This window comes from Pseudomonas sp. Ant30-3, assembly GCF_000690905.1.
GTDB lineage: Bacteria > Pseudomonadota > Gammaproteobacteria > Pseudomonadales > Pseudomonadaceae > Aquipseudomonas.
Map to the genome: position 1 here is coordinate 57,672 of NZ_JMCL01000013.1, position 57,671 is coordinate 115,342.

The 57,671-nt window shown below is 58.5% G+C and carries 48 protein-coding genes (2 of these 48 cut by a window edge); 35 read left to right on the top strand and 13 right to left on the bottom strand.

Translation table 11 applies throughout. The features are described 5' to 3' along the window. Nucleotides 1-355: the 3' portion of a DUF3299 domain-containing protein gene (locus DU29_RS0103285; protein WP_028620424.1), read on the top strand. It extends 182 nt beyond the left edge of the window; 355 of the gene's 537 nt are visible here — the last part of the coding sequence; the start codon falls outside the window, past its left edge; it ends in the stop codon at nucleotides 353-355. A 127-nt stretch (nucleotides 356-482) separates the two neighbouring features. Here the strand turns inward: DU29_RS0103285 and DU29_RS0103290 are convergent, their stop codons facing one another. Both DU29_RS0103290 and DU29_RS0103295 read right to left on the bottom strand, forming a co-directional pair. Further along, the gene (locus DU29_RS0103290; RefSeq protein ID WP_028620425.1) at nucleotides 483-1,382 is read right to left on the bottom strand and encodes a D-hexose-6-phosphate mutarotase; all 900 of its coding nucleotides are present in this window, start codon (nucleotides 1,380-1,382) and stop codon (nucleotides 483-485) included. Between the two features lie 73 nt (nucleotides 1,383-1,455). Continuing rightward, the gene (locus DU29_RS0103295; protein ID WP_003176975.1) at nucleotides 1,456-1,860 is read right to left on the bottom strand and encodes an acyl-CoA thioesterase; all 405 of its coding nucleotides are present in this window, start codon (nucleotides 1,858-1,860) and stop codon (nucleotides 1,456-1,458) included. Between the two features lie 362 nt (nucleotides 1,861-2,222). On the opposite strand from DU29_RS0103295, the gene DU29_RS0103300 reads away from it, so the two are divergent. From DU29_RS0103300 to DU29_RS0103335, 8 genes are all read left to right on the top strand, one after another. Continuing rightward, nucleotides 2,223-3,521, top strand: a complete 1,299-nt coding sequence (locus DU29_RS0103300) for an MFS transporter (RefSeq protein WP_028620426.1) — start codon at nucleotides 2,223-2,225, stop codon at nucleotides 3,519-3,521. Nucleotides 3,522-3,761: 240 nt separating this feature from the next. Then, nucleotides 3,762-4,760, top strand: coding sequence for a phosphate ABC transporter substrate-binding protein PstS family protein (locus DU29_RS0103305; RefSeq protein ID WP_028620427.1), 999 nt, complete (start codon nucleotides 3,762-3,764; stop codon nucleotides 4,758-4,760). Between the two features lie 217 nt (nucleotides 4,761-4,977). After that, nucleotides 4,978-7,260 carry an ABC transporter permease subunit gene (locus DU29_RS0103310; protein WP_028620428.1) on the top strand — a complete coding sequence of 761 codons (2,283 nt, stop codon included), beginning with the start codon at nucleotides 4,978-4,980 and terminating at the stop codon, nucleotides 7,258-7,260. A gap of 15 nt (nucleotides 7,261-7,275) precedes the next feature. Continuing rightward, nucleotides 7,276-8,946, top strand: coding sequence for a phosphate ABC transporter permease PstA (gene pstA / locus DU29_RS0103315; RefSeq protein ID WP_028620429.1), 1,671 nt, complete (start codon nucleotides 7,276-7,278; stop codon nucleotides 8,944-8,946). 190 nt (nucleotides 8,947-9,136) lie between these two features. After that, the gene (gene pstB / locus DU29_RS0103320; RefSeq protein ID WP_028620430.1) at nucleotides 9,137-9,970 is read left to right on the top strand and encodes a phosphate ABC transporter ATP-binding protein PstB; all 834 of its coding nucleotides are present in this window, start codon (nucleotides 9,137-9,139) and stop codon (nucleotides 9,968-9,970) included. Nucleotides 9,971-10,091: 121 nt separating this feature from the next. Next, complete coding sequence (phoU, locus tag DU29_RS0103325) at nucleotides 10,092-10,853, top strand: phosphate signaling complex protein PhoU (RefSeq protein WP_028620431.1); 762 nt, start codon at nucleotides 10,092-10,094, stop codon at nucleotides 10,851-10,853. Between the two features lie 168 nt (nucleotides 10,854-11,021). Next, the gene (locus DU29_RS0103330) at nucleotides 11,022-11,978 is read left to right on the top strand and encodes a response regulator (protein WP_028620432.1); all 957 of its coding nucleotides are present in this window, start codon (nucleotides 11,022-11,024) and stop codon (nucleotides 11,976-11,978) included. A 220-nt stretch (nucleotides 11,979-12,198) separates the two neighbouring features. Beyond that, nucleotides 12,199-13,095 carry a peptidoglycan DD-metalloendopeptidase family protein gene (locus tag DU29_RS0103335; protein ID WP_028620433.1) on the top strand — a complete coding sequence of 299 codons (897 nt, stop codon included), beginning with the start codon at nucleotides 12,199-12,201 and terminating at the stop codon, nucleotides 13,093-13,095. 248 nt (nucleotides 13,096-13,343) lie between these two features. Here the strand turns inward: DU29_RS0103335 and DU29_RS0103340 are convergent, their stop codons facing one another. From DU29_RS0103340 to phoB, 3 genes are all read right to left on the bottom strand, one after another. Further along, nucleotides 13,344-14,684, bottom strand: a complete 1,341-nt coding sequence (locus DU29_RS0103340; RefSeq protein ID WP_028620434.1) for a hemolysin family protein — start codon at nucleotides 14,682-14,684, stop codon at nucleotides 13,344-13,346. A 123-nt stretch (nucleotides 14,685-14,807) separates the two neighbouring features. Continuing rightward, nucleotides 14,808-16,094, bottom strand: a complete 1,287-nt coding sequence (gene phoR, locus DU29_RS0103345) for a phosphate regulon sensor histidine kinase PhoR (protein WP_236645568.1) — start codon at nucleotides 16,092-16,094, stop codon at nucleotides 14,808-14,810. An 81-nt stretch (nucleotides 16,095-16,175) separates the two neighbouring features. After that, nucleotides 16,176-16,865, bottom strand: a complete 690-nt coding sequence (gene phoB, locus DU29_RS0103350) for a phosphate regulon transcriptional regulator PhoB (protein WP_007896474.1) — start codon at nucleotides 16,863-16,865, stop codon at nucleotides 16,176-16,178. A gap of 152 nt (nucleotides 16,866-17,017) precedes the next feature. Between phoB and DU29_RS0103355 the strand changes: the two genes are divergently transcribed. Beyond that, the gene (locus tag DU29_RS0103355; RefSeq protein WP_028620436.1) at nucleotides 17,018-17,410 is read left to right on the top strand and encodes a COG4315 family predicted lipoprotein; all 393 of its coding nucleotides are present in this window, start codon (nucleotides 17,018-17,020) and stop codon (nucleotides 17,408-17,410) included. Between the two features lie 126 nt (nucleotides 17,411-17,536). On the opposite strand, the gene ubiA is transcribed toward DU29_RS0103355, so the two are convergent. Both ubiA and DU29_RS0103365 read right to left on the bottom strand, forming a co-directional pair. Further along, the gene (gene ubiA, locus DU29_RS0103360; protein WP_028620437.1) at nucleotides 17,537-18,427 is read right to left on the bottom strand and encodes a 4-hydroxybenzoate octaprenyltransferase; all 891 of its coding nucleotides are present in this window, start codon (nucleotides 18,425-18,427) and stop codon (nucleotides 17,537-17,539) included. After that, the gene (locus DU29_RS0103365) at nucleotides 18,427-18,978 is read right to left on the bottom strand and encodes a chorismate--pyruvate lyase family protein (protein WP_028620438.1); all 552 of its coding nucleotides are present in this window, start codon (nucleotides 18,976-18,978) and stop codon (nucleotides 18,427-18,429) included. Before DU29_RS0103365 ends, ubiA begins: the two co-directional genes overlap by 1 nt. A gap of 200 nt (nucleotides 18,979-19,178) precedes the next feature. On the opposite strand from DU29_RS0103365, the gene DU29_RS0103370 reads away from it, so the two are divergent. The 3 genes from DU29_RS0103370 to DU29_RS0103380 all read left to right on the top strand — a co-directional run bounded on the left by DU29_RS0103370 (nucleotide 19,179) and on the right by DU29_RS0103380 (nucleotide 20,984). Continuing rightward, nucleotides 19,179-19,346 (top strand): rubredoxin, encoded by a 168-nt coding sequence (locus tag DU29_RS0103370; RefSeq protein WP_007954349.1) that lies wholly within the window; start codon nucleotides 19,179-19,181, stop codon nucleotides 19,344-19,346. A gap of 21 nt (nucleotides 19,347-19,367) precedes the next feature. Then, a complete protein-coding gene (locus DU29_RS0103375; protein WP_028620439.1) occupies nucleotides 19,368-20,516 on the top strand; it encodes an NAD(P)/FAD-dependent oxidoreductase in 1,149 nt (382 codons plus the stop codon). A gap of 192 nt (nucleotides 20,517-20,708) precedes the next feature. After that, nucleotides 20,709-20,984 carry an HU family DNA-binding protein gene (locus DU29_RS0103380; RefSeq protein WP_003213368.1) on the top strand — a complete coding sequence of 92 codons (276 nt, stop codon included), beginning with the start codon at nucleotides 20,709-20,711 and terminating at the stop codon, nucleotides 20,982-20,984. Between the two features lie 206 nt (nucleotides 20,985-21,190). Here DU29_RS0103380 and DU29_RS0103385 read toward each other — a convergent pair whose 3' ends face one another. From DU29_RS0103385 to tssI (DU29_RS0103410), 6 genes are all read right to left on the bottom strand, one after another. Beyond that, a complete protein-coding gene (locus DU29_RS0103385; protein ID WP_028620440.1) occupies nucleotides 21,191-21,580 on the bottom strand; it encodes a DUF6124 family protein in 390 nt (129 codons plus the stop codon). Nucleotides 21,581-21,987: 407 nt separating this feature from the next. Next, nucleotides 21,988-24,231, bottom strand: a complete 2,244-nt coding sequence (locus DU29_RS0103390; RefSeq protein WP_028620441.1) for a lipase family protein — start codon at nucleotides 24,229-24,231, stop codon at nucleotides 21,988-21,990. Beyond that, nucleotides 24,228-25,040 (bottom strand): hypothetical protein, encoded by an 813-nt coding sequence (locus DU29_RS0103395; RefSeq protein WP_028620442.1) that lies wholly within the window; start codon nucleotides 25,038-25,040, stop codon nucleotides 24,228-24,230. Before DU29_RS0103395 ends, DU29_RS0103390 begins: the two co-directional genes overlap by 4 nt. 56 nt (nucleotides 25,041-25,096) lie before the next feature. Beyond that, nucleotides 25,097-25,897 carry a hypothetical protein gene (locus DU29_RS0103400; protein ID WP_028620443.1) on the bottom strand — a complete coding sequence of 267 codons (801 nt, stop codon included), beginning with the start codon at nucleotides 25,895-25,897 and terminating at the stop codon, nucleotides 25,097-25,099. Beyond that, nucleotides 25,894-26,742, bottom strand: a complete 849-nt coding sequence (locus DU29_RS0103405) for a DUF4123 domain-containing protein (RefSeq protein WP_028620444.1) — start codon at nucleotides 26,740-26,742, stop codon at nucleotides 25,894-25,896. Before DU29_RS0103405 ends, DU29_RS0103400 begins: the two co-directional genes overlap by 4 nt. Continuing rightward, the gene (tssI, locus tag DU29_RS0103410; RefSeq protein ID WP_028620445.1) at nucleotides 26,739-28,766 is read right to left on the bottom strand and encodes a type VI secretion system tip protein TssI/VgrG; all 2,028 of its coding nucleotides are present in this window, start codon (nucleotides 28,764-28,766) and stop codon (nucleotides 26,739-26,741) included. Before tssI (DU29_RS0103410) ends, DU29_RS0103405 begins: the two co-directional genes overlap by 4 nt. Before the next feature lie 716 nt (nucleotides 28,767-29,482). On the opposite strand from tssI (DU29_RS0103410), the gene tssA reads away from it, so the two are divergent. The 22 genes from tssA to DU29_RS0103525 form a co-directional block, all read left to right on the top strand. Further along, nucleotides 29,483-31,039, top strand: a complete 1,557-nt coding sequence (tssA, locus tag DU29_RS0103415) for a type VI secretion system protein TssA (protein ID WP_028620446.1) — start codon at nucleotides 29,483-29,485, stop codon at nucleotides 31,037-31,039. Between the two features lie 32 nt (nucleotides 31,040-31,071). Further along, complete coding sequence (gene tssB / locus DU29_RS0103420) at nucleotides 31,072-31,575, top strand: type VI secretion system contractile sheath small subunit (RefSeq protein ID WP_028620447.1); 504 nt, start codon at nucleotides 31,072-31,074, stop codon at nucleotides 31,573-31,575. A 28-nt stretch (nucleotides 31,576-31,603) separates the two neighbouring features. Further along, a complete protein-coding gene (gene tssC, locus DU29_RS0103425) occupies nucleotides 31,604-33,079 on the top strand; it encodes a type VI secretion system contractile sheath large subunit (protein WP_028620448.1) in 1,476 nt (491 codons plus the stop codon). Nucleotides 33,080-33,092: 13 nt separating this feature from the next. Continuing rightward, on the top strand, nucleotides 33,093-33,500 hold the full coding sequence (gene tssE / locus DU29_RS0103430; RefSeq protein ID WP_028620449.1) for a type VI secretion system baseplate subunit TssE: 408 nt from the start codon (nucleotides 33,093-33,095) through the stop codon (nucleotides 33,498-33,500). A gap of 10 nt (nucleotides 33,501-33,510) precedes the next feature. Then, nucleotides 33,511-34,035 carry a PAAR domain-containing protein gene (locus DU29_RS0103435; RefSeq protein ID WP_028620450.1) on the top strand — a complete coding sequence of 175 codons (525 nt, stop codon included), beginning with the start codon at nucleotides 33,511-33,513 and terminating at the stop codon, nucleotides 34,033-34,035. Between the two features lie 62 nt (nucleotides 34,036-34,097). Further along, the gene (locus DU29_RS0103440) at nucleotides 34,098-35,066 is read left to right on the top strand and encodes a DUF6402 family protein (protein ID WP_028620451.1); all 969 of its coding nucleotides are present in this window, start codon (nucleotides 34,098-34,100) and stop codon (nucleotides 35,064-35,066) included. Further along, complete coding sequence (locus DU29_RS0103445) at nucleotides 35,063-35,476, top strand: hypothetical protein (protein WP_028620452.1); 414 nt, start codon at nucleotides 35,063-35,065, stop codon at nucleotides 35,474-35,476. The genes DU29_RS0103440 and DU29_RS0103445 overlap by 4 nt, the downstream gene beginning before the upstream one ends. Before the next feature lie 228 nt (nucleotides 35,477-35,704). Continuing rightward, nucleotides 35,705-37,492, top strand: coding sequence for a type VI secretion system baseplate subunit TssF (tssF, locus tag DU29_RS0103455; protein WP_028620453.1), 1,788 nt, complete (start codon nucleotides 35,705-35,707; stop codon nucleotides 37,490-37,492). Then, on the top strand, nucleotides 37,456-38,463 hold the full coding sequence (tssG, locus tag DU29_RS0103460) for a type VI secretion system baseplate subunit TssG (protein WP_028620454.1): 1,008 nt from the start codon (nucleotides 37,456-37,458) through the stop codon (nucleotides 38,461-38,463). Before tssF ends, tssG begins: the two co-directional genes overlap by 37 nt. 14 nt (nucleotides 38,464-38,477) lie before the next feature. Further along, nucleotides 38,478-41,126 carry a type VI secretion system ATPase TssH gene (tssH, locus tag DU29_RS0103465; protein ID WP_028620455.1) on the top strand — a complete coding sequence of 883 codons (2,649 nt, stop codon included), beginning with the start codon at nucleotides 38,478-38,480 and terminating at the stop codon, nucleotides 41,124-41,126. A gap of 10 nt (nucleotides 41,127-41,136) precedes the next feature. Further along, entirely contained in the window at nucleotides 41,137-42,657 is a 1,521-nt protein-coding gene (locus DU29_RS0103470; RefSeq protein ID WP_028620456.1) for a sigma-54 interaction domain-containing protein, read from the top strand. Nucleotides 42,658-42,750: 93 nt separating this feature from the next. Beyond that, nucleotides 42,751-42,891: a hypothetical protein gene (locus DU29_RS0103475; RefSeq protein ID WP_008030659.1), complete on the top strand. Its 141-nt coding sequence runs from the start codon at nucleotides 42,751-42,753 to the stop codon at nucleotides 42,889-42,891. Between the two features lie 17 nt (nucleotides 42,892-42,908). Beyond that, a complete protein-coding gene (tagH, locus tag DU29_RS0103480; RefSeq protein ID WP_028620457.1) occupies nucleotides 42,909-44,105 on the top strand; it encodes a type VI secretion system-associated FHA domain protein TagH in 1,197 nt (398 codons plus the stop codon). A 5-nt stretch (nucleotides 44,106-44,110) separates the two neighbouring features. After that, nucleotides 44,111-44,611 (top strand): type VI secretion system lipoprotein TssJ, encoded by a 501-nt coding sequence (gene tssJ, locus DU29_RS0103485; protein WP_028620458.1) that lies wholly within the window; start codon nucleotides 44,111-44,113, stop codon nucleotides 44,609-44,611. Between the two features lie 2 nt (nucleotides 44,612-44,613). After that, nucleotides 44,614-45,945 carry a type VI secretion system baseplate subunit TssK gene (tssK, locus tag DU29_RS0103490; RefSeq protein WP_028620459.1) on the top strand — a complete coding sequence of 444 codons (1,332 nt, stop codon included), beginning with the start codon at nucleotides 44,614-44,616 and terminating at the stop codon, nucleotides 45,943-45,945. Nucleotides 45,946-45,950: 5 nt separating this feature from the next. Next, nucleotides 45,951-46,826, top strand: coding sequence for a type IVB secretion system protein IcmH/DotU (icmH, locus tag DU29_RS0103495; protein WP_028620460.1), 876 nt, complete (start codon nucleotides 45,951-45,953; stop codon nucleotides 46,824-46,826). Between the two features lie 13 nt (nucleotides 46,827-46,839). Further along, the gene (gene tssM / locus DU29_RS0103500) at nucleotides 46,840-50,364 is read left to right on the top strand and encodes a type VI secretion system membrane subunit TssM (protein WP_028620461.1); all 3,525 of its coding nucleotides are present in this window, start codon (nucleotides 46,840-46,842) and stop codon (nucleotides 50,362-50,364) included. Further along, nucleotides 50,364-51,092: a PP2C family protein-serine/threonine phosphatase gene (locus tag DU29_RS0103505; RefSeq protein ID WP_028620462.1), complete on the top strand. Its 729-nt coding sequence runs from the start codon at nucleotides 50,364-50,366 to the stop codon at nucleotides 51,090-51,092. The genes tssM and DU29_RS0103505 overlap by 1 nt, the downstream gene beginning before the upstream one ends. Next, complete coding sequence (locus DU29_RS0103510) at nucleotides 51,089-52,090, top strand: serine/threonine-protein kinase (RefSeq protein WP_028620463.1); 1,002 nt, start codon at nucleotides 51,089-51,091, stop codon at nucleotides 52,088-52,090. Before DU29_RS0103505 ends, DU29_RS0103510 begins: the two co-directional genes overlap by 4 nt. 28 nt (nucleotides 52,091-52,118) lie before the next feature. After that, entirely contained in the window at nucleotides 52,119-54,161 is a 2,043-nt protein-coding gene (tssI, locus tag DU29_RS0103515; RefSeq protein WP_028620464.1) for a type VI secretion system Vgr family protein, read from the top strand. Between the two features lie 53 nt (nucleotides 54,162-54,214). Continuing rightward, entirely contained in the window at nucleotides 54,215-56,947 is a 2,733-nt protein-coding gene (locus DU29_RS0103520; protein ID WP_028620465.1) for a hypothetical protein, read from the top strand. Next, nucleotides 56,944-57,671, top strand: the 5' portion of a protein-coding gene (locus DU29_RS0103525) for a tetratricopeptide repeat protein (protein ID WP_050483062.1). 370 nt of this gene lie beyond the right edge of the window; 728 of the gene's 1,098 nt are visible here — the first part of the coding sequence; the start codon lies at nucleotides 56,944-56,946; the stop codon falls past the right edge of the window. Before DU29_RS0103520 ends, DU29_RS0103525 begins: the two co-directional genes overlap by 4 nt.

Below are 57,671 nucleotides of genomic sequence, written 5' to 3' on the forward strand. Positions count from 1 at the left end.
GAAGCAGAGCAAGGGTTTGCCGGCCGTGATGTATTCGACCAAAACCGTGGCGTCGATGAACGACAGGAATATTCGTCTGGGTGGCTATCCGGTGCCACTGGAGTCCGATGCTGCAGGACGCAGCACCTTGTTTTTCCTCGTGCCCTACCCGGGCGCCTGCATCCACGTGCCACCGCCACCGCCTAACCAACTGGTGTTGGTGCGTTATCCGAAAGGGTTGAAGCTGGAGGATATCTACACGCCGTTGTGGGTGACCGGCACGCTGAAGGTCGAGAAGGTCAGCAATGACCTGGCTGACGCGGCGTATGCGCTGGATGCTGCGACAGTCAGAGTGGTGCAGGAATCGGATTTGTAGCAGCCTGCAACGATCAAAATGTAGGAGTGAGCCTGCTCGCGATGGGGCTGAGTCAGTCGACACTTGAGTCGGCTGACCCGGCGCTATCGCGAGCAGGCTCACTCCTACTTTGGTTTTGCGGTGTTGCTTACAGAGGCTTGCTACCGATGCTGACGCCGAGGGTATGGCTCGCACCCCGCGCCAGCGTGACCACGTCATCCATCACATTCGCCGTCTCGATGCACAGCATCCGCTGCCAGCCGTCATCCGCCATATCGCTGAACGCCGCCGCGCGATCAATCCATGGGTTCCAGATCACGGCCGAACGCGATCCGCTGCTGGTCAGCTCGACGCGCCGTTCCCACGCCGGATCAACAATGCTCAGCAGCGCAGGCGTATCAAGATAGATCCGATCAGTCTCGCCGGTAAACCGCAGGTCACCGACCTGAGGCTTGAGCTTCCAGTCTTCCAGCGTCTCGATGTAACTCAGACCATTCACGCCTTCAACATGCACATTGCGCACATCGCTGACGGCGAAATAGCTGTGCAGCGCCTGGCTGATGGTGACCTCGTCGGCCCCTTGGTTAAGACTGGTCAGGCTGATGTGCAGTTGCTCGTCCAGACGAATGCTCAACTTCAAGTCCACCTGGTGCGGCCAGCCCGGCAACCCGCCTTCGGGGTAGGGCAGGACGAACTCCACCTTCAGGCTTTCACCTTCGGTTTCGATGCTGCCCAGTTCCCAGTCCATCGCGCGTACCAGACCGTGAGCCGGCGGCTCCTCATGACTGACGCGCATCGCTTGAACGCTTTGCGGGTTGCGCGCGAGATTGCCGAACCACGGCCAGCACACCGGCACACCGGCGCGGATGCTTTTGCCGGTCTTGAACACGGCTTCGTCGTTGAGCCAGATCAGCGGCGGCTGGCCGGCCAGCTGATAACTGAGGATGTGCGCGCCCTGTTGGGCGACCAGCAATTCCGCCTGACCGTGGCGAATGCGCCAGCAGTTCAGGTCATCCAGTTTCATGGCTTCAACGTTGGGCGTGCTCATGGGGGCAACTCTCGATCAGGAACAATGACTGCAATGGACCGCGAAACGGTCGCTGCGTTTAACGCTGCCTGGTTTAACGAGCTCTGGACGGCACGGAGCGGGTGCGACCGCTGCCATCGATGGCGACAAACACGAACACCGCCTCGGTCACTTTGCGCCATTCGCTGGACAGTGGATCGTCGCTCCACACTTCAACCATCATCTGGATCGAGCTACGGCCGATTTCCAGCGCCTGGGTATAAAAGGAGAGCTGGGCGCCGACGGCCACCGGGACCAGAAACGCCATGCGATCGATGGCAACCGTCGCCACGCGCCCGCCAGCCACTTTGCTGGCCATTGCGGTGCCGGCCAGATCCATCTGCGCCACCAGCCAGCCACCGAAAATATCGCCAAAGCCATTGGTTTCGCGAGGGAGCGCGGTAATTTGCAGGGCCAGGTCGCCTTGCGGGATTGGATCTTCTTGTTCGAGCTCTATCATGCCGGGGGTGCCTCTGACCCGTGACTCTTCATTGGTATTGCGGATAAGTAGCCGTCTTGGAAAAACGATCCAGCCCCGAACATACGCTGTTCGTAGTGTTTTTCGTAAGGCGCCCGAAGGGAAACTCTGCGAAATCGCCTGTGAAGCGGGCAGGCGTTTTCGCACAGCAACCCTTTCAAACTGTTGCAGGACCGCGAGTATATCGGTCGGTTGACTCCGAGACGACCGTCCGGTTCTGATTTTGACCGTCTATTACGCACCTTCATGTGCTTTTTCGAACAATTTGTTATCGTGCCGGACCTGCCCAAGCCTCGGCCAGCGTTGTCGGGGTTGCAGATTCGACTATAAGAGAAGCCCTTGCCATGACCACAGCGCCCTCGAGCGTCGCGCAACCGACACAGCCCGCGCGTCCATTGACCCGCAATGACTACAAGACTTTATCGCTGTCCGCCCTGGGCGGCGCGCTGGAGTTCTACGACTTCATCATTTTCGTGTTCTTCGCCACGGTGGTCGGCAAGCTGTTCTTCCCGGCGGACATGCCAGAGTGGCTGCGGCTGATGCAGACCTTCGGCATCTTCGCCGCCGGCTACCTGGCGCGGCCGCTGGGCGGCATTGTCATGGCGCATTTCGGTGATTTGCTAGGGCGCAAGAAGATGTTCACCCTGAGCATCTTCATGATGGCGGTACCGACCCTGATCATGGGTTTGCTGCCGACGTATGCGCAGATCGGCATGTGGGCGCCGATCCTGTTGCTGCTGATGCGGGTGATTCAGGGCGCGGCGATCGGCGGTGAAGTGCCGGGCGCGTGGGTCTTCGTTTCCGAACATGTACCGCAGCGACACATAGGCTACGCCTGCGGCACCCTGACCAGTGGTTTGACGGCGGGCATCCTGCTGGGCTCACTGGTCGCGACGGCGATCAACAGCATTTATACACCGGCGGAAGTCTCGGATTACGCCTGGCGCATCCCGTTCCTGCTGGGCGGTGTGTTTGGCCTGTTCTCGGTGTACCTGCGTCGCTGGCTGCACGAGACACCGGTGTTCGCCGAGCTGCAATTGCGTAAAGCCCTGGCGGAAGAGGTGCCGCTGCGCGCCGTGTTGCGTGATCATCGCGGGGCGATCCTGATTTCGATGCTGCTGACCTGGTTGCTGTCCGCCGGTGTCGTGGTGCTGATCCTGATGACGCCGACTGTGCTGCAGACGGTCTACCACTTTTCGCCAACCACGGCGCTGCAGTCCAACAGCATCGCGATCTTGTTCCTGAGCATCGGCTGCATCATCGCCGGCGCCCTGGCGGACCGCATCGGCGCGGGCAAAGTACTTGCAATCGGTTGCGCCGGGCTGCTGGTCAGTTCCTGGACGTTTTATCACAGCCTGGCAGATCATCCGGACTGGCTGTTCCCGCTGTACGCATTGACCGGTTTTCTGGTGGGCACGATAGGGGCGGTGCCGTACGTGATGGTCAAAGCGTTCCCGCCCGTGGTGCGGTTCAGCGGTTTATCGTTCTCGTACAACGTTGCCTACGCGATCTTCGGCGGTTTGACGCCGATGATCGTCAGCCTGCTCCTGAAAGAAAGCCCGATGGGGCCTGCTTATTACGTGGCCGTGCTGTGCGGTGTGGGGATTGCGGTGGGTGGGTATCTTTGGAAGAAGGGGCGTTAGGCCAGCGCTTTGCATCGACGGCGCTGGCCCCCATCGCGAGCAGGCTCGCTCCCACCGGTTTTGTGTACGCCGCAAATCCCCTGTGGGAGCGAGCCTGCTCGCGATGAACGATCACGCGGTACAACGCTAGACACTCAATAGTGGCCTTTCATCCAATTGTCATATTTCAGCCATAGAGTGTTCACACGGCCTGCTGATACTTGGCCCCGACTTAAACACCCTATCTGCTAGGAGTAAGGCATGAAACTGAAGCGTTTGATGGCGGCAATGACTTTCGTCGCTGCTGGCGTTGCGACTGCCAACGCGGTTGCCGCTGTTGACCCTGCTATTCCGGGCTACACCAAGACCACTGGTGTGTCGGGCAACCTGTCCAGCGTCGGTTCCGATACCCTGGCCAACCTCATGACCCTCTGGGCCGAGAACTACAAAAAAGAATACCCGAACGTAAACATCCAGATTCAGGCCGCCGGTTCGTCCACCGCGCCACCTGCGTTGACTGAAGGCACCGCTAACCTGGGCCCGATGAGCCGCAAGATGAAGGACAACGAGCTGCAAGCCTTCGAAACCAAATACGGCTACAAGCCAACCGCTATCCCGGTGGCCGTGGACGCCCTGGCGGTATTCGTACACAAGGACAACCCGATCAAGGGTCTGAGCATGGAACAAGTCGATGCGATTTTCTCTTCGACGCGTCTGTGCGGCGGTAAAGCCGACGTAAAAACCTGGGGTGATCTGGGTGTGACTGGCGATCTGGCGAACAAGCCGGTGCAACTGTTCGGTCGTAACTCGGTATCCGGCACTTACGGCTATTTCAAAGAAGAAGCCCTGTGCAAAGGCGACTTCAAGGCCAACGTGAACGAACAACCAGGTTCTGCTTCGGTTGTGCAATCGATCAGCTCTTCGCTGAACGGCGTAGGCTACTCGGGCATCGGTTACAAGACCGCCAGCGTGAAGACAGTGGCTCTGGCCAAGAAAGGCAGCACTGAGTACATCGAAGACACCGAAGAAAACGCCCTGAACGGCAAGTACCCGCTGTCGCGTTTCCTCTACGTTTACGTCAACAAGGCTCCGAACAAGCCTCTGGCTCCGCTGGAAGCTGAGTTCATCAAGCTGGTTCTGTCCAAGCAAGGTCAGGAAGTTGTAGTGAAAGACGGCTACATCCCGCTGCCAGCCAAAGTCGCTGCCAAAGCACTGGCTGACCTGGGCCTGCAGGAAGGCGGCAGCGTAGTAAAGAAGTAAAAACCTAGGTCCGGGTTAACCCCCGGATTTTTGTAGGAGCCGGCTTGCTGGCGATGGCCTCACCCCGGTGAGACCGTCCGACCAAGTCGACAGAATCGCCAGCGAGCCGTCTCCTACAACCCGAATTCTCAATCCGCTGCCTGTCCATACACGCGGCGGATTTGTCGCGTCACTGCACTGTCATCTTTCTGTCATACAGGATCGCTAGGGTGTGCGCATGAATGATCTGGCCAATGCTCCCATGACTACAAATCCCCCCAAGCGAATTGATTTCAATACGCCTGAGTTGCAACGCAAGCGCCGTATTCGCGCGCTCAAGGATCGCTTCACGCGCTGGTACGTCCTGATTGGCGGCCTCGCGGTGCTGGCAGCGATCACCCTGATCTTCTTCTTCCTCGCTTACGTGGTTGCGCCGCTGTTCAAAGGTGCCGACCTGGAAGTGCAGGACGCGATTACGCCGGCCTGGATGCAGGATGCTGGCAAGCCGCTGATGATTTCCCTGGAAGAACAGAATCAGGTTGCCATGCGCGTGTCCGACAAGGGCCAGGCATTGTTCTTTGCTATCGACAGCGGCGCCGAACTCAAGCGCGTCGACCTGCCGGTGCCAGCCGGGGCCAGCGTTACCGCCATCGGCAAAGACCAGCCCGGCCAACCGCTGGTAGCGGTGGGTTTTTCCAACGGTCAGGCGCTGGTGTTCCGTCACACCTATAAAGTCTCCTACCCCGACGGCAAGAAAACCATTTCACCGGCGATCGAATACCCTTACGGCGAGGCGCCGATTGCGCTGAACGAGGCGGGTGGTGCGCTGGAGCACGTCAGCCTCAACGCTACCGATTCGACCCTGATGCTGGTCGGTTCCACCGGTTCGCAACTTAATGTTCTATCGCTCACCAGCGAAGAGAACATGATGACGGGCGAAGTGACCAACGAGCAGCAGCGCATTGATTTGCCGCAGATGACCGAGCCGGTGAAGAACATCTTCGTCGACCCGCGCCAACAGTGGCTGTACGTGATCAACGGTCGTGCTCAAGCCGACGTGTTCAGCCTGCGCGACAAGAGTCTCAACGGTCGCTACAAACTGCTCGAGAACGGCGATGACCAGATCACTGCCAGTGCTCAGCTGGTAGGCGGCATCTCGTTGATTCTCGGTGACTCCAAGGGCGGTCTGGCCCAATGGTTCATGGCGCGTGACGCGGATGGCGAATCGCGCTTGAAGCAGATCCGCACCTTCCAGATGGGCACCACACCGATCGTTGAAATCACTGCCGAAGAACGCCGCAAAGGTTTCGTCGCGCTGGACGCGTCCGGCAAGCTCGGCGTGTTCCACAGCACCGCTCACCGCACCCTGCTGGTGGATCAAGTGGTCGATGGCCAGGGCCTGTTTGGTCTGTCGCCACGGGCCAACCGGATCATCGTGGAGCAGGGCGGCAAGCTGCAACCGTTGCTGCTGGAGAACCCGCACCCGGAAGTTTCCTGGAGCGCGCTGTGGAGCAAGGTCTGGTACGAAAACTACGACGAGCCTAAATACGTCTGGCAATCGACCGCCGCCAACACCGATTTCGAACCCAAGATGAGCCTGGCACCACTGACCTTCGGTACGCTGAAGGCTGCGTTCTACGCCATGCTGCTCGCCGCGCCACTGGCCGTTGCCGCCGCCATCTACACCGCTTATTTCATGGCCCCGAGCCTGCGCCGCAAGGTCAAGCCGGTCATTGAATTGATGGAAGCGATGCCGACGGTGATCCTCGGTTTCTTCGCGGGCCTGTTCCTCGCGCCTTACGTCGAAGGGCATCTGCCGGGCATCTTCAGCCTGTTGATGTTGTTGCCGATCGGCATTCTGGTGGCTGGTTTCATCTTCAGTCGCCTGCCTGAATCGATCCGCCTGAGAGTGCCTGAAGGCTGGGAAAGCGCGATTCTGATCCCGGTTATCCTGTTCATAGGCTGGCTCTCGCTGTACATGAGCCCGTACATGGAAAACTGGTTCTTCGGCGGCGACATGCGCATGTGGATCTCCCACGACCTGGGCATCACCTACGACCAGCGCAACGCACTGGTGGTGGGCCTGGCCATGGGCTTTGCGGTGATCCCGAACATCTATTCGATTGCCGAAGACGCCGTATTCAGCGTACCGCGTGGCTTGACCCTCGGTTCCCTGGCCCTCGGTGCCACACCGTGGCAGACCATGACGCGGGTGGTGATCCTTACCGCCAGCCCGGGTATTTTCTCGGCGCTGATGATCGGCATGGGCCGTGCCGTCGGGGAAACCATGATCGTGCTGATGGCCACCGGCAACACCCCGGTCATGGAAATGAACCTGTTCGAAGGTCTGCGCACGCTGGCGGCCAACGTCGCGGTGGAAATGCCCGAATCGGAAGTCGGCGGCAGCCACTACCGCGTGCTGTTCCTCTCGGCGCTGGTGCTGCTGTTGTTCACCTTCGTCATGAACACCCTCGCAGAACTGATTCGTCAGCGTCTGCGCAAGAAATACTCGTCGCTTTAAGAAAGGTAGAAGTCTGTGAAACAGAACTCCCTGAACGGATGGTTCAAGAGCGGCGCCCCGGGCGTCTGGATCAGCGGTGGCGCGGTGTCCATCTCGGTCATCATGACCATTGGCCTGCTGGCAGTGATTGCCGTGCGCGGTCTGGGTCATTTCTGGCCGGCGGACCTGGTGCACGCCAGCTACGACGTGCCGGGCCAGGCCAATCACCTGGTGATCGGCGAAGTGGTGCAGAAAGAGCAAGTGCCGCGCGAGCGCCTCAAAAGCGCGGGCCTGCCGGTGCCGGACGAAGGCCCGGAGTTCATGACCCGCGAGCTGATCAAGGTCGGCAACCGTGACCTGAACGGCAACGACTTCACCTGGATCGTCGGCGAGTGGCTGACCAATCAGACGACGCCGCCGGAGTTGATGGCCATCGAACGTCGCGAGTGGGGTAACTTTTACGGTTACCTGGTCAACGTCAAAGAGGGTGGCAAAGTCATCGCTGAAGGCGAAGCGGCGTGGCCGGAGCTGCAGGCCCGTGTTGCTCGCGTCAACGAGCTCGCGGCTCAACTCAAGACCCTGGAGAAGGTCGACATTGGCGCCATCAACGCCGGGCTCGAACGCATCCGTTTGCAGGGTCGCAAGCTGGAACTCTCCGGTGGCGTCGACGCCGCTGCACAAGCAGACATGGACGCCGATCGCGCTGAACTGAACGCTCGCTATCAGGACATCGAAGCGCGCCTGGCCGATTTGCATGCCCAGTTCAACCGCGACAGCCTCACCGCCCGCGATGCCAACGGCAAAGAAGTGGTGATCGAGATCGGCAAAGTGGTTCACGCTTTTCAGCCGAACGCGATGGGCACATTCACCAAGATCCGCTTCTACTTCAGCAAGGTCTGGGAGTTCCTGAGCGACGATCCGCGAGAAGCGAACACTGAAGGCGGCATCTTCCCGGCGATCTTCGGTACCGTGATGATGACGTTGATCATGGCGATGATCGTGACGCCGTTCGGCGTACTGGCAGCGGTTTACCTACGGGAGTACGCCAAACAGAACGCATTGACCCGGATCATCCGCATCGCGGTGAACAACCTGGCCGGTGTGCCGGCGATCGTTTACGGTGTGTTCGGCCTGGGCTTCTTCGTGTACGTGCTGGGCGGCTCGGTCGACCGCTTGTTCTTCCCGGAAGCATTGCCGGCGCCGACCTTCGGTACACCGGGCCTGCTCTGGGCTTCCCTGACCCTGGCGCTGCTGGCGGTGCCGGTGGTGATCGTCGCCACGGAAGAAGGCCTGGCGCGGATTCCGCGCACTGTGCGTGAGGGCTCGCTGGCGCTTGGCGCCACCAAAGCGGAAACCTTGTGGAAAATTGTGCTGCCAATGGCCAGCCCGGCGATGATGACCGGCATGATTCTCGCTGTAGCGCGTGCCGCGGGTGAAGTGGCGCCGCTGATGCTGGTGGGCGTGGTGAAGCTGGCGCCGTCGCTGCCGCTGGATGGCAACTACCCGTACCTTCACCTTGACCAGAAGATCATGCACCTTGGCTTCCATATTTATGACGTCGGCTTCCAGAGCCCTAACGTTGAAGCCGCGCGGCCGCTGGTGTACGCCACAGCGTTCCTGCTGGTGCTGGTGATCGCGACACTGAACCTGTCGGCCGTCTACATCCGAAATCACCTGCGCGAAAAATACAAAGCGCTGGATGGTTGATTTCATGGGCGCCGCTGCCCCTTGTGGGAGCTGGCTTGCCTGCGATGCAGACGACGCGCAGTAGCACCGCAGTGATGCCATCGCAGGCAAGCCAGCTCCCACAGGGATCGGCGCCAGACACAGATTTTGAGTAACCCGCTGGCCAGGCCAGCGGCCACCGAACCAAATTGTCAGCACAGGGGAGCCTCCCATGCAGCACGAAACTCATACTCACGGCATCAACATGTCGGCGCTGGGTCGCGACAAGCAGAGCCTGAACCTCGAGCAGGAAACCGTGGCCATCGAAGTGCCGGGCCTGAACCTGTTCTACGGCGACAAACAAGCGCTGTACGACGTCAGCCTGAACATTCCGAAACAGCGCGTGACCGCTTTCATCGGGCCGTCCGGCTGCGGCAAGTCAACGCTGTTGCGTACGTTCAACCGCATGAACGATCTGGTCGACGGCTGCCGCGTTGAAGGCGCGATCAATCTGTATGGCAACAACATCTACCGTAAGGGCGAAGACGTTGCCGAGTTGCGTCGTCGCGTCGGCATGGTGTTTCAGAAGCCTAACCCGTTCCCGAAAACCATCTACGAGAACGTGGTGTACGGCCTGCGCATCCAGGGCATCAACAAGAAGCGCATTCTCGATGAAGCCGTCGAGTGGGCGTTGAAAGGCGCGGCGCTGTGGGACGAGGTCAAAGACCGTTTGCATGAATCGGCACTGGGCTTGTCCGGTGGTCAACAGCAACGTCTGGTCATCGCGCGCACCATCGCCGTAGAGCCGGAAGTGCTGCTGCTCGACGAACCTTGCTCGGCACTCGACCCGATCTCGACACTGAAAGTCGAAGAGCTGATCTACGAACTGAAATCTAAGTTCACCATCGTCATCGTGACCCACAACATGCAGCAGGCCGCGCGGGTTTCCGACTACACGGCGTTCATGTACATGGGCAAACTGGTGGAATTCGGCGATACCGACACCCTGTTCACCAATCCGGCGAAGAAGCAGACCGAAGACTACATTACCGGTCGCTATGGCTAGTTGAGGCAGCTTCAAGCCGCAAGTTTCAAGCGGCAAGAGAGCAGCGGTGCGATATCAGGACTTGTACATAACTGCTTGAAGCTTGCAGCTTGAAGCTTGCAACTTTCGCGGAGCGAAACAGATGATTAGTAAAGAAGGCCTTACCCACCACATTTCCGCGCAGTTCAACGCCGAACTTGAGGAAGTGCGCAGCCACCTCCTGGCCATGGGCGGGCTGGTGGAGAAGCAGGTCAATGACGCGGTGACCGCGCTGATTGAGGCCGACTCCGGCCTGGCTCAACAGGTTCGCGAAATCGACGACCAGATCAATCAGATGGAACGCAACATCGACGAGGAATGCCTGCGCATTCTCGCTCGTCGTCAGCCTGCGGCCTCTGACTTGCGGCTGATCATCAGCATCTCCAAGTCGGTCATCGACCTGGAGCGCATCGGTGACGAAGCGACCAAGATCGCCCGTCGCGCCATTCAGTTGTGTGAAGAAGGCGAAGCGCCGCGCGGTTACGTCGAGGTGCGTCACATCGGCGATCAGGTGCGTAACATGGTTCGCGATGCGCTGGACGCTTTTGCCCGCTTTGACGCTGATCTGGCCCTGTCGGTTGCGCAATACGACAAGATCATCGACCGCGAATACAAAACCGCACTGCGTGAACTCGCCACCTACATGATGGAAGACCCGCGCTCTATCTCGCGGGTTCTGAGCATTATCTGGGTGCTGCGTTCGCTGGAGCGCATCGGCGACCACGCCCGTAATATCTCCGAACTGGTGATTTACCTGGTGCGCGGCACCGACGTACGTCACTTGGGCCTCAAGCGCATGAAGGAAGAAGTTGAAGGCACAAGTGGCGAAAACGCTAATGTTCCGGGCGTAGCGGACGATAAGTAAGATTGCCCAACTAAAGCGCCCGGCCTTTTGGCCGGGCGTTTTCGTTTACGGGTTTACGAATTCGAATGCAGCGCCCGCGAACGAAAGTCCCGGCGTGACTGAAGCTTTTTGGCAATGTGCCATCAGACAAGGCGGTATCCTTGCCGGGATTTTTTAAAGGGGTGATGGATGAGTAAGGTCAGTGTGTTGGTCGTGGACGATGCGTCGTTCATTCGTGACCTGGTAAAAAAATGCCTGCGCAATTATTTTCCGGGCATTCACATAGAAGACGCGGTCAACGGCAAGAAAGCTCAGTCAATTCTGGCGCGAGAAGCGTTCGACCTGGTCCTGTGCGACTGGGAAATGCCGGAAATGTCCGGCCTGGAACTGCTGACTTGGTGTCGCGAGCAGGACAACCTCAAGACCATGCCTTTCGTGATGGTGACCAGTCGTGGCGATAAAGAGAACGTCGTCCAGGCGATTCAGGCCGGCGTTTCCGGCTATGTCAGCAAGCCCTTCACCAACGAACAACTGCTGACCAAGGTCAAGCAGGCGCTGAACAAGGTCGGCAAACTCGACACCTTGATGAACAGCGCTCCAACCAAGATGAACTCGGCGTTCGGCAACGACTCCCTCAGTGCACTGACCGGTGGCAAGCCTGCCGTGGCCGGCGCACCTGCAACGCCTGCGCCCGTAGCTGCCGCCAGACCTGCCGCTGCTGCCCCTGCCGCAGCGGCCAGCGTGGCGTCCCGAGGCTTGCTCAACAGCCAACCGGTGAAGGCACCCGCTGCCTCTTCGGCGCCTTCCAGCGGCCGTGGCCAAGGCCAGCTGCGTTTGCCAAACGGCATTCAGCAATGCGTGATCAAGGCCCTCAGCCTCAAGGAGGCCTTGTTGGTGGTGAAACGCACCGAGGCGCTGCCGCAAATCCTCGACAGCGCCGTGCTCGATATGGAGCAGGGCGACAATGCCGAGGTCGCGCGTTTAAATGGCTACCTGCACGCCATTGTTGCGTTCGAGCAGAAGCCGGACAGCGACTGGCTGCAGCTGACGTTCCGCTTCGTCGATCAGGATGCGCAGAAGCTCGATTACATCTCGCGCCTGATCGCACGCGGTACTGCGCAGAAGCATTTCATTCCGGGCGCGTAATCTTCGTCGCCTGCCAGAGCGCTTCTCGGGCAAGCCGTGCTCCCACAGGGCAATGACATCCACTGTGGGAGCGAGTGAGGCCGCAATCCGACTTGCCCGCGAAGCGGCCGTCACTTCACCGCTCATCTCCCGGTCTGGCCATTTGAAACATCTACCCACTGCTCAGGTCCTTCGCACCTGCTAGGCTCCAACCCAAGTCTTACTCGACAGATACCTGCCCATGCTCGCGCGCCTGTTGTTGTTCTGTGGTCTGTACATGGCCTGCACGTCGGCCCTGGCCATGACCATCTACAAGTCCAAAGATGCCAATGGCGTGGTCTCCTACAGCGACCGCCCCACGAAAGGCTCAAAGGTGTTCGTTTTTCGTGATCGCATGGACGAAAACCTTGAACGGCAGGTGTACCTCGACATCCAGAAGCAGAAGGGTGCGGACAGTGTGTTCGTGCGCAACGACCTGTACGCGCCGGTCGAGATCGAATTGAGTTTCTCCGGTCTGAGGAACGTCAGCGGCGCCCCGAGCCGGCCGATCCGGCGGGTGATGCCGGCGCGCAGCAGGATCCGCCTGGCGCTGCTGACGCCCAAACAGACCGGTCGGCCGCTCGTGTATGTGCCGAAGTTCGAATATTCCCTGGGCGACCCCTCAGGCGCCGTCATGGCCTATCGATACCCGCTGCCATGGCGCGGTGGCCCCTTTCGCCTGAGCCAGGGCGCCAACGGCCAATACAGCCACTACGGCCCGAAAAACCGCTACGCCATGGACATCGCCATGCCCGAGGGCACGCCGATTATCGCGGCGCGCGGCGGCATCGTCGTGAAAACCGAGAATAAACAGACCGGTCGCGGCACTGATCCGTCGGGCAATTTCGTGCGAGTGCTGCACGATGACGGCACGATGGGCGTCTATCTGCACCTGCAACGGGGTTCGGTCAGCGTTCGGGAGGGCCAGCGGGTGTCGGTGGGCAGTGCCTTGGCGCTGTCAGGCAACACCGGCAACAGTAGCGGGCCGCACCTGCATTTCGTGGTGCAGCGCAATACCGGGCTGGGGCTGGTATCGATCCCGTATCAGTTCGCTCAACCGATGGGCAGCCTGCCCAACTTTGCGTTGGGCAAACAATAAGGGCTACACAGATCACCTGTGGAGGGGAGATACATCTGTGGTAAGGGATATATCTGTGGTGAGGGGATTTATCCCCGTTGGACGGCGAAGCTGTCCCAATTCTTTGAATACAACGGGGATAAATCCCCTCGCCACAGATGAGTCTCTCTAGCCACAGATAAGTCTCTCTAGCCACAGATAAGTCCTCAGCCACAGATTTATCGCTCACCATAAATCCTCTGCCATCAACAATCTTGTTGCTTCGCGTATCAATCCAGCATCAACACCTTCGCCAATACAATCTTCGGCCCTTTCATCTTCTTGATGATGATGCGCAAACCTTCGACTTCCAGCACTTCCTCTTCTTCCGGTACGCGCTTGAGGCTGTCGTAGACAAGCCCCGCCAGGGTTTCGGCTTCCACATGGTCCAGGTCAATGCCCAGCAGGCGCTCGACCTTGAACAGCGGCGTATCACCGCGAACCAGCAATTTGCCCGGCTGATAAGCGAGGATCCCGCGCTCGGCCTTGCGGTGTTCGTCCTGAATGTCGCCAACCAGCACTTCCAGCACATCTTCCATGGTCAGGTAGCCGATGATATTGCCATCGGCCTCTTCAACCAGCGCGAAGTGCGAGCCGCCCTTGCGGAACTGCTCGAGCAGTTGGGACAAAGGCATGTGTCGCGATACCCGCTCCAGCGGCCGGGTCAGTTCGGCGAGGTTGAAGGACTCGGGAATGTGGTCCAGCGCGGCCAGTTCCAGCAGCAGATCCTTGATGTGCAACAGGCCGACGAACTCTTGCGTGTCGCTGTCGTAGACCGGATAGCGGCTGAACTTGTGGCGACGGAACATCGCCAGGATTTCCTTGAGCGGTGCGTTGAATTCGAGCATCACCAGGTCTTCGCGGGAATTGGCCCAGTCGACCACCTCCAGTTCGCCCATCTCCACCGCTGACGCCAGCACACGCATGCCTTGGTCGCTGGGGTCCTGGCCACGGCTGGAGTGCAGGATCAGTTTCAATTCTTCACGGCTGTAATGGTGCTCGTGATGCGGGCCGGGTTCACCCTGGCCGGCAATCCGCAGGATCGCATTGGCGCTGGCGTTGAGCAGGTAAATGGCCGGGTACATCGCCCAGTAGAACAGGTACAGCGGCACGGCGGTCCAGAGCGACAGCAGCTCGGGTTTGCGGATGGCCCAGGACTTTGGCGCGAGCTCACCGATCACGATGTGCAGGTACGAAATGATGAAGAAGGCGGTGAAGAACGACACGCCCTTGACCACTTCGGCAGATTCCACGCCCGCCGCGCTCAGGACGGGCTCGAGAATGTGCGCGAACGCCGGCTCACCCACCCAGCCCAGGCCCAGCGAGGCGAGGGTGATGCCCAATTGGCACGCCGACAGGTAGGCATCGAGCTGACTGTGCACGGTGCGCAGGATGTGCCCGCGCCAGCCGTTTTTCTCAGCGATGGCCTCGACCCGGGTCGAGCGCAATTTGACCATGGCGAATTCCGCCGCAACGAAAAAGCCGTTGAGCAAAACCAGGATCAGAGCAAAAAGAATCATGCCGAAATCGGCGAAAAGTGTCGCGAGGGTCAAGCCAGGGGAAGGGTCCATGATGGAGTTTTGCGGGTTCCGTGTATTCGAAAAGGGGATTGATGCGGTGCCTGAAAGGCAGGCACAAGTCAGCCAATGTAGCGGCTGACTCGGCGATTGCCTAGTGGCGAGTGCTCGCCGGTATCAATCGATCGGGCTGATCACCAGGGATTTGCTCACTTGGGCCGGCGCGAAATGGCAGGTGAACGTACTGCCGTGGCCCGGCACGCTGCTGATTTCCATGCGTGCTCGGTGGCGTAACAGCACGTGTTTGACGATCGCCAGGCCAAGGCCCGTGCCGCCAGTGTTGGAATTGCGGCTGGAGTCAACGCGGTAGAAACGCTCGGTCAGGCGCGGCAGGTGTTTGCTGTCGATGCCGATGCCCGAGTCCTGCACGCTCAAGTGCGCCCCTTGCTCGTCGCCCCACCAGCGGATGCGGATATTGCCTTCAGCCGGCGTGTACTTCACAGCGTTGAACACCAGGTTGGAAAATGCGCTGCGCAATTCCGCTTCGCTGCCCTTGAGCAGAATCGTCGGATTGGCTTCCAGTGTGATGTGCTGGTTCTTCTGACCGGACAACTGCTGAGCGTCGCTTTTGATCGACTGCAGCAAGCCGTCGATGGCGATCGGCTGGTTGTCCGACGGGTAATCGGTGGCTTCCAGTTTGGCCAGCAGCAACAGGTCGTTGAGCAGCGTCTGCATGCGCCCGCCTTGCTGCTGCATCTGCTGCAGGGCGCGGGTCCAGCGCGGGTTCACTTCCTCGACGTTGTCGAGCAGGGTTTCCAGATAGCCGCAGATCACCGTCAGCGGCGTTCGCAATTCGTGGGAGACGTTGGCAATGAAGTCCTTGCGCATCTGCTCCAGCTGATGGATGCGCGTCACGTCGCGCACCAGCATCAAATGCTCGTTGTTGCCGTAGCGGGTGATGTACAGCTGAATGCGCACGCGATCGTTGGTCGGCGAGGGGATTTCCAGCGGCTCGGCGTAGTTGTCCTGCTCGAAATATTCCTTGAAGCGCGGGTGGCGTACCAGATTGGTCACCGGTTGGCCGCTGTCCTGCGGGGTTTTGAGCCCGAGCAAGGTTTCTGCCGCGCGGTTCCACCATTCCAGGTTGCCATCGCTGTCGAGCATGATCACTGCGTCTTTGAGCGCAGCGGTCGATTCCTGGACCCGATCGATCACCGCTTGCAGACGCCCGCGCACGCGTTGGTCGCGGCGTTGCAGATGATAGATGCTGTCGAATACCTCGCCCCACAGGCCGTAGCCATCTGGCGGTGCTTCATCGGGTTTGTGCAGGCGCAGCCATTCGTGCAGCCGCAGCAATTGCTTGAGGGTCCAGGCCAGATAAAGGCCCAGCCCCGCAGCGAGACTCCAGCCGTAATAGCCCGTCAACAGGCCGATCACCAGGCAGACGGTGACCAGCAACAGCATGTGGCGAATCAGGATGCCATGCCAGTTTTGGTTCACGTGTACGCGCGTCCTTGTCAGCTCGTCGGGCGGTGAATAGGTGGATCAGGCTTTGGTGGAAAACCGATAGCCGGTGCCGCGAACGGTTTGTACCAGATTTTCGTAAGCATCGCCGAGGGCTTTGCGCAGACGACGGATGTGCACGTCGACGGTGCGCTCCTCGACATATACATTGCCGCCCCAGACCTGGTCCAGCAACTGCCCACGGGTGTAGGCGCGCTCCTGGTGGGTCATGAAAAACTGCAGCAGGCGATATTCGGTCGGGCCCATCTCGGCAGGTTTGCCGTCGATGGTCACGCGGTGGCTGATCGGGTCCAGCAGCAGGCCGCCCACTTCAATCGGCGCTTCGCCATCGGTCGGGCCAGCACGGCGCAGCACGGCTTTGAGGCGCGCGACCAGTTCGCGAGGGGAGAACGGTTTGGTGATGTAATCGTCCGCACCGACTTCCAGACCCTGAATCTTGTTGTCTTCTTCGCCCTTGGCCGTGAGCATGATGATCGGGATGTCCCCGGTCAGCTCATCACGCTTGAGGCGGCGCGCCAGTTCGATGCCGGACGTGCCAGGCAGCATCCAGTCGAGCAGAATCAGGTCTGGCTTGCGGTCGACGATGATCGCGTGAGCCTGTTGCGAGTTCTCGGCTTCCAGGCAGTCATAGCCAGCCATTTCCAACGCAACGGCGATCATTTCGCGGATGGGCGCCTCGTCGTCGACGATCAGAATGCTCCTGCCAACCATGCGTTAATCCTCTTGTCATTTAACTGTCTTGCGCCGCATTAGATAACGGAATTATTGCAGTCGTGTGACAGTATTTTAGTCGCCCAGCGTTTGCAGGGATCCTGAACTAAGCTCTAAGTCCGAATCCTGACAACCACAAAAGGAAGGTTTCCATGAAGCACATCGCTCAATCCTGCAAGGCTTTAATGCTGGCGGCTGCGCTAACGCTGCCGACGATGGCCTTTGCTGAAGAACCGGGCATGGTTAAAGACGGCATGTTGGTAGACCACAAAGGCATGGCGCTGTACACCTTCGACAACGACACGGGCGGCAAGTCGGCGTGTACCGGCAAATGTGCAGAAAACTGGCCGCCCCTGATGGCGACTGAATCAGACAAGCCCGAAGGCAAGTGGACGACTATCACGCGTGACGACGGCAAGATGCAGTGGGCATACGACGGAAAGCCGCTGTACTACTTCGTTCAAGACAAGAAGCCGGGCGACAAGACAGGCGACAAGAAAATGGACAAGTGGCACATCATCACCAACACCGGCGCAAAAATGTAAGTGCCAATTTGTAGGAGCCGGCTTGCTGGCGATGGACGTGAACGATGACGCGCATCTGTCTGGAAAACGCGTTGCCTTCTAAACCGATCGCCAGCAAGCCGGCTCCTACAAGGTGTTACGGCGGCCTCAGCGCAACGCGTAATCCAGCACAATCCCGACGAAAATCGCCAATCCGGCCCAGTGATTGTGCAAAAACGCCTTGAAGCAACGCATCCGGTCTTTGCCGCGGGTGTACCAGAACTCCCAGGCAAAGCAGCCTGCCGCTGCCAGCAAACCCAGGTGGAACCAGCCGCCCAGTTCGAACTGCGACCCCGCCAGCAGCAGACAACCCAGCGCCAGCCCTTGCAAGGTCAGAATGATCACCCGGTCCGCCTCGCCAAACAGAATCGCCGTGGATTTCACGCCGATCTTCAAGTCGTCATCGCGGTCGGTCATTGCGTAATAGGTGTCGTAGCCCACCGTCCACAACAGGTTGGCGATGTACAGCAACCACGCTGCCGCCGGCAGTTCCCCGGTTTCGGCGGTGAACGCCATCGGCATCCCCCAGGAAAACGCTGCACCCAATACCACTTGCGGGTAATAGGTGTAGCGCTTCATGAACGGGTAACTGAAGGCCAGCGCCAAGCCGCCCAGCGACAGCCAGATCGTCGTGGCGTTGGTGCACAGCACTAGCACGAAACTCACGCCCATCAGCAGCGCGAAAAACACCAAGGCTTCTTTGGAACTGATCCGGCCGCTCACCAATGGCCGCTGTTCCGTACGCTTCACATGGCCATCGACCTTGCGATCCGCCCAGTCATTGATCACGCACCCACCGGCACGGGTCAGCACAACGCCGAGCACGAAAATCACGATGTTGGCCATCGACGGCGAGCCTTCACCGGCAATCCACAACGCCCATAAGGTCGGCCACAGCAGTAGGTAAATGCCGATCGGCTTGTCCATGCGCGTCAACTGAATAAAATCCCAGGCGCGTGGATTCAGGCGATTGAGGGACTTGAGCAGGCTTTGGTACATCAGCAATTCTCCGGATGCGCGCGAGCGGCGAGCCACAGGGTCGGCAGGAAAATCTCGGCTACCAGAACGCTCAACGCGCCGCGGTCGAATCGCGAGCGTCGGCCCCACAGATCAGCGGCTCGGCATTCGCTCGGCAGCCATTGCTCAGGGTAGTGACACACTTCGATGGCCCGACGATGAAACGCCCGGTCGCAAAACAGCAACTCGCCCAGCGACCGACTGCCCAGTTCATCCATGTGCAAACCATCGCCCTGCAATGCGCTGCGCGACGCCACGCTGCGGGCGAAGACCCAAGGCTCACCGTGGCCGCGCAAATACACCTCGCGCACCCAGCCTTCACTGCCTTCAGCCAGGCCCAGCGCCGCGCATTCGTCGTCGCGCAGCGGTTGCCAGCCTTCGAACAGGGGCGTGACGCTGAACGCGTCATTGGACAGGCCGGTCAGCCGACGCGTCAGCGAACCTTCGTCGAACAGCCAGTCCAGCGTCGGGGCATCGGGGAGGGGTGTCAGTTGGCTTTGAGGCAGCCAGAGTGGGGCGTTTGAGTGATGCACAATGAGTCATTATTGGCAGCAAATGAGGCGGCGAGCTTACCATGTCACTCGGCGATTTTGATTGATCCAGCCGGCCATTGCGTTGAACAGGCTTGCATCTGCCGGGTCCGATCAGTACAAAACGCCCTGAGCCGGACGGCAACGCTGCACCCATCGACCGTTCGCGCCGGTAATAGTCTGAATCCTGAGGATGTACCTGAATGAAAAAGTGGCAATGTGTAGTCTGCGGCCTCATCTATAACGAAGCTGACGGCTGGCCGGATGACGGCATTGCGCCGGGCACCCTGTGGCAAGACGTACCGGAAGACTGGCTGTGCCCGGACTGCGGCGTCGGCAAGATGGATTTCGAAATGATCGAAATCAACTAAGACTTTAAAAGGGAGTAAGGCATGAACGCACCTGTCGTGATCATCGGCACTGGCCTGGCGGGTTACAACCTGGCCCGGGAGTTTCGCAAACTTGATGGCGAAACCCCGCTGCTGCTGATTACCGCCGATGACGGGCGTTCTTACTCCAAACCGATGCTCTCCACCGGGTTCGGCAAAAACAAGGATGCCGACGGCTTGAGCATGGCCGAACCCGGCGCCATGGCCGAACAATTGAAAGCCGAAGTGCGCACCCATACGCGCATCAGCGGCATCGACCCGGGCCATAAGCGCTTGTGGATCGGCGAAGAGTCGGTGATTTATCGCGACCTGATCCTGGCGTGGGGCGCCGAAACCGTGCGCGTGCCGATCGAAGGCGATGCGGCCGACGCGGTGTTCCCGATCAACGACCTCGAAGATTACGCACGCTTCCGTGCAGCAGCGGCGGGCAAGCGTCGGGTTCTGGTGCTGGGCGCGGGGCTGATTGGCTGTGAGTTTGCCAACGACCTGATCCTCGGTGGCTACGAGGTGCAACTGGTTGCGCCGTGTGAACAGGTGATGCCGACCTTGCTGCACCCGGCGGCGGCCGCTGCTGTTCAGGCCGGGCTGGAAAGCCTGGGTGCGCGGTTCCATCTCGGCCCGGTACTCAATCGATTGCAGCGTGTTGCTGATGGCCTGGAAGCGCATCTGTCCGATGGGCAGGTGATCCCCTGCGACGTGGTGGTTTCCGCGATCGGCCTGCGTCCGCGCATTGATCTGGCGGCGGCCGCCGGTTTGCAGATCAATCGCGGCGTAATGGTCGACCGTCACTTGCAAACCTCGCACGCCAATATCTATGCCTTGGGCGATTGTGCCGAGGTCGATGGGCTGAATCTTTTGTACGTAATGCCCCTGATGAGTTGTGCGAGAGCACTGGCGCAAACCCTCGCCGGCAATCCAACGGCGGTCAGCTACGGCCCGATGCCGATCACAGTGAAAACCCCGGTCTGCCCACTGGTGGTGTCTCCGCCGCCACGGGGCGTGGAAGGTGTCTGGAGCGTTGAAGGGCAGGGCGTTGACATCAAGGTTTTATGCCGCGATGCCACGGGCCAATTACTGGGTTATGCCCTGACTGGCACGGCTGTGATGGAAAAATTGGCCCTGAATAAACAGCTTCCAGCCTTGCTGGCGTAAATACAGGTCGTTCTGTCGGAATCACCCCTCTTTTGCCCTCACAAAGGTCGCGCCGAGACTGGCGCGGCACCTCGCTGCATGCCATCCTCATCCCCGTCTGCCGCAGAGTAGAGCACCTGCGGCGCTTTGGTCGCTGTCCCAACGAGGACAGCACGGACATAACAACAAAAAACCGTCAAAGGGGCTTCATATATGCGTAAACCAGAACTCGCCGCCGCCATTGCTGAAAAAGCAGATCTCACCAAAGAACAAGCCAACCGCGTTCTCAACGCCGTCCTCGAAGAAATCACCGGCGCCCTGCACCGCAAGGACAGCGTGACACTGGTCGGCTTCGGCACCTTCCTGCAACGCCACCGCGGCGCCCGTACCGGCAAAAACCCACAGACCGGTGAGCCAGTCAAAATCAAGGCCAGCAATACCGTTGCGTTCAAGCCTGGCAAGTCGTTGAAGGACAGTGTTAATCCGTAATCGAGACTCCGGCCCGCCTTGCGCGGCAGCGGAATAAAAAATGGGCACGCCAACCGGGTTGGGTGCCCATTTTTTGTGGCTGGCGAAAATGATGCTGATCGGTGTAACGCACGAATCTGTAGGAGCCGGCTTGCCGGCGATGCGGTCTGTCGGGCACATGAGCCTGGATGCTTACGCCGCATCGTCAGCAAGCTGGGTCCCGCCCGTCACCCGTCCCGGCTTTGTTGCCTGGCGAAAATGGCCGCCATCTCCGGCTCATTCAAATGATCCAGCGCTCGCTCTACCAACAACCGAACGCCGTCAGCCATGCGGCTGAGCGCCAGGGCTACGGAACGGCGAGAACCGTCCACGTCGTCGGCAAGACCGGCGGCGATGGCGCTGATGGACAACAGGTCTTCCGAGGCATTGGCGAGCAGGGTTTCGGTGTTGATGTTCGGGCACACGCTGAAGAGCTGGCCGTCAGTTTTTGGCGATTTTGCTTCGGCGGGCGGGAAGTGATGGTCGAGGGCGCGCTCGGCGGCGGCGTTGAGTTTGGTGGGGTCGGTGCTTTCGTAGGGAGAGACTGGGTCGGGCGGGTTTGGGGTGACTTTGAACATGCTCTTCAATTCCCGAAGTGATGCTACCTACACTTCGCCGACTAAACGAAGGGTGGCGGCTGTACGCAGGTTAGTCGGACCGGGGAATTGAAGAAGCCGGCGCACCCGAAGGTGCCCTGCGCACAGCCACCATCAAAATGCAGGAGTGAAACTGCCTGCTTGACGGTCGCTCGTACAACTTCAATTCCAGCGGGCGACTAAACCCGATCACTGAGGATCAGTGACAGGAACCAAGTTACCGACCAGCCCCAAAGCGCACAAGCCGGCGGATTCTGGCGTAGCTGTAGGCAACGACGCAAGGTGTTGTAGCTCTCAGGACGTAACTCTGGGTCGTTTTAAACGAGCATGATTGAGCGCCGTTTAAACTGCGGCGAGACAGCACTCTTTGATCCCAGCATGAGGTCAATTCATGAGTAGGAATCCAGATCAAACGCTGCGCCAGTGCCCGGCGCGCGCCCTTCCAGAATGGCGCTAATGGCTTCGTCATCGCGCAATGTGGGCGGCGGGGCCATGGCGAGTTGTTCTTCCGCGGTATTTTCCGGGTGGGCCTTCCAGCGCGGCAGGTTCTCTGAGAGAAATTCCGGGTGGTTTGCAGCTTGCCCGTAAACCTTGCTCACGGTAGCTCTTTCGCCATGCAGCTTTTCCAGACGAACACGCGTTATTTGCAGCTTGCCAATTTCGTCTCTGAGCGGCCTCAGGTTGTTTTCATTGGTTCGTCGATAGGCATCAGGACGGGCTTCACGGTCGGATTTCTCCAGCTGCCATTGCATGCTTCGCAAGGCGTTGTTAACCCATTCGAATTCACGAGTGGTCACCAGCTCCCGCCCCGTCTCCAGAGATTCCTGGCAGCGACGCAGCACGGCCCAGCTGTTGGGGATGTAACCGCCGACCATGAAGTGGTTGTGAACGTAAAGGCTTGGCTCGAAAGCACGATGGGTGGGCAGGCCGTTTTTTTGCTGGAGTATTTCATTGCAGGCTTTATTAAGAATGGCATCGCAGCCCGGGTCCCAGAGGATCTGCGACAGACGACCGTCCTCAAGTCTCATCGGCATAAAGTGATGTAGCGTGCCGTGATGCGCATAAGCTGCGCCGCTGAGATTGGCGATCCCGGCGAAAAATATCGAAATACCCAGCGGAGCATTAACAAAGCTGACGGCGAGACCTGCGCCATACACTTTCAATTTAGTGTCCATGCCAATGCCCGGAACACTGGGAATCGGGTCGTTGAAATTGACCATGCGATGGTGGGTTAGTCCACCGGCACCCTCTACGAAGGTCTGGTCGGCGGCACGTGGAGCGCCGTAGGTGTAGAGCAGTGGGTCATAAGTAAAACCTTCCCGCCGCCGCAACATTTCAGCCAACAGCAATGCAATGGCTCCGCCCAGGCTGTGGCCGGTGACGATGATTTTTTGGCCGCTGTAGAATTTATCCAGGTAGGTAGTGGCAAACTCTCGGACCGCTTGCGCTGCTTCATAAAATCCACTGTGCGCTTGTCCAACTCCGTCGCCCGCCTCAATAGGTACCTGCTCGGCATCGATGTCACGGAGCAGATCACTCCCTCCAGCGGTTCCTCGTACGGCGACCAAGATCACCTCATCGTTATGAGTGATGAAAGCCTGGGTGTCGGTACTGTTGTTTGATGAATTTGTATCGTCGAAAAAGTGCACGGTGGCGGGGTTTTCCTGTGAGTCTCCCAACTCTGGATCGTTTTGTTCAGGGTACAACTGCGGGTCAAACGGTACGACTTCCAAACGTTTGGAATAGGGAACGTCTTCATAGAGCGGGTAGTACGGGTTATTCGGTTTTTGATCTGCAGCGACCTGCCAAATCTCATCGCTTTTGGCCAGAGCGTCTCCGAACCAGTTGCCGCTGCTGGGTTGCAACGGAAAGGTCACGGCGTCACTCATCACCGGTTGCTCATCAGGGTTCTGGCCAAACGGGGTATAACTCAAGGTTGCCATCAGTGCGAGCTGGTAGAGGTTTAGCGCGCAAAATTCGTCACTCGTCGAGAGCATCGGGCGCAACGCTCGCAATGGGCGCACTTCGAGTACATGGTGCTTGTTCGACATCAGCGGCAGGCCGAAACGCTTGGCCAGCTCAGGCTTGTAGCCAGCGCTGCCTTTAACGGGTAATGGTCGAAATAGCTTAAGTACATGGAAGTTGGGACGGAAATGGCGTGCGGCCAGAGGTGGTAGGTGCGCTCCGTATTCCACAAGTTCACGCACTTCCACTTGGTGAAATATCCCTGCATTCGCCGCGTCTTGTGCAGGATTGGATTGCGTACGCATGCCGGATTTATTAAAGAAGCGAGTGTTCTCGGCACGCACTTGTAGTTCGGTGATGGGAAGTGGGTAGACTTTTCGCTCAATCAAACGCTCGTACGGCTTTTCTACACCTCGATACGGTTGACTCAATCGAAGCTCCACAGGGCCACAGTAGTGATTTACCACTTCGCCGGAGCCCGTCGCATCCAGCGTCCCGCTATAGATAATGTCTTCGTGATCGACGAGCTGATACGCCAGTCCCGCGTAAGGCTGGCCGTTGCCAAATTCGTCCACTAACTGAAAGCTGGTTGAATGTTCTCGCAATGGGCAAGCCAAGATTGTCCCATCCATGGAGGGTCTATCGCGCTTAGAGAGTGCAAGGCTCATGGGATCAACTCCTTGTTTTCCGTGCAACTGGGGTAAATGGTGCAGGTGTCGCGTCCATCCGGCATTCGGAAGGTGCTGAAGTCCTTGTTATTACCATTGCAAAACGCATCTTGGTCTTCAAAGCTTTCGCCCATGCAACGCTTCCAGCCATTGGGGAACTTGACCCAGGTATCGCCCATGAAAGGCTCTTCCACGTCAGCCTGTGTGATCCTCAAACGCACAGTCTTACCCGGCAGTTGATCCAGGGTATACGCGGCAAACGGATTACCTCGGGTCAATTTCCCCTGAGCATCGGTGTCCTTGCAGTCGAGGATTTTGACGATGCGGCGCAAACTGCCCGAAGTGCGAAACAACCACTGACACTGGCCGTGCAGTTCGCTTTCACCCGTTGCGTTGAAGGTGTCTTTGAGGTGCTCAGATAGCGTGGGCCGCACCGCTATTTTGCCGACGTCCATGCCGAAATCAGCAACGTGTTCTGCATAGATCGCGTAAACATTCAGGTTCACGCTGTACAGCATCAACGGACATCCACTGACCGTCCTGTACAGCTCAACTTCAGAGTTTTGTTGGTAGTTCTTACGCCACTTCCGATTGAACACGACGTGTGTACCCTTTCCGCCAGGCACGGTGCATTTTTCTCCCGAAGCGGGAACGTATACCGCGGTTGCTTTGTAGAAAAAGTCTGGAGGTAAATCAGCAGTCAAAGTAAAGGTCGCTGAATTACCGATGACTGAATTACCAATAGCGGAGCAGCCGAGGGCAAGTGCGAGAAAGCTGCCAGCGATAAGGCTTCTAACAATGCGTTTCATACGTGGGCATCTCTTGCCATCCATGGATGGCCTGTCTCGCTGAAGTAGCGCAAGGCTCATGGGGTCAACTTCTGGTTTTCAGTGCAACCGGGGTAAATGGTGCAATCGTCGCGGCCATCCGGCATACGGAAAGTGCTGAAATCCTGGTCGTTGCCGTAACAGAAAGCGTGTTGGTCTTCAAAGCTCTTGCCCATGCAACGCTTCCAGCCATTAGGAAACTTTATCCAGGTATCGCCCATGTAAGGCTCTTCCGCGTCAGCCTGTTTGATCCTCAAACGCACAGTCTTTCCCGGCAGCTGATCCAAGGTATACGCGGCAAATGGATTACCTCGGGTCAATTTGCCCTGAGCATCGGTCTCCTTGCAGTTGAGTATTTTTACGATGCGGCGCAAGCTCCCCGAAGTGCGAAACAACCACTGACACCGCCCGAACAGTTCGCTTTCACCTATCGCGTTAAAAGTTTCTTCAAGGCGCTCAGGCAACGTTGGTCGCACCGCAATTTTTCCGACGTCACTCCCGAAATCGCCTCGGTCTTTTCCGTACTTCGCGTAAATATTCAAGTCAATGCTATACAGCACCAGCGGACAGCCGCTCACTGTTCTGCGTAGCTCCACTTCAGAGTCAGGCTTGTATTGAGTTCGCCATTCCTCAACGTTGAAACCAATCTGAGTGTTCCTTCCTCCAGGCACAGTGCACGTTTCACCTTTGGCCGGCACATAGTTGGCCCGTGCCGCATAAGCGAAATTTTCCGGCAACTCGGCAGTGAGGATGAACGTATTGGATGAGCCTGTTGCGGAGCAGCCCACGGTGAGGCTTGCACAACTGCCAGCGATAAGGCTCATAACGATGCGCTTCATACCGGCGCATCCCTTTGCATAGACATCACCTGCTGACTCACCCTCTCAAAATGTGCCGCCGGATCCTCTTCCGGTTTCGGCTCCCAGAATTTGGGCGGTAGAAAGCCCGGTGTATGCAGGCATCCGGTCAACATAAAATGGACCTGCTCCGGCTGCTGCCAACCCCATAAATGGCCCAGTTCAAGCAAACCCCATAGCCAGTCATCCACATTCAGGACGGCGGCAACGGCTGCCAGGGCTTCGGTATGCTGGCCAACCAGGTAGCGGCGGGTGTTATCAAACTGCACATTGGCGTAAACCATGTCCGGGGTTGGCGTGTGTAACCACGCCGGCTCGTCCGGCAGCGGATGCTCCCCGGGGTCAGGGTTGTCCGCTACCGTCCATTGTTCAGCGTGCCAGTAACAGACGCTGGCGAGAGGGCCGAGAAAGCCCGGGCGCTGTTCCGGTTGCAGGTGGGCGAGGGCGCGGCCCAACACGCGGTTATCGTGCACGCGATACACCGCCAGGCTCGGCCGCGCGCCGGTTATCAATCGATTGCGCCAGTGACCGGTCAGGATGTCCAGGTCTACGTGGCTGGCACTGGCCAGCCAGCCCCAGTGACGCTCGGGCGTGGCGAGCAGGGCCTGAATGACGGGATGTTTGACGCTGCCCACTCGAAACAGAAAAGGTCCGGATGGCGCCAGGGCACCAGCCACGGTTCCGGAGTAAACACTGCGGTACTGATCAGCTCCCAACGCCCTCGCCAATGCCACGCGCTCGTCAAGCTGGCCGTCACTGTCGAGCATCAGATAGAGATCCCGCGCGCTGCGGGATTGTTCATGCAGCCACTGTTCGAGTGTGTTCATGCGACTTCTCCAATGCTGCATTGACCCGCCAGGCACGCCTCGCACAGCGGGCAATAATCTGCCGCCCGCTGTCGGGCGCTGTTTAGGATGGACATAGGGCTGGCGATGACAGGTGCAGGCTCGCTGGCCTCTGCCTGCCGCGCTTGCAGTGGCGGCACGCCGATCATCGGCGAGCCCCCCTCGACCAAAGCGACGCTGCTGAAAATCCCTGCCGCATTGATCACGATGTGATGCCCACCTGCAGAGAGCGTCAGGCTTGTGCCCGCATTGATCACCACGTTGCTGGCGCTGACATGAACTTGCTGCCCAGCCTGAATCACCAGCGTACCGGCAGACGTCATGCTGCTGTTGCCGCTGACAGTGAGCAGCTCATCAGCGCCGATTACCGTGCTGCGCGCACCTTGAGTGGTGTGGAATTCGTCGCCCTTGATCAGGCTCGAGCTGTTGCGATCGACCTGCTCGAAGCGGTCGTTGTTGATCAGGCTGTGGCTGTCGTTGAGGATCAGTTGCTCGATGTCACGTTGCGCGCGCAGATAGATTTTTTCCTGCCCGGCGCGGTCCTCGATCGAGAGCTCGTTGTAGCCGCCGTTGCGCGGCGAGCTCTGGCTGCGGAGCACTGTTCTGGTTTTGTTTTCGGGTAACGGGTGCGCGACAGAGTTGACCTTGTTGGGCACACAGCCAGTAATCAGCGGTTTGTCCGGGTCGCCTTCATCAAATGTAACGATCACTTCCATGCCGACGCGCGGGGTGCTCACCGAACCAAACCCTTCGCCTGCCAAACTGGTCCCGACCCTTAACCAGCAACTGCTTTTTTCACTGTTGAGTTCTGCGCGATCCCATGGGAATTCAACGCGGACCCTGCCGAATTCATCGCAAAAAATTTCTTCGCCGGGTGGTCCGGTGACGCGCGCGGTCTGGCAGACCAGTTTGGGTTTGCTCTCAGGAAACGGTGGGCGATAGGGCACGTACGCCCCTATTGCGCTGAAGCTGTTGCGGTAGCCTTGGGTGAAGCTATTGGCGGAGGATTCGTCGCTGATCAGGGCTTCTTCCAGCGATTGCGGCTGCTTGCCTTCATGCTGAACGCTGATCAGCAACCACTGGTCATTGCAGGCCGCGCGCGGGTGTTCGATCAGGTCGAACAGGTAACCGCTGCGCAGTGTCGGCTGATCGCCTTTACCGTGGACCAATTGATAGTCGCGACGGTGACGTTCCAGCGCCAGCCGCGCGAGGCGCTTGCCGTGCTTTTCGGTCTCCATCCACAGCGGATAACCATAGTCTTCCAGTGCGGGGGTGAACTCGGCGGTGAAGCTGCTCTCCAGCAACGCACTCGGTCGTTTGAAGTCATAGTGGCGGCGTGTGGTTGTACTGGTGCGAGTGCTGAACGCCACGGCGAAGCGGTTGATGACAGGATGGTCCGGGACCATGCCAGCCTCTTGCAGATAAGGCGTCGGCGCCAGCGTGGGGAAAAATACCTGGTCGTCGGTGAACACCAGCAAATGCATTTCAGGAGAATGCTGATGGTGCCACGCGATCCCGTCTTCAGCGCACAGACGCTGGATGAACTCGAAATCGCTTTCCCCATATTGAGTGCAATATTCGCGCTTGGCGCTGGTGCTGACATGGAAAGTGAACACATCCGAATGAATGCCATGTTTGTGCAGCACCTGGGTCACGATCTGCGGCACGCTCAGATTCTGAAAAATCCGTTGATCGTGACTGAACTGCAAGTAGTGCAGGGCTGGAACAAGGGAGAGGTGGTACCGGGTCAGACGCTTGCCCGGTTCTCCTGCCAACACGTCTTCGATGCGACCGTGGATACCTTCATGGTCAAGACCGAACTGCAGAAATGCCGGTTGACCGAGCAGGCATTCCAGATCGAAATCCGTGTGTTCGCTCACCACTTCCACGCGAATGGAATAGAGCGTGCTGATGGCTTCGCAGCCTTCGAAAGCCAGCACTTTGAAGTCGTGTCGAATACCAGGAATGTGCAGAGTGAAAAGCGCGGGGGCTACAGGGTTGAACATTACGCTTGTCCTTAAGCAACGTGGATTTAAGCGTGATGTCGATCGTCCCTGATCAGCCACGCGTGCTGAATTTCGACGGAAGTTATCAAGGCCTGAAATATATTGATGTGAGAAACATCGCCTGCTTTTGTCGGAGTCTTCTGATACTGGAAGTTTCTAACCGAAAGTAGGAAAGTGCTGTAGGCGTTGGTCCAGAAACTTTCTGGATGGCAACTAACGACGTCTGCAACGGACTTTGGGATCAAGCGTGATGATTGGCTGAGTGATATCGAACTAATGGCATTTGGCGTCCGCCAAGTGCCACTTAAAATTTATTCCCGAAATACCGCATTTTCGGAACGGTCCTACTTCTTTTTTGTTTCGAGTTTGTCATGCTCTCCCACGTTTTCAGGTGCCAGAAAATCCAAATCATCTGTGTTGGCGGACTGCACCGCTCTGGAGCAAGGGTTTCAGAGGGGGATTCGGTCAGGCTGACGGATCGGGAGTAGCACTCAGGGATTCCCCTGCGGCATATAAGGGAATCCCTTACAAACATAAGTGCGTTTCGTCTTGTTATGTAATCGGATGCTTGCTAGTGGCCATCATCGTGAGTACGATGCGCGCACTTGTAAGAGCACGATCTCAATTGGATGAGACTCATCGCAGCTCTTGATACGGTTTCCACGCCCTCTGTATTCCAATTGGCGTAAGACTGTAATCCAAACCAAAGGCCAGGGATGTCCTACTCAAGCAAACTTTCCGCTCATTACCTCGAACTCGCTAAAGCCTCTGTTTCCAAAGAGAATTTCGCGGGCGAAGACGTTCGCTTTTCGAGCGAATACGAGGGGTTGGAAAGCGAGCTGAGCAAGGCCTCGTCGATGCACGAGAGCGGCCAGATCGACTGGCTGAAAATCCGTGAAAACAGCGAAAACCTGTTGCGCACCCAGTCCAAGGATTTACGGGTTGGCGCCTGGCTGACCTGGGCGTTGTATCAGCGTGAATCCTTCCAGGGTTTACTCGCTGGCCTCGGGTTGCTGCACTACCTGTGCGAACACCATTGGCCCGAGCTTCATCCAGCCAAAGCCAGAACCCGCGCCGCCTCGGTCAGTTGGCTGGTGCCGCGTCTCGAACAGGTGCTGACCGAAAATATCGCGATCAAAGAGCAACTGCCGATGTTCCGCCGTCTGGTGGAACATCTGGAAGGCCTGGACGCTGCCTGTACTCAACACCTTGGCGACGATGCGCCCTTGCTGCTGCCGCTTTCCCGTCGTCTGAAAAGCATGGTTCAGCGCGCTGCCGACAACCAGCCGGAGCCCGGTGTGGTTGGCGCAGCGGTGGCTCAGGTCAAGCAAGCCGCCACGCAACTGTTCACCCCCGGCGCACCGATCGACAACGAAAAAGAAGCTCACAAGGCACTGCGCGCTCAGCAGGAAAACGCGCGCCCATTGTGCGCCTGGTGGCTCAAGCAGAAAGCCACTGACCTGCGCGCCCTGCGCCTCAATCGCACGCTGCTGTGGTTGCCCATCGACGCCGTCCCCGAGCGCAACGCGGAGCAGATCACCGTGCTGCGCGGCTTGCCCATCGACAAGCTCAAGGCCTACCAGGAACGATACGATCAGGGCAAATATGCAGACCTGTTGGTGGAACTGGAGGCGAGCCTGGCGAAGGCGCCGTTCTGGTTCGATGGCCAACGAATGGTCTGGGAGTGCCTGCAGGGGCTCAACGCCGAGCTGGCAATGCGCGAAGTGGAAATCCACTTCGCGCTTTTGATTCAGCGCCTGCCCGGCATCATCGAATTGCGCTTCCACGACGGTGCGCCGTTTGCTGATCCGGCCACCCGCGCCTGGATCAGTGGCAGCGTCATGCCGCATCTGCAGACGGCCAGCGCACCGCGCAAAACCGAAGTCGCCGATACCCAGCCGGCCTGGGAACTCGCCCTCGAAGAGGTCTTGCCGATTCTGCGCAAGGAGGGCCTTAAGGCCGCCGTGCAGATTCTCAAGCAAGGCCTGCAAAGTGCTCAAGGCGGGCGCGTGCGCTTCTTCTGGCAGTTCGCCCTCGCGCGGCTGTGCTTCATGGCCAAGAAATACGAACTGGCCAGGACTCAACTGGAAACTCTTGACCAAACATTACAGGACTCAGGCCTGAACGCCTGGGAGCCCGATCTTGCGCTGGAAGTGCTGCATTTACTGCATAGCTGCTGCGAGTTGTTGCCGCAGAACCATGCCGTCCGTGAACGCAAGGAAGAGATTTATCGCAGGCTGTGCCACCTCGACCTCGAAGTGGTACTCGAATAGGCCCCCGGGCCACAACCGCAAGGAGAAAAGCCATGGCCAAAGAAGGCTCGGTAGCCCCCAAGGAACGCATCAACGTCACGTTCAAACCTGCCACCGGTGGTGCCCAGGAAGAGATCGAACTGCCGTTGAAACTACTGGCAATCGGTGACTACACCCATCGCAAGGACGAACGCAAAGTCGAAGATCGCAAGCCGATCAGCATCGACAAGACCACCTTCGACGAAGTGCTGGCAAAGCAAGAGCTGAGCCTGACCCTGAGCGTGCCGAACCGGCTGCAGGAAGAGGGCAGCACTGAAGAGCTGGGCGTTCAGTTGCGCGTCAACTCGATGAAAGACTTCAACCCGGCTTCGCTGGTCGATCAAGTGCCCGAGCTGAAAAAACTGATGGAACTGCGCGATGCGCTGGTGGCCCTCAAAGGCCCGCTCGGTAATGCCCCTGCGTTCCGCAAAGCCATCGAAGGCGTGCTCGCCGACGACGAATCCCGCGGTCGCGTACTGGGTGAGCTGGGCCTGAACGCCGCAGCTAAAGACGCCTGAGTCCCCATCAGCCAAGGAAGCCAACGCTATGAGCAAGAGTGCAGCGCAGCAAAAAAGTACCGAGAACGGCGAATACAGCATTCTCGACAGCATCATCGCCGAGACCCGCCTGACGCCGGATGACGAAGCCTACGACATCGCCAAGCGCGGTGTGTCGGCCTTCATCGAAGAGCTGCTCAAGCCGCAGAACAGCGGTGAGCCCGTCAAGAAAGCCATGGTTGACCGCATGATCGCCGAGATCGATGCCAAGCTCAGCCGTCAGATGGATGAGATCCTCCACCACCCGGATTTCCAGTCCCTGGAGTCGTCGTGGCGTGGCCTGCAGTTGCTGGTCGATCGCACCAATTTCCGCGAAAACATCAAGATTGAAATCCTCAACGTCTCCAAAGAAGACCTGCTGGACGATTTCGAAGATTCGCCGGAAGTGATGCAGGCTGGCCTGTACAAGCACATCTACACCGCTGAATACGGTCAGTTCGGTGGTCAGCCAGTCGGCGCAATCATCGCCAACTACTACATGTCCCCAAGCTCGCCGGACGTGAAACTGATGCAGTACGTGTCCAGCGTTGCCTGCATGTCACACGCGCCGTTCATTGCTGCGGCCGGCCCGAAATTCTTCGGTCTGGAAAGCTTCACCGGTTTGCCGGACCTGAAGGATCTGAAAGATCACTTCGATGGCCCGCAGTTCGCCAAATGGCAGAGCTTCCGTGAGTCGGAAGACTCCCGTTACGTTGGCCTGACCGTTCCGCGTTTCCTGCTGCGCAACCCGTACGACCCGGAAGAAAACCCGGTCAAATCGTTCGTGTACAAAGAGACCGTTGCCAACAGCCACGAGCATTACCTGTGGGGCAACACGGCTTACGCGTTCGGCACCAAGCTGACCGACAGCTTCGCCAAATTCCGCTGGTGCCCGAACATCATCGGCCCGCAAAGCGGTGGCGCGGTTGAAGACCTGCCGTTGCACCACTTCGAAAGCATGGGCGAAATCGAAACCAAGATTCCTACAGAAGTCCTGGTGAGCGACCGTCGTGAATACGAACTGGCCGAGGAAGGCTTCATCTCCCTGACCATGCGCAAAGGCTCCGACAACGCGGCGTTCTTCTCCGCAAGCTCGGTGCAGAAGCCGAAGTTCTTCGGCATCAGCGCAGAAGGCAAGGCTGCAGAGCTGAACTACAAGCTCGGCACCCAACTGCCATACATGATGATCGTCAACCGCCTGGCTCACTACTTGAAAGTGCTGCAGCGCGAGCAACTCGGTTCGTGGAAAGAACGTACCGACCTCGAGCTGGAACTCAACAAGTGGATCCGTCAGTACGTGGCCGATCAGGAAAACCCGAGCGCCGAAGTCCGTGGCCGTCGTCCGCTGCGCGCTGCCCAGATCATCGTCAGCGATGTTGAAGGCGAGCCTGGCTGGTACCGCGTCAGCCTGAACGTGCGCCCGCACTTCAAGTACATGGGTGCCGATTTCACCCTGTCGCTGGTTGGCAAGCTGGACAAAGAGTAAACGGAGCTAACTCATGACTGGATACGGCAGCCTTTTCGAACGCCTGGGTGGCGACGCGCAAAAACGCGTCGGCTGGAGCCGCGAGGTTTCTGCCATGGCGTCCGTGGCTGCCCATCTGGCCAAGATGCTCAGCACCCGTGCGGGCAGCGTGCAAACGCTGTCCGATTACGGGCTACCCGATCTCAATGACATGCGTCTGAGCCTGCACGACTCCCTGAGTCAGGCCCGTCTGGCTATCGAAACATTCATCGAAGCCTACGAGCCACGCCTGAGCAATGTGCGTGTCATTTCCCTGCCGCGTGAACACGATCAGCTTCGTCTGTCCTTCAGCATCGAAGGCTTGCTGGAAGTTGATGGTTTCAGGCGTCAGGTCAGTTTCGCCGCGCGCCTGGATGGCAGCGGTCAGGTCAAGGTCAACTAAGGAGATTCGCATGTCCGGCAAACCCGCAGCCCGCGTCACCGACCCCACCGCTTGCCCGCTCCCCGGCCACGGCACCAACCCGATCGCCGCCGGTTCCGGCGACGTGTTCTTCGACGGCCTCGCGGCCGCCCGCGAAGGCGATGCCTCCGCGTGTGGTGGTGCGATGGTCGGCGGCCTGGCCTCGACGGTAAAAATCAACGGCAAGTCTGCTGTTACCGTCGATTCTGAAGGTACGCATGGCAACAAGGTTACGGCTGGGTCATCGACGGTGATTATTGGTAACTCGCATTCGCCGGCGCCGTTTGTTCCGCCGCTACCGGTGGAGATTCAGTGGCCGTTTAACGAGCACTTTGTGATCAATTGCCAAGAGAGCGGAAAGCCGCTCGCCGGGGTGGAGTACACGCTTAAAACGGCCTCGGGGAAGATCATTAACGGTGTGACGGGAGCGGACGGCAAAACACAAAGAGTGTTCTCGGCTACTGCGGAGGCGGTTGAGTTGGTCATTGAGCCCCAAACCAGAGTTGTACTCGCTTAGTTATTTGCTTTTCACCGCCAGTGACAATCGGATCCTGGAGTAACTGTTAGAGGGATATGGAAATGGCAGCAACAACAGTGGCAACGACCATGACTCCGGCAAGTAATAAAGTCGGACAGTCTGCGACTGCGCGTCAGTTCAAGATCACTGATATTCCAGATACGATGAAAAAAATGAAATGGCCAGTTGCCGCAGACCTTATGAACCATTGGTTCAGTGGTAAGCCATGGCCAACTGATGACGGCGGCATGGATGATAAAGTTAAGAAGCATGATGTTTTTGCGCCCAAGGAATACATAGAAGAATCCATTGTTAAAATGAGCTGGGTTTCCGGTTTTGAACGTGCAAATTCTGCGATAAAGCATTTGAGGGGAGGGTGGAATAGTCCAGCTGGTGTCACTCTGATCAAAAGCAGGCTCCGTCGATCGTTTTCCGGTAAAGCTTCTGGGTGTTATCCGGTTGCGTTTAATGGTGTTGCCAGTGTTGCTGAGGAATTTGGTTATTCCAATAACAAAGTAGTCGAGTTTGAGCAGGCAGGCTCTGATGAGGTGAATGAGCTTCGAGCGGCACTGGCTAACTTCAACATGCGAGCTATTGCTGAAGGTGTAGTCGTTGTAACGGATAAGAGTATCGTGTTCACCCCTTCGCAACTGGGCTTTTATATCGAGGATTCCTACGATTTCAACGATGGAGTCGCTCTTTTCAGTCAAATTCTTGGCTACTGGAATTTCGATAAGTTAGTTACGGACCCCGTTGAGGGAGCAAAAGCTAACGCGAAACTGGCTGCCCAAATGACTGCCGTTATGGCGGAGTCACAATATGAGGGTATGAGAGGACAGCAAAGCACACAGCAAAAAGATGTGGCCGTACGTCGATATCGAGAGCTCGAAGGTAAACACTACATGCTCGTTCAAAACAGTGACTTTCGAGACTATCGTGATCTGAAGAAGAAGGGCGGCGATTTTCGCGTGTATTCGGACATTATGTACGAGCCCGTAACGGCTGCACCTATTGAGATATCGGCTAAATGAAGATCGGACATAAGTACTCCATAAGTTTGGCTGTCTTGTTGTGTGGCTTGTTGATCGCTGTTGCAATCATTGTGGTTGAAGTTTTAGATCGTGCGCCAGACGTTTCGAAAAAAAGTCCGTCTGGGCAGTATCTTATCGAGTCTGTTCCTGCAAGTTCGCTTTTGACCCCGCGAGACTTTGTCTATCTGCGATTCACCGATTTAAACAACCCCGGTCAGGTTTACCGTACACCTCTTTTTTCCGAGTTGGAGTTGGATATGCGCGCCGATGAAGATGAAAAAACAGTGGGGGTTGTATTTATAGAATTTGATAAGTCGAGCAAGGCTTTTACGTTGGGGCTTTCCAGCCCGAAAAAGCACTGGTTGAATTTTGTTATCAGCAATACGCCTTACAGGATTCTGGAAAATTGATGCTGGGGTTTGTGGTGGCCATTGCTTGCTGTACTGACGATCATCGTGCCATGGGTAATTTATGGCGTGTGTTGTTTGATCGCCGGGCAGTCTCAGGACGCTTACCTGGCGTTCGGCTTGATCATGCTTGTGCCTTATCTCCTGATCGGCGGTTACGTGTGTGCCGGCCTGACAGTCGCGCTCTGCAGAACGGTTTTTTCATGAGTTCCACTACCAGGAAGCTACCCCGTGTCCTTTAACCACTACTACCAAAGCGAACTCACCGCACTTCGCCAGTTAGGTCGTCGATTCGCCGAGCGTAGCCCGGCGTTGGCGCCTTTTCTTGGCCAGGCCGGGCGGGATCCGGACGTGGAGCGGTTGCTGGAAGGTTTTGCATTCCTGACCGGTCGTCTGCGTCAGAAGCTCGATGACGAACTGCCAGAACTCAGCCATTCGCTGATGCACCTGCTGTGGCCCAACTACATGCGGCCGCTGCCGGCGTTCAGCATTCTGCAGTTTGATCCGTTGAAGCGCTCAGGCCCGGCGTTGATGGTCGAGCGCGATACGCCGGTCGAGAGCCTGCCGCTCAACGAGGTGCATTGCCGTTTCCGCACTTGCTACCCCACCGAAGTGTTGCCGCTGGATCTGGCTGCGCTGAACTACTCGGTGAAGGGCGATGGATCGCTGCTGAGTCTGCGCCTGGCAATGACGGCTGACGGTCACCTCGGCGAACTGGAACTGAGTCGCCTGCGCCTGCACTTTGCCGGCGAGCGCTACATCAGTCAGATGCTGTACCTGAGCCTGTTGCGCAATCTCGGCGGCATCGAGCTGATCCCGCTCGATGGCGCCGGCAAACCCATCAACGGCGTCAACGGCACACCCATGGCGTTCAAGATGCCCGGCGACCGTGTGCAGCCGGTGGGTTTTGCCGAAGAAGAAGCGTTGATCCCGTACCCGCTGAACACCTTCCGCGGCTATCGCTATCTGCAGGAATATTTCGCCTTTCAGGACAAGTTCCTGTTCGTCGACATCAACGGTCTGGACTTGCTCCAGGCCTTGCCGGAAGACACGCTCAAGCAAGTGCGCGGTCTCGAGTTGCGTTTCGATATCCGCAAGAGCGGCATCCAGCGCCTGCGCCCGACGCTGGAAAACGTGAAGCTCTACTGCACGCCCATCGTCAACCTGTTCAAGCACGACGCGCTGCCGATTCGCCTCGACGGCAAGCAGGATGAATACCTGTTGCTGCCCGCCGAATACGACCTGGAAAACTGCGGCGTGTTTTCGGTCGAAACCGTGACTGGGTGGAAGCCCGGCGGCCTCGGTTATCAGGAATACGTGCCGTTCGAATCCTTCGAGCACGACCCGAGTTTCGACGTGCCCAACAGCCGTCCGCATTACAGCATCCGCCAGCGTTCTTCTTCACTGCATGACGGCCTCGACACGCACCTGAGCTTCGGCATCCGCCACACCGAAGCTCACGAAACGCTGTCGATCGAGCTGATGTGCACCAACCAGAACCTGCCGCGCAAGCTCAAGCTCGGCGACATTTGCGTCGCCTGCGAAGACACGCCTGAATTTCTCACCTTCCGCAACATCACCCCGGCCACCCCCAGTTATGCGCCGCCGCTGAACCGAGACTTCCTCTGGAAGCTGATCAGCAACATGTCGCTTAACTATTTGTCGCTGGCCGACGTCAATGCGTTGAAGGTGATTCTGGAAACCTACGACCTGCCGCGCTACTACGACCAGCACGCAGAGAAAGTCAGCAAACGCCTGCTGGGCGGGCTCAAGTCGATCAAACATCAACACGTCGACCGGCTGCACCGAGGGTTGCCGGTGCGCGGGTTGCGCACCGAGCTGACCATCGACCCGGAAGGCTATATCGGCGAGGGCGATCTGTTCGTTTTCGCTTCGGTTCTTAACGAGTTTTTCGCGCTTTACGCCAGCCTCAATTCGTACCACGAGCTGCGCGTAAAAAGCACACAGGGAGAGGTGTACCAATGGACACCACGTATGGGCCTGCAGCCCCTGCTTTAAGCGGGCTGACCCGGGTAATACGCGAGTACTCGCTGTTTCAGGCCGTGCTGCTGGTGGTTGACCGGCTGCGCGATGCACACCCGCACCTGAGCGAAGACGACCTGTACGACCAGCTGGAATTCCAGGCCAACCCGAGCCTGGGATTTCCCGGCAGCGACGTCGATCGCGTGGAGTTTTTCCACGAGCACGGGCAGATGCGCGCGCGTCTGCGTTTCAACCTGATCGGCCTGGTTGGGTCCGGTTCGCCACTGCCGGCGTTTTACGGCGAGCAGGCCTTGGGCGACAGCGAAGACGGCAACCCGACGCGCAATTTTCTCGACCTGTTCCACCATCGCCTGCAACGGCTGATGCTGCCGATCTGGCGCAAATACCGCTACCGCGCCAGCTTCCAGAGCGGTGCACTCGATCCGTTCTCGGCGCAGCTGTTTGCACTGATTGGCCTCGGTGGTGAAGAGATTCGCAAGGCCCAGGAACTGAACTGGAAACGCCTGCTGCCGTACCTCGGCCTGCTCAGCCTGCGGGCGCACTCGGCGGCGCTGATCGAAGCGGTGCTGCGTTACTACTTCAAGCACGCCGAATTGACCATCGAGCAGTGCATCGAGCGCCGCGTGGAAATTCTCGACGAACAGCGCAATCGTTTGGGCCGCGCCAACAGCCTGCTCGGCGAAGACCTGGTGCTGGGCGAACACGTGCGTGACCGCAGCGGCAAATTCCGCATTCACATCCGCGAACTCGACTGGCAGCGCTTTCACGAATTCCTGCCGATCGGCTTCGGTTACCAGCCGCTGTGCGCGCTGGTGCGGTTCACCCTGCGTGACCCGCTCGATTACGACATTCGCCTGGTGTTGCGCCAGGAAGAAATCCGCGAACTGCGCATCGGTGAGCAGAACGCTTGTCGCCTGGGATGGACCAGTTGGCTGGGCCGCGAAAAAGCGGACGGCGTGGTGACCCTGGGCAGCAAAACTCATTAAGGACAGATGAAAAAATGATCAACGTAGACCTGCAACAACTGATTCAGGCGCTGGACGCCGAAACCCGTCGCGATCTGGAGAGTTCGGCCGAGCGCTGCGTCGCCCGTGGCGGCAGCAAGATCCTCGTCGAAGACTTGCTGCTTGGCCTGCTGGAGCGCCCGCAAGGCTTGCTCGCACGCGCGCTGCAAGACGCCGAAGTGGATGCCGGCGAACTGAGCGCCGCGTTGCAATCGCGGGTCGAGCACAGCGCTTCGCGCAATCCGGTATTTGCCCCGGAACTGGTGCAATGGCTGCAAGATGCTTTGCTGGTGGCCAACCTCGAACTGGGCCAGAGCCAGGTCGAGCAGGCAGCGCTGATCCTCGCACTGCTGCGCAACCCGATGCGCTATGCCGGCAGCCGCTATCAGTCGTTGCTGGCCAAACTGAACATCGAGCGCCTGAAAGAATTCGCCCTGTCGCAGAAGGAACAACCGGCCACCGGCAAACCTGCCGTGCCCGGAGAATCCCTGCTGGAGCGCTTTACCCACAATCTGACCCAACAGGCCCGTGACGGCAAACTCGACCCGGTGTTGTGCCGCGATGGTGCGATCCGGCAGATGGTCGACATCCTCGCCCGTCGTCGCAAGAACAACCCCATCGTGGTCGGTGAAGCCGGTGTCGGTAAAACCGCAATCGTCGAAGGGCTGGCCTCGCGCATCGCGGCCGGTGAAGTGCCACAAGTGCTCAAAGGCGTCGAGTTGCTGTCCCTGGACATGGGCCTGCTGCAGGCCGGCGCCAGCGTCAAAGGTGAATTCGAGCGGCGCCTTAAAGGCGTGATCGACGAAGTCAAAGCCTCGCCGAAACCGATCATCATCTTCATCGACGAAGCGCATACGCTTATCGGCGCGGGCGGCAATGCCGGTGGTTCCGATGCAGCCAATCTGCTCAAGCCGGCGCTGGCCCGTGGCGAGCTGCGCACCATCGCTGCAACTACGTGGGCGGAGTACAAAAAATATTTCGAGAAAGACCCGGCGCTGGCCCGTCGATTCCAGCCGGTGCAACTGCACGAACCGACCGTTAGCGAAGCGGTGACCATCCTTCGTGGGCTGGCCCAGGTTTACGAGAAGAGCCACGGCATTTATCTGCGCGATGACGCCGTGGTTGCAGCGGCCGAGTTGTCTGCACGCTACCTCGCGGGTCGCCAGCTGCCGGACAAAGCCGTCGACGTGCTCGACACCGCCTGCGCCCGCGTGCGCATCAGCCTTGCTGCTGCCCCGGAAAGCCTTGAGCGCCTGCGCGGTGAGCTGGCTGAAGGTGGCCGTCAACGCCAGGCACTGCGCCGCGATGCCGATGCCGGTTTGCTGATCGATCACGAAGCGCTACAGACGCTGGAAGATCGACTGGCCGCTGCTGAAGAGGAAATGCTCACGCTTGAAACCTTGTGGAACGAGCAGAAGGAACTCGCTGAGCGCCTGCTGGATTTGCGTCAGCAATTGGCCAAGGCCCGCGAAGCGGCTGCCGTTGAACCTATCGTCACGGTTGAAGAAGACGCCAAAGGCAGCGTGATCGAAACCTTCGAAGTGGATGAAGCGCAAAGCGTCGAAACACTTGAAGCCGCACTCCACGAAACGCACACCGCTTTGACCGCGCTTCAAGTCAAAGAGCGCCTGGTGAGCTTCGAAGTGTGCCCGCGTCTGGTGGCCGAAGTAATCAGCGCCTGGACCGGCGTGCCGCTGGCGCAACTGGCCCGCGAGCACAATGCCAAGGTCGCAAGTTTCGCCACCGACCTGCGCACGCGTATTCGCGGTCAGGAGCAAGCCGTGCACGCCCTCGACCGTTCGATGCGTGCCACCGCTGCCGGTTTGAACAAGCCGGATGCGCCTGTGGGCGTGTTTCTGCTGGTCGGCCCGAGCGGTGTGGGCAAGACCGAAACCGCCCTGGCGCTCGCGGATCTGCTGTACGGCGGTGATCGTTTCATCACCACCATCAACATGTCCGAATTCCAGGAGAAGCACACCGTCTCGCGCCTGATCGGTGCGCCGCCAGGCTACGTCGGTTATGGCGAGGGCGGCATGCTCACCGAAGCCGTGCGGCAGAAACCGTATTCCGTCGTACTGCTCGATGAGGTCGAAAAAGCCGATCCGGACGTGCTGAATCTGTTCTACCAAATCTTCGACAAGGGCGTGGCCAACGATGGCGAAGGGCGCGAGATCGATTTCCGCAACACGCTGATCCTGATGACCTCGAACCTGGGCAGCGACCGCATCAGCGAATTGTGCGAAAACGGCGCGCGGCCAAGCGCCGAAGTGCTCGAAGAAACCATCCGTCCGGTGCTCAGCAAACACTTCAAACCGGCGCTGCTGGCGCGCATGCGTGTGGTGCCGTATTACCCGGTTGGGGGGCCGGTGTTGCGCGAGCTGATCGAAATCAAACTGGGTCGTTTGGGCGAGCGCCTCAATCGTCGCCAACTGGATTTCACCTACTCGCAAGACCTCGTCGATCATCTGGCCGAGCGCTGCACGCAAAGCGACAGCGGCGCGCGGTTGATCGATCACTTGCTCGACTTGCATGTGCTGCCGTTGGTGGCTGACCGTTTGCTCGACGCAATGGCCTCGGGTGAAAGCCTCAAGCGTGTCCATGCGACGCTCGACGGCAGTGCCAGCGTGACCTGCGAGTTCGCCTGAGGTGGGAGTGATGTTCACTCAAGTGCCGCAACCGCTGGTGTATGCCGAAGCGCTGCTGGCGCAATTCGCCGGTCTGTCGCGCGCGGCGGACGGCGCTGCGCTGCTGGGTGACTTTGTGCGTGGGGTCGCCGAGCTCAGTGGTTGTGAGTTGACGCAGTTGTACCTGCTGGACGCAACTCACACGTGCCTGGGGCTGAACGCCGAGTGCCTCAACGGCCTTGTGCAACCCCGAGAAGCCACGAGCCTGCCGGCGGACTACAACGGTGAACAACTGCTGCAATTTGCGCTGTGCCAGAACCGCGTGGTGAGCCTGGGTGAGCTCAGTGGCAGCTTGCACGAAACCAGTTTCCTGCCGTCTCAGGCCATGCCGTGGCAGTCGTTGCTGTGCGTGCCTCTGGTCAATCAGCAAAAGCAGGTTGAGGGCTTGCTGGTGTGCGCCACGCAGGGGCACATCGACCTTCAAGGGTTTGCCGAATCACTCTCCCAGCTCGGCTCGTTCGTGCTCGGTCAGCTGCGTTTGCTGCACCGTTTGCGCCGTCCGGTGGATAATCTGAAAACCGCGCCGGTGAGCAGCACGCCCAGTGCCAGTGGCTATGGCTTGATCGGTAAAAGTAAAGCCATGCGTGCGACCTATTCGCTGATCAGCAGAGTTCTGCATAGTCCCTATACCGTGTTGTTGCGCGGTGAAACCGGCACCGGCAAGGAAGTGGTCGCCCGGGCAATCCATGATTGCGGGCCACGCCGCTCCCAGGCGTTCATCGTGCAGAACTGCGCGGCCTTCCCTGAGAACCTGCTCGAAAGCGAGCTGTTTGGCTATCGCAAAGGAGCCTTCACCGGCGCTGATCGCGACCGCGCCGGGCTGTTCGACGCAGCCAATGGCGGCACCTTGTTGCTGGATGAAATCGGTGACATGCCGTTATCGCTGCAAGCCAAACTGCTGCGCGTGCTGCAGGAAGGCGAGATTCGACCGCTGGGCTCCAACGACACTCACAAGATCGATGTGCGCATCATTGCCGCGACTCACCGCGATTTGTCGGTGCTGGTGAGCGAGGGCAAGTTTCGCGAGGACTTGTACTACCGCCTCGCGCAGTTTCCGATCGAGTTGCCGGCGCTGCGTCAACGTGAAGGCGACATCCTCGATCTGGCCCGCCATTTCGCCGACAAGGCTTGCTCGTTCCTGCAACGCGACGCGGTGCGCTGGTCCGACGCGGCCCTCGATCACTTGAGCGGATATACCTTCCCCGGCAACGTGCGAGAGCTCAAAGGCCTGGTCGAGCGCGCCGTGCTGCTGTGCGAGGGCGGCGAGTTGCTGGCCGAGCACTTCTCCCTGCGCGTGGAAGCCATGCCGGAAGACAGCAGCCTGAATTTGCGCGAGCGCCTGGAGCAAGTCGAACGCAGCCTGCTGCTCGATTGCCTGCGCAAAAATGACGGCAACCAGACCCTCGCCGCCCGCGAACTCGGCCTGCCACGCCGCACGCTGCTGTACCGCCTCGGCCGCCTGAATATCAATCTCGGTGACTTCGATGGCTAGGCCGCATTCCCTTGATTTTGCCCGATCCGCTTTTTATAGCGCCGCCCAAACGGGCCGGCGCTTTGTGCATTGTTCATTCCTGGAGACCCTCTGATGTCTGTTCGTCACTGGCAAGCCGTTCTGCTGACCCTCGTCGTTCTATGCGGCCTCGGCGGCTGTAGCGGCAACTACAAATTCAACGACAACACCTATCGCCCATTGGGTGATCCGCAGGCGGTCAATCGCGGCAAGTGACCGCAAGGAGTATCACCATGGAACTGGTTTTCGAAATGCTCAACACCAAGCAGTTCGTGCCTACGGAGTTGTGCCAGAAGACGTTCAAGCAGGCCGGCGGCGTGATCGGTCGGGGCGAGGATTGCGACTGGATCATCCCCGACCGCAAGCGTCACCTGTCCAATCACCACGCGATGATCAGCTACCGCGACGGCTCGTTTTTCCTGACCGATACCAGCAGCAACGGTATCTCCGACAGCGAAAGCGGTGCGCGTCTGCGCAAGGGCGAAGCCATGCGCATCGAACACGGCAACGTGTACGTGCTGGGAGACTTCGAGATCCGTGCGCGACTGGTGCGCGACCCGGCGACTTTTGACGTTGAAGTCGGCCGTCCGCAAGCCGCTGGCAGCATCATTCCAGACGATGCGTTTCTGGACCTCGATCCGCTCAACGCGCTCGACCAGCAAGAGCGTGTGTACTCGGAAATCGACGAACTGATTTCCCCGAGCACCCACATCGAAGACACCCGTCAGCGCGCCGACTATGCGCGCATCGACATGGAAAGCCTGATGGTCCCCGAGCTGATCGACGCGCCGGCTGAGCCTGCGCCGGCTCCGGCCCCGAAGGCTGTCGAGCGGCAAAGCGAAGGTTTTTGGGAGCACTTCGGTGCGGCGTTGGGCGTCGACCTCAAAGGTCTCGACCACGATGGCCGCGAAGCTCTGGCGCTGAACGCGGCGCGCCTGCTCAAGCAGAGCGTTGGCGGTTTGCAGCAGAGCCTGCGTACGCGCAGCGAGCTGAAAAACGAACTGCGCCTGGCGCAGACCACCGTCCAGGGCTCGCAGAAAAACCCGTTGAAGTTCGCCGTCGATGCCAGTGAAGCGCTGGGCATTTTGTTGCAGTCGAACAAGCCCGGGCAAATGCCGGCGGAGCAATCGATTTCCCGTGCGTTCCGCGATTTACAGGCGCATCAGGTGGCCCTGCTGACCGCCAGCCGCGCCGCCGTTCGCGGCACGCTGGAGCATTTTTCGCCCGAGCAACTGACCTTGCGTTTCGAGCGCGACACCAAGCCGTTGCTGGCCACTTCCGGCAGCCGCTGGCGCGCCTATGGCCGTTATCACCAGGCGTTGCGTCAGGACGATGACTGGAGCGAACGACTGCTGGCCCGCGACTTCGCTCAGGCCTACGAAGAACAGATCCGCCTGATTTCCACCCTTCACACCGACCACCAAGGATGATGCGCATGTCTCGCTGCTCGACCGCTTTTTTCAAGATGCTGACGGCATGTGCGGCGCTGGTGCTGCTGAGCGCTTGCTCGTCGCTGTCGCCGTATTCTCACGTGACCAAAGTCAACCTCAAGCTCACGGCCAGCGATCAGCTGAACCCGGACCTCAACGGGCGGCCGTCGCCGATTGTCGTTCGCCTGTTCGAGCTCAAGCACCCGGTGACTTTCGAGAACGCCGACTTTTTCAGCCTCTACGAGCGTGCCAAGGAATCCCTCGCCCCGGACCTGGTGGCCAGCGAAGAACTCGAACTGCGTCCGGGTGAAACCGTCGAGCTCAAGCTTAGCGTGGAAGAGGGTAGCCGCTACGTCGGCATCCTCGCGGCCTACCGCGACCTGCCGGAAACCAAGTGGCGCTATACCGTGCAAATCACCCCGGTGGAACTCACCGAGGCAGACTTGACGCTTGATCAGGCCGGTATTCGCAACACCCATGAAACGCTCGCCAAGGCGGATGACTGAACATGAATTCCCATAAAGTCATCTGGCAGGAAGGCATGCTGCTGCGTCCGCAGCACTTCCAGCACAACGATCGCTATTACGATCACCAGATGAAAACCCGCACGCAGTTACTGGGCAGTTACACCTGGGGTTTTCTCAATCTGGACATCGATCTGCAGTTCCTCAACATGGGCAAACTGGTGATCAGCCAGGCCTCGGGGATTCTGCCGGACGGCAGCCTGTTCGAACTCGGCGGCAACACCGAGCCGCTGGCGCTGGATGTGCCGCCGAACACCGGCAACACGCCGATTTATCTGGCGTTGCCGCTGGTCACCGGTAATCACATCGAAGCGCGTCGCCCGGAGCAATCCGACGTGCTGGCGCGCTTCACCGCTTACGAAGCCGAAGTGGCGGACTCTAACGCGGGCGACGATTCCGCCAGCCAGGTCAGCTGCGGTCGCCCGGACTTCAAACTGTTGCTGGGCGAGCAGCAGAGCGATCAGGCCTACGTAAAACTGAAAATCTGCGACGTGCTCGACACCACGCCCGACGGCGTGATCAGCCTCGATCCGGACTTCGTGCCGACCTACATTCAGGCGCATGCCTCCAGCTACCTGCTGTCGTGCCTGAAAGAAGTCATCAGCATGCTCGGCCATCGTGGCGACACCATTGCCGAGCGTATCCGTTCCAACGGCAAAGTCGGTGGCGCGGAAGTCGGCGACTTCATGATGCTGCAACTGATCAATCGCACCGAACTGCTGCTGCGTCATTACCTCGGCCTGGAGCAGGTTCATCCGGAAGAGTTGTACCGCGCGCTGCTGACCATGCTCGGCGATCTGGCGACCTTCTCCAGCGACAGCAAACGACCGCGTCTGGACAGCCGTTATCAACACAGCGATCAGGGCGCAAGCTTCCGCAAACTGATGGAAGCGATTCGTCAGGTGCTGTCGATGGTGCTGGAACAGCACGCCATCGAACTGGTCCTGCAAGCGCGTCAGTACGGGATCATCGTCTCGCCGCTGCACGACCACAAACTGCTGGGCTCGGCCTCGTTCGTGCTCGCCGCCAGTGCCAACTGCGATTCCGAAGAACTGCGTCACCGCTTGCCGGCGCACCTCAAGGTCGGCCCGGTGGAGCGCATTCGTCAACTGGTCAACCTGCACCTGCCGGGCATCAAGGTCAAACCGTTGCCGGTGGCCCCGCGGCAGATCGCGTTTCACTCCAACAAAACCTATTTCATTCTCGAACTCAGTTCCGAAGACCTGGCACAACTGGAGCGCTCCGGCGGCTTCGCGTTCCACGTGTCCGGCGAATTTGCCGAGCTTGAACTGAAATTCTGGGCCATCAGGAACTGACCGACATGATCAAGGACATGGAACACCATCAGGACGATAAAACCGTCTTGCTCGACCGTCAGGGGCACGGCCCGGCGCAAAGTCCGCTGACCGATTTCGCTGCGCCGCCACGCTTTGAACAGCTCGAAGAGCGGATGATCTACGCCGCGCGTTTGCGCCCGGCGGAGGCGTTCAACATCAGCCTCAATTCGCTGGTGGCCGCTGGCTCCGACTTGCTCTCGGAAGTGGTGCGGCTCAAGCACAGCGATTCTCGCGAAGACATGCACGCCCTCAATCAGCGTCTCACCGCCGGGCTGAAACTGTTTGAGGTGCGCGCGCTGCACGACGGTGCCGAAAGCAGCCAGGTGATGGCCGCGCGTTACGTGCTCTGCACCGTGGTCGATGAAGCCGTTGTCACCACGCCGTGGGGCAATGAAAGCGAGTGGTCGCAGATGAGCCTGCTCAGCAGCTTTCACAACGAGACTTTCGGTGGCGAGAAGTTTTTCCAGCTGCTCGATCGCCTGTCGAAAAACCCGGTCAAGCACCTGCCAATGCTGGAGCTGATGTACCTGTGCCTGTCCCTCGGTTTCGAGGGCAAGTACCGCGTGCAGGCGCGCGGCATGCTTGAGCTCGAAGGCATCCGCGACGCGTTGTATCGGCAGATCCGTCAACTGCGTGGCGACGTGCCGCGTGAGCTGTCGCCGCACTGGGAAGGCTTGAATGATCAGCGCCGCAGCCTGGTGCGTATCGTGCCGGCGTGGATGGTAGTGCTGTTCACCGTGGTCTGCCTGGTGGTGATGTACTCGGGTTTTGCCTGGGTCTTGGGCGAACAACGCGAAACCGTTCTGCAACCTTATCAGCCGCTAGATCCGGCCGCGGTCCAGCCGCAGTCGCAGCCGTAAACAGGGACGTGTGATGAAAAAGTTTTTCAAGAAAGTCGGCGCATTCTTGCGCAAGACCTGGGTCTGGACCTTGCTGGTCGTGCTGTTTCTTGCGCTGCTGGTGTGGTTCGTCGGGCCGCTGCTGGCAGTGAATGACTACAAGTTCTGGGAAGGCTCGACCTCCCGTCTGCTCACCATTAGCGTGCTGTTCCTTATCTGGGGCCTGACCATGGTCTTCGTCAGCTGGCGCGCCGGGGTGCGCAAGAAAGCCGTCGAAGGCACCGAAGACGGCCAGGAACGAATTCGCCGTGAAGAGCGGATGGACGATGAGCAGAAAGAGCTGCGCGTGCGCTTCAAGGATGCGTTGAAAACCCTGAAGTCTTCCAGCCTCTATCGCGGTCGCAGCGAACGCTGGCGCAGTGATTTGCCGTGGTACTTGCTGATTGGCCCGCACGGCAGTGGCAAGACCAGTCTGCTGGATTTTTCGGGCCTGGAATTCCCGATCAACAAGATCGACCGCAAGCTCACTCGCGACACCCTCGGCACCCGCCATTGCGATTGGTATTTCGCCGATCACGGCGTGCTGATCGACACCGCCGGGCGCTACCTGACGCAGCCGGATGGCGAAGTCGATGGCAGCGCCTGGAACACCCTGCTCGACCTGTTGCGCAAGCGTCGTCGCAATCGTCCGTTGAACGGTGTGCTGGTGACCATCCCCGTGGAAACCCTGCTGGGCAGCAGCGAACGTGAGCTGGACATATTGGCGCGGCAGGTGCGTTCGCGTCTGCAAGAGGTACATCAGAAGCTGCACGTCGACGTGCCGGTTTACCTGGTCCTGAGCAAGGCCGACAAGCTGCTCGGGTTTGATGAATTTTTCGATCAGTTGACCCGCGAGGAAAGCGATCAGGTGCTGGGCACCAGTTTCCGCAAAGATCAGAGCGGCACCGACGTTACGGTATTGCGCGCCGAGTTCGAAGAGTTGCTGCGTCGCCTGAACAGCCAAGTGATCATGCGCATGCACCAGGAGCGCGATACACAGCGCCGTGGCCGCATCCTCGACTTCCCGCATCAGCTGGGGCAGATCGGCGAGCGCCTGTGCCTGTTTGTCGACATGGCGTTCACCGGCAACCGCTACCAGCGTGTCAGCCAGTTGCGCGGGTTCTACCTGACCAGCGCACCGCACCTGACCGAGGAAATGGACCAGACCACCGCCGGCATCGGCGCGAATCTGGGGATCGATTCCGGTGTGTTGCCGACCTTGCGCAGTGGCCGTTCGCGGTTCATTCACCACTTGCTCAGCCGGGTGATTTTCCCCGAGGCCGACCTGGCGGGCCTGGATCAGCGTGAACGCAGCCGCATCCATTGGGGCCAGCGTGCGTTGTATGTGGGCGCATTGGCGGCGCTGGGTCTGTTCGGTTTGCTGTGGGCAAGTGGTTTCTCGGCCAACTACGAGCGACTGGAGCACCTGCGCGACCTGGCGCAAAACTGGACGCAACAGCGCTCGGCGCTGACCGCGCGTGATGACTCAATGGCGGTGCTCAAGCCCCTCGACAGCAGCTACGCAGCGACCCAGGTTTTCCCGAACAAGGCTGACGTGTCGTACCACGAACGCGGTGGCCTGTATCAGGGTGAAGACGTCGATCCTGTGGTCAAATCGGCGTACGAGCGAGAGCTGGAAACCCAGCTGCTGCCCAAAGTCGCATCGCTGCTCGAAGGGCAGATTCGCGCCAACATGAAGGACCGCGAACGCCTGCTCAACAGCTTGCGCGCGTACCTGATGCTGAACATGAAAGACCGCCGCGATGCCGCGTGGCTCAAGGACTGGGTCGCCACCGACTGGTCCTTGCGTTACGCCGGCAACACGGCAGTGCAGAACGGTTTGAACACGCACTTCGAGCGTTTGCTGAAGCAGCCGTTTATCTACCCGCTGAACGATGAACTGGTGGCTCAGGCGCGTCAGGTGTTGCGCAGCGAGTCGCTGGCGAACGTGGTTTACCGGATGCTGCGCGAGCAGGCCCGCAATCTGCCGGAGTACCGTTTCAGCCAACACCTGGGCCCGCAAGGCGCGTTGTTTGTCGGCACCGATTACGTGATCCCGGGCTTCTATACGCAGCAGGGTTATGAGCAGTATTTCTCGATCCAGGGCTCTGCGCTGGTCACCGATATCCTGCGTGACAACTGGGTGCTGGGTGAAGGTTCGGGCATCAGCGGTATGGACTTGCGTCGCCTGATGGTCGAGCTGGAGCAGTTGTATTTCCGCGACTACGCCAACTTCTGGAGCGAAGCAGTCGGTCAGGTGGCGCTACCACCAATCAATGATGCGGGCGAGGGCGCCGAGCAACTGGCGGGCCTGACGTCGGCTAATTCGCCAGTTCTGCAATTGCTGGTGGAAGTGCGTGAAAACACCCGTTTCCCGGTGATCGCGGACAGCATGGATGAGGCTGCGGGTGCGGCTGAAAAGCTGGGCGAGAAGGGCGGCAAGCTGGGCAAACTGGCTGCGGCGGCCGCTGATAAAGCGTCTGACGTGGCCATGAACCTGCCCGACACCGCGAAGAAATCCCTGCAACGTCGCTTCGAGCCACTGCACCGTTTGCTGGACGATAACAACGGCCCGGCCGCTGATTTGACCCCGGCGCTGACCGCGCTCAACGACCTGCAACTGCAACTGGCGAGCCTGGCGCGTGCCAGTGCGCCGGAGCAGGCCGCGTTTGAAATGGCCAAGACCCGCATGAGCGGCCAACGCGATGCGCTGAGCAATCTGCGCAACGCCTCGAACCGTCTGCCGCGTCCGGTCAGCGTGTGGTTCAACGTGCTGGCCGAAGATACCTGGCGCCTGGTGCTGAACGATTCCTACCAGTACCTGAACCAGCGTTACCAGAGCGAGCTGTACAGCTTCTACGGCAAAGCGATCAACAAGCGCTACCCGTTCAGCGCCCACAGCACCAGCGACGTCGCGATCAGTGACTTCCGTGAGTTCTTCAAGGCTCAAGGCATCGCCGACCGGTTCTTCGATAACTACATGCGTCCTTTCGTCAGCGGCGATCCGGGCAACTACCGTCTGCGCAGCATCGACGGCCACAGCATGCCGATCTCCAAGGTCTACCTCGACCAGATGGCCGCGGCACAAGTCATCCGCCAGAGCTTCTTCTCGATCAACCCGGCCGAGCCGCAGGTGCAGTTCAAACTGGAGCCGTACACCCTCGATCCGGCGGTCAGCCGGTCCGAGTTCAAGTTTGGCGACAAGACCATCGAATACCGCCACGGACCGATCGTGCCGGTGTCGTTCAAATGGCCGACCGATGCTGAAGACGGCCGCACCAGTCTGGTCATGGATCGCATGGCGGGGCGCCCGATCGGCATCGAGAAAAACACCGGTCCCTGGTCGCTGTTCCGTTTGTTCGACCTGATGCAAACCGAGTACCTGAGCGGTCGCGACGTGCTGGTGCTGAAAGCTGACGTGGGTGGCCTGCGCGCCAATTACCTGCTCAGCAGCCAGCGCACGCCGAACCCGTTCGACATGGGCGTGCTGCGTACTTTCCGTATGCCGGTGCAGCTCTGATGCGGGTTGCCAGTCCCTGGCGCAGCGCTGCGCGTACTGACGCCGGCAAGGTTCGGGCGCGCAACGAGGATGCTTTTCTCGACGCTCCGCAGCAGGGGCTGTGGGTGGTCGCGGATGGCATGGGCGGTCATCAGGGGGGCGACATCGCCAGCCAGCTGATCGTCGCCAGCCTGGCGGAGTTGCCGGAGCAGGACGATTTCGACGAACGACTCAAAGGCATTCGCCAGTGCCTGCACTGGCTGAATCGTCGCTTGGGTCAGGAGTTGACCGTCACCGCCGGACGTCACGACAGCATCATGGGCAGCACCGTCGTGGCGCTGCTGGTGGAAGGCAATCGCGCGGCCTGCATCTGGGCCGGCGATAGCCGCTGCTACCTGTGGCGCGGGCAGCGTTTGTATCAGCTGTCCAAGGACCATTCGCTGCAGCAGCAACTCATCGACGAACAGCAGATGAGCCTGGAGGACGCGCGTGCGCATCCTTCGGCCCATGCCCTGACCCGCGCGGTCGGGGCCGCCGAGCAACTGACCCTGGATGTGCTCGAACTCGAGGTGTATCCCGGCGATGCGTTTCTATTGTGCAGCGACGGTTTATACAACGGGCTGAGCAGCGACGCTTTGGGCAATGCGCTGAGCCTGACCGCGCCGCACATCGCGCTGGAGCGTCTGTTCGACGGCGCCTTGCGTGGCTCGGCACGGGACAACCTGACCGCTGTGGTGATCCGCAAATGACTCAACTCATGCCCCCGCTCGACGACCTGCTGGTGAGCGAAGAGCAAGCCAGTAACCTGACTTACTTTGCGTTTGCCAAAGCCCATAACGCAGAACCTGCGCTGGCGCCGACCAAGGCCAGCGTCGGTGAACTGCCTGACGTGCTGGCAGGCCGTTACCGCATCGAGCGTCTGCTCGGCGCCGGTGGCATGGGCGCGGTCTACCGCGCACGGGACTTGCTGAGCGAACAGTTCGGCGATCCCGACCCTTACATTGCGCTGAAAATCCTCAGCGAAGAATTTGCCGAATCGCCGGATGCGAGCGCCTTGCTTTACAGCGAGTTCGCCCTGATCCGGCGCTTGCGCCACGACAACGTGCTGCGTTTGCACAGCTTTGAAGTGGACACCGATTGCCAGCGCGCCTTCATCACCATGGAACTCATGCGTGGGCTGACCCTGGACAAACTGCTCTGCGAGCGGCCGCTGGGCCTGCCGTGGAAAGAACTGCGTGACATCGCGCTGCCGCTGCTCGACGCGCTGGCCCATGCCCACGCTCGCGGCGTGCTGCACGGCGACATGAAACCGAGCAACGTAATGCTCAGCGAAGAAGGCGTGCGCCTGTTCGATTTCGGTCTGGGCCAGGCCGAGGAGGGCATCTTGCCCGGCCTGCCTCACCTGAGCCGCAACCGCTTCAACGCCTGGACCCCGGGCTACGCCGCTCCGGAACTGCTCGAAGGGCAACCGTTAGCGGCCAGCGCCGACGTCTACGGCGTGGCCTGCGTGATCTACGAATTGGCCGGCGGCAAACACCCGTTTCGGCGCATGTCGTCGACCGAGGCCCGTGATGGCCAACTCGAGCGCGAACTGCACGCCCCGCGCAATCTGCCAAAACGCTGCTGGCCAGCGCTGCGCACGGCGTTGGCATTCGATGCGGCTGATCGCACGATCACTGCCGCACAACTGCGTGACGCCATGGGCGCCACTTCGTCTTTGCTGCAACGTCTGCGACTTCGGGCGTAACGGATGACTACCGAACAGGGAGCACACAATGTTCAACTCAGCTAACGAAACGCATTTCAGCCTGACCGTGAAAGATTACGACGGCGACCTGCAAGTGCTGTCGTTCACCGGCACCGAAGGCATCAGCCAGCCGTATCGCTTCGACATTGAACTGGTCAGCGAAAACCCCGATCTGGACCTGGAAAAGCTCCTGCACAAACAGGCATTTCTGGCACTCGATCCACAAGGTTCCGGTATCCACGGCCAGATCTACCGCGTTGCCCAAGGCGATGCCGGCAAGCGCCTGACCCGCTACAAAATTTCCCTGGTGCCGCGACTGCAATACCTGCATCACCGCACCAACCAGCGCATTTACCAGCAGATGTCAGCGCCGAAAATCATTGCGCTGATTCTTGAAGAACACGGCATCAAAGGCAACGCGTACAGCTTCCAGCTCAGCCAACCGTGTCCGGACCGCGACTACTGCGTGCAGTACGACGAAACCGACCTGCACTTCGTCCAGCGCCTGTGCGAAGAAGAAGGCATTCACTACCATTTCCAGCACACCAGCGAAGGTCATCTGCTGGTGTTCGGCGATGACCAGACCGTGTTCCGTAAACTCGGGCAACCCACCGCCTACGTACAGGGCAGCGGCATGGTCGCCGACGAACCGGTGATCAAAGGCTTCAAGCTGCGCCTGGAAACCCGCACCAGCCGAATCACCCGCCGCGACTACGATTTCGAAAAACCACGGCTGCGACTCGAAGCCGCTTACAAACCTGATGTGCAGAGCGAAGAGCCGGACCTCGAAGATTACGACTACCCCGGCCGCTTCCTCGACCGTGCGCGCGGCAAATTCCTCAGCCAGCGCGCCCTCGAACGCCATCGCGCCGACTACCAGCAAGCCGAGGGCAACGGCGACCAGACGCGTCTGATCAGCGGCCATTTCCTGGAGATGTCCGACCACCCGCGCACCGAGTGGAACGACCTTTGGCTGCTCACCGAAATCGTCCACGAAGGCAAACAACCGCAAGTCCTCGAAGAGTCGGTGACCAGCGACACCACCGCTAACAAAGACGACTTCCACCAAGGCTACCGCAACCGCTTCCTCGCCACGCCATGGGCGGTGTTCTACCGCCCTGCGCTGGAGCACCCGAAACCGCGCGTCCTCGGCAGCCAGACCGCCCTGGTCACCGGCCCCAAAGGTGAAGAAATCCATTGCGACCAGTACGGCCGCATCAAGGTGCAGTTCCACTGGGACCGCGAAGGCCAGGCCGACGACAAAACCAGCTGCTGGATGCGTGTTTCTTCAAGTTGGGCGGGTGACCGCTATGGCGCCATCGTCATCCCGCGCATCGGCATGGAAGTCCTCGTCACCTTCCTCGAAGGCGATCCCGACCAGCCGTTGGTGACCGGTTGCCTGTACCACAAGGAAAACCTCGTTCCCTACGACCTGCCGGCAAACAAAACCCGCAGCGTGTTCAAAACCCTCAGCTCACCGGGTGGCGGCGGGTACAACGAACTGCGGATTGAAGACAAGAAAGGGGCGGAACAGATCTACATCCATGCCCAGCGTGACTGGGATGAAAACATCGAACACGACCAGAAAATCCGCGTCGGTAACGAACGCCACGACACCGTGGAAAAAAATACCTATACCGAGCTGAAAGCCGAAGAGCACCGCACCACGATTGCGGATCGCAAAGTTGAAGTGCGCCTGGATGATCACCTGACGATTGGGCAGAACCAGCATGTGAAGCTGGGCACCGCACAGCTGACCAGCGTCGGGAGGGAGATTCACCTGAAGGCTGGGGCGAAGATTGTGATTGAGGCTGGGGCTGAGCTGACGATCAAGGGTGGTGGCAGTTTTATCAAGTTGGATGCGGGTGGGATTACGGTTGTTGGGCCGGTGGTGAAGATCAATGCCGGTGGGTCGGCGGGGAACGGGACGGGGATTGGGATTAAGCCACCGGTGCTGCCGGGGGCGGCGGATAGGGATAAGGCGGGGAGTTTGATGGAGCAGGCGTTGGGGAATGCGCCCGAGGAGCAGATCAAACGCAAACCAAAACGAATGCTTAATTTTTCCGGCTAATAGACACCGACGGCAATCCAAGCCACCAGGGATCAGAATTCAGGTAATTGGTAATGACTGAGACAACGACAAGCAAAGTAGAAAAATGGGCGTATCCGCTGAAAGTAGGGACGGCAGAGGCCACGGATCCGCAGCAATTTTATAAGGCATTGGCGAAAGCCAAGGATGGTTACTATCCGCTAGGTGCCAATGGACTTTGGCACGGTGGTGTTCACTTTGACGAGGACACGGGGTTGGTGGGAGATCTGACTGAAGTCAGATGCATTGCTGATGGGGAGGTTGTGGCGTATAGGATTGATGATGCGTATCCGAAATCTGACTTTGGCTCGGCACAATCAATTTATTCAACTGGTTTTGTTCTGGTTAAGCATCGACTTGAGGTGCCTGCGCCTCCTGCAACCACCCCCGCACAGGGTACGGCGTCTGGCGCACAGCTGGCAGCCGGGCCAAGCCTGATTTTTTATAGCTTGTACATGCACTTGCTCGATTGGGATAACTATAAGAAGAATCCGACATTGACTCCTCCTGGCTTCTGGGGGAAAGGCTTATACAAGGTTAAGGCGAGTGCGCCGGATAAAGCGTTAGGCCTCCGGGTTCGAAGTGGCAATTCTGGACAGCACCCGGTGGTGGCAGTTTTGCCGCGTGGAACTACCGTAGTGACTCAACCTGCACCAGCCGCTGAAAATTGGGTAAAGATTGTCAGTGTCACTCCTGAAGTTGCAGGACTGCCTGCTGGTACAGGTTGGGTATTTAAGGGGCAGTTGAAAGACCTCGGAGAGGGGAAGTACCTCGTAGGCAATGACGCCCTAGACTCGCTACCAGGGGGCGCACAGCGCGGCGCAAATGTACGTAGTGCCCATACAGCCGGACTGCCTCTTAGCCATCTTTCACCAGGTACGCAAATAAGGCTCGGTGACGATGCAACGCCTAATAAATTTAAAAAATTGGTGGAGATCGTGAGTGGTTCATCGAACCCTGCTTTGACACCGGGTACGGATGGAAACCTCCCAGGTTTCATTTGGTCCGATTCGCTTGAGCCAATGAGCGAGCCGCATAGCCCATTGGGAAGCGTCATTTCCTTAAGTCCGTCGTTCAAAATCAAGGCTGGCGAAGTCTTGGGGCATATAGGAAAGTATCAAAATCAGTCGGATGCGGCCCCGAGAAACTTGCTGCATCTAGAAGTGTTTTGCTGTGAGGACATTCAGGCCTTTGTCACTCAAAGCCAAAGCAAAGCAGGAGCCTTGCCAACGGATCAGAAAAATCTGATGAAGGTTTATAAGGGCACCAAACTTATTACCCACCGAGCTGACATCACCAGCAGCAATCCGCCCAAGATCAGCGATGAGGGAATACTGATTGGTTATGATTTGGTTGTCGCGGTCAGCGTTCTGGAGGCAATGCCGGCCGAAAACAAAATCAAGGAAGGTACTGCCCAATGGTGGCGCCTCGAAGGACTTCTGGGTGACGACCAAGGCAACACCATCAGCGGTTGGCTGCGCGAACAAGACCTGATGATCACCCGTCACAATTCGTGGGAATGGGAAGGGTTCGAATTTATAGAAGAAACAGCCGACAACACCGAACATCTGGTTGCCAATCTGCATGATCTTAACCTGCTTACCGAGGACGAAAAAGCCTCGTTTGTGCCCAAGGCCAGCACCTCCACCAACGGGCCGGTTAAAGAGCGGCTGTACAATATCATCGACACCGACAAGAACGACAAACTCACAGTTACCGAAATTCGCGCTGCATTGGCCAAACCCTGGTTTGCGCAATCCGTTTCATCGCTGGCAACCAAGTATGAAAGTGAATGGCTCTATAAATCTGAGAAATGGGACGCGCTGGACGAACTGATGGGGCATACGGCCTCATATCCCAATGTAAATTGGGTGGCTGAGAAGAAGCGGATCGAAAAACTGGGGTGGTGGGGCGAGTTAGTTGGAAATGAAGGGCTTAGTGCGGATGGGAGAGTATGGCATATACACAGTATAGGTTTAATACAGAACTTTGCGTCAGTGTCATCAGAGTTGATATCAAAAGTTCAAATGGAAAAAATGTTTCCCAGTTCTTCTGATGGGAAACGCGAAGAAGTCAGAGAGATCTTTAATAGGTATGCAGCGCGTTTTGAGATTAATACACCTGCACGGATTGCACAGTTTTTTGCGCAAGTTAAGACTGAGGTCGGGGCGGCACTTGTAGGTAAGTCAGAAAGTCTTTGGTATTCAGTATCAGCATTAAAAAATTTGTTCAAAAGATATTTTGATACGTATCCTGCGGAAGCGGAGCAACTAGGTTATAAGCGCATTGAAATGGTTCAATACAATGCTCTAAGCCCCGCAGCGAGAAGTGCTTATACTTTAAATGGTGGGAAGGCATACTCTCAGTTGCCCAAGCCCGATGAAATTGCTAAGCGTGTATATTGCTGTTGTTCAGCCTCGGGAAACTTTGTGTTGACTTCTGGAGGCTGTGCTGAGGGGTTGAGTTACAAGGGGAAAGGGTTTATTCAGCTTACATGGAAGGCGAATTACAAGGCAGTCGAAGATGTTCTAAAGGCTAAGTTGCCTGAAGAAGCGATTGATATTGTTGCCAATCCTGATCAATTGCTTGATACAAAAATAGGTTTGTTGTCGGCGATGGGTTTTTGGGAGTGGCAACATCTAAACACTAAAGTTGCTCCAAACGTGGAGAGTACTGACAATATTACCAAAGTTGTGAACTTGAAAACTGAAAGCTATGCAGAACGTCGCACGAATTTCACCGAAATTTATCAGGTATTCTCACAATGATTGGTAGAGCTGATTACGTTACGCTAATTGCATCAACTATCTTGCTTGCAGCGGTTCCGGTTATTTGGGCGGGAGAAGGTACTGGCCTACCTGCCAGTTCTAAAATACTCAAAGCTTTAAATGTGAATCTGATCGAAGGGTTAGAGGATCAAAAGCTATTGGTACTGAAAGCAGAGCCAGGTGATGAAGCACAACGGCTACTGTTAATCGCTGATGGGGCTAATCCGTCTGTGATTATGGAGTCAAAATTAGCTTTGCCACTAATTAAAAATATATATTCTCCTGCTAGCTACGATGGGTTTGATGTTGGTACTTCGACCGCTGTGAAAAACGTTGTGAATGTTGTGGATGTACAAGGTGAAAATATTCCTTTGAAGTATGCCACTTTAAGTTCAGGAGAGTATCTGGATTTAAGAACAACTGAGGAAGATAATGCGAAATATAACTTCAATTTGCAGTTTCAATATGACCTGCAAACAAAAAAAATGGTCCTAAAAAATTTGCTTCTTGTGACGAATAACGACTCGTGCGACCGGTCGCTGCTCGGCGTGTATGCGTTACCGCTAGGTCGTTTAAGCTTGAAGTCATTAGATGAGTTTAATGGTGCTGATGCATTCGAATATTTGAAAATGCTGCACATGGAAAGCCAGTCTGGAAAAAACAGTCGCGAGAAGCTTATGCCGGTGGAGGTTGGCAATAATTTTGATAAAGCTCTTGCGGCTTA

Bases quoted from the DNA above. Each gene is read 5' to 3' on its own strand.
- tssE (WP_028620449.1), top strand. From the start codon at position 33,093: ATGACTGGATACGGCAGCCTTTTCGAACGCCTGGGTGGCGACGCGCAA.
- DU29_RS0103390 (WP_028620441.1), bottom strand. From the start codon at position 24,231: ATGAGCCTTGCACTCTCTAAGCGCGATAGACCCTCCATGGATGGGACA.
- DU29_RS0103310 (WP_028620428.1), top strand. From the start codon at position 4,978: ATGAATGATCTGGCCAATGCTCCCATGACTACAAATCCCCCCAAGCGA.
- tssI (WP_028620445.1), bottom strand. From the start codon at position 28,766: ATGTTCAACCCTGTAGCCCCCGCGCTTTTCACTCTGCACATTCCTGGT.
- DU29_RS0103300 (WP_028620426.1), top strand. From the start codon at position 2,223: ATGACCACAGCGCCCTCGAGCGTCGCGCAACCGACACAGCCCGCGCGT.
- tssH (WP_028620455.1), top strand. From the start codon at position 38,478: ATGATCAACGTAGACCTGCAACAACTGATTCAGGCGCTGGACGCCGAA.
- DU29_RS0103475 (WP_008030659.1), top strand. From the start codon at position 42,751: ATGTCTGTTCGTCACTGGCAAGCCGTTCTGCTGACCCTCGTCGTTCTA.
- DU29_RS0103355 (WP_028620436.1), top strand. From the start codon at position 17,018: ATGAAGCACATCGCTCAATCCTGCAAGGCTTTAATGCTGGCGGCTGCG.
- DU29_RS0103370 (WP_007954349.1), top strand. From the start codon at position 19,179: ATGAAAAAGTGGCAATGTGTAGTCTGCGGCCTCATCTATAACGAAGCT.
- tssI (WP_028620464.1), top strand. From the start codon at position 52,119: ATGTTCAACTCAGCTAACGAAACGCATTTCAGCCTGACCGTGAAAGAT.
- ubiA (WP_028620437.1), bottom strand. From the start codon at position 18,427: ATGTACCAAAGCCTGCTCAAGTCCCTCAATCGCCTGAATCCACGCGCC.
- DU29_RS0103305 (WP_028620427.1), top strand. From the start codon at position 3,762: ATGAAACTGAAGCGTTTGATGGCGGCAATGACTTTCGTCGCTGCTGGC.
- DU29_RS0103405 (WP_028620444.1), bottom strand. From the start codon at position 26,742: ATGAACACACTCGAACAGTGGCTGCATGAACAATCCCGCAGCGCGCGG.
- DU29_RS0103520 (WP_028620465.1), top strand. From the start codon at position 54,215: ATGACTGAGACAACGACAAGCAAAGTAGAAAAATGGGCGTATCCGCTG.
- DU29_RS0103335 (WP_028620433.1), top strand. From the start codon at position 12,199: ATGCTCGCGCGCCTGTTGTTGTTCTGTGGTCTGTACATGGCCTGCACG.
- pstB (WP_028620430.1), top strand. From the start codon at position 9,137: ATGCAGCACGAAACTCATACTCACGGCATCAACATGTCGGCGCTGGGT.
- DU29_RS0103510 (WP_028620463.1), top strand. From the start codon at position 51,089: ATGACTCAACTCATGCCCCCGCTCGACGACCTGCTGGTGAGCGAAGAG.
- phoU (WP_028620431.1), top strand. From the start codon at position 10,092: ATGATTAGTAAAGAAGGCCTTACCCACCACATTTCCGCGCAGTTCAAC.
- DU29_RS0103440 (WP_028620451.1), top strand. From the start codon at position 34,098: ATGGCAGCAACAACAGTGGCAACGACCATGACTCCGGCAAGTAATAAA.
- phoB (WP_007896474.1), bottom strand. From the start codon at position 16,865: ATGGTTGGCAGGAGCATTCTGATCGTCGACGACGAGGCGCCCATCCGC.
- DU29_RS0103375 (WP_028620439.1), top strand. From the start codon at position 19,368: ATGAACGCACCTGTCGTGATCATCGGCACTGGCCTGGCGGGTTACAAC.
- DU29_RS0103290 (WP_028620425.1), bottom strand. From the start codon at position 1,382: ATGAGCACGCCCAACGTTGAAGCCATGAAACTGGATGACCTGAACTGC.
- DU29_RS0103445 (WP_028620452.1), top strand. From the start codon at position 35,063: ATGAAGATCGGACATAAGTACTCCATAAGTTTGGCTGTCTTGTTGTGT.
- tssC (WP_028620448.1), top strand. From the start codon at position 31,604: ATGAGCAAGAGTGCAGCGCAGCAAAAAAGTACCGAGAACGGCGAATAC.
- tssJ (WP_028620458.1), top strand. From the start codon at position 44,111: ATGTCTCGCTGCTCGACCGCTTTTTTCAAGATGCTGACGGCATGTGCG.
- tssA (WP_028620446.1), top strand. From the start codon at position 29,483: ATGTCCTACTCAAGCAAACTTTCCGCTCATTACCTCGAACTCGCTAAA.
- DU29_RS0103470 (WP_028620456.1), top strand. From the start codon at position 41,137: ATGTTCACTCAAGTGCCGCAACCGCTGGTGTATGCCGAAGCGCTGCTG.
- tssK (WP_028620459.1), top strand. From the start codon at position 44,614: ATGAATTCCCATAAAGTCATCTGGCAGGAAGGCATGCTGCTGCGTCCG.
- DU29_RS0103400 (WP_028620443.1), bottom strand. From the start codon at position 25,897: ATGAAGCGCATCGTTATGAGCCTTATCGCTGGCAGTTGTGCAAGCCTC.
- DU29_RS0103395 (WP_028620442.1), bottom strand. From the start codon at position 25,040: ATGAAACGCATTGTTAGAAGCCTTATCGCTGGCAGCTTTCTCGCACTT.
- DU29_RS0103435 (WP_028620450.1), top strand. From the start codon at position 33,511: ATGTCCGGCAAACCCGCAGCCCGCGTCACCGACCCCACCGCTTGCCCG.
- tssB (WP_028620447.1), top strand. From the start codon at position 31,072: ATGGCCAAAGAAGGCTCGGTAGCCCCCAAGGAACGCATCAACGTCACG.
- tssG (WP_028620454.1), top strand. From the start codon at position 37,456: ATGGACACCACGTATGGGCCTGCAGCCCCTGCTTTAAGCGGGCTGACC.
- DU29_RS0103385 (WP_028620440.1), bottom strand. From the start codon at position 21,580: ATGTTCAAAGTCACCCCAAACCCGCCCGACCCAGTCTCTCCCTACGAA.
- tagH (WP_028620457.1), top strand. From the start codon at position 42,909: ATGGAACTGGTTTTCGAAATGCTCAACACCAAGCAGTTCGTGCCTACG.
- DU29_RS0103295 (WP_003176975.1), bottom strand. From the start codon at position 1,860: ATGATAGAGCTCGAACAAGAAGATCCAATCCCGCAAGGCGACCTGGCC.
- DU29_RS0103505 (WP_028620462.1), top strand. From the start codon at position 50,364: ATGCGGGTTGCCAGTCCCTGGCGCAGCGCTGCGCGTACTGACGCCGGC.
- phoR (WP_236645568.1), bottom strand. From the start codon at position 16,094: ATGCTGTTGCTGGTCACCGTCTGCCTGGTGATCGGCCTGTTGACGGGC.
- DU29_RS0103340 (WP_028620434.1), bottom strand. From the start codon at position 14,684: ATGGACCCTTCCCCTGGCTTGACCCTCGCGACACTTTTCGCCGATTTC.
- icmH (WP_028620460.1), top strand. From the start codon at position 45,951: ATGATCAAGGACATGGAACACCATCAGGACGATAAAACCGTCTTGCTC.
- DU29_RS0103330 (WP_028620432.1), top strand. From the start codon at position 11,022: ATGAGTAAGGTCAGTGTGTTGGTCGTGGACGATGCGTCGTTCATTCGT.
- tssM (WP_028620461.1), top strand. From the start codon at position 46,840: ATGAAAAAGTTTTTCAAGAAAGTCGGCGCATTCTTGCGCAAGACCTGG.
- DU29_RS0103380 (WP_003213368.1), top strand. From the start codon at position 20,709: ATGCGTAAACCAGAACTCGCCGCCGCCATTGCTGAAAAAGCAGATCTC.